Origin of the sequence: Aequorivita todarodis (assembly GCF_028561335.1) — a bacterium.
Taxonomy (GTDB): domain Bacteria; phylum Bacteroidota; class Bacteroidia; order Flavobacteriales; family Flavobacteriaceae; genus Aequorivita; species Aequorivita todarodis.
In genome coordinates this window covers 1-57671 of record NZ_JAQQTG010000006.1, presented here as the reverse complement: position 1 = coordinate 57671, position 57671 = coordinate 1, and the positions used below count along the sequence as shown (strand labels likewise).

Annotated in this window: 55 protein-coding genes, 2 rRNA genes and 1 other RNA gene (1 of these 58 running past the window's edge); 24 read left to right on the top strand and 34 right to left on the bottom strand. The window is 41.4% G+C overall.

Features of this window, described 5'->3' with window-relative positions; translation table 11 throughout:
- The 6 genes from POV26_RS02155 to POV26_RS02130 all read right to left on the bottom strand — a co-directional run.
- Positions 1–415, bottom strand: partial view of a UDP-3-O-(3-hydroxymyristoyl)glucosamine N-acyltransferase gene (locus POV26_RS02155; RefSeq protein ID WP_272854847.1) — the start only. Its footprint begins 524 nt before the window's first position; only the first 415 of its 939 coding nucleotides appear in the window; its start codon is at positions 413–415; its stop codon lies beyond the left edge, outside the window.
- A gap of 95 nt (positions 416–510) precedes the next feature.
- Positions 511–1077, bottom strand: a complete 567-nt coding sequence (gene efp / locus POV26_RS02150) for an elongation factor P (protein ID WP_272854846.1) — start codon at positions 1075–1077, stop codon at positions 511–513.
- Positions 1078–1121: 44 nt separating this feature from the next.
- Positions 1122–1907, bottom strand: coding sequence for an acyl-ACP--UDP-N-acetylglucosamine O-acyltransferase (lpxA, locus tag POV26_RS02145; RefSeq protein WP_272854845.1), 786 nt, complete (start codon positions 1905–1907; stop codon positions 1122–1124).
- 89 nt (positions 1908–1996) lie between these two features.
- The gene (locus POV26_RS02140) at positions 1997–3403 is read right to left on the bottom strand and encodes a bifunctional UDP-3-O-[3-hydroxymyristoyl] N-acetylglucosamine deacetylase/3-hydroxyacyl-ACP dehydratase (RefSeq protein WP_272854844.1); all 1407 of its coding nucleotides are present in this window, start codon (positions 3401–3403) and stop codon (positions 1997–1999) included.
- The gene (lpxD, locus tag POV26_RS02135) at positions 3396–4421 is read right to left on the bottom strand and encodes a UDP-3-O-(3-hydroxymyristoyl)glucosamine N-acyltransferase (protein WP_272854843.1); all 1026 of its coding nucleotides are present in this window, start codon (positions 4419–4421) and stop codon (positions 3396–3398) included. The genes POV26_RS02140 and lpxD overlap by 8 nt, the downstream gene beginning before the upstream one ends.
- Positions 4422–4538: 117 nt before the next feature.
- Entirely contained in the window at positions 4539–5783 is a 1245-nt protein-coding gene (locus tag POV26_RS02130; RefSeq protein ID WP_272854842.1) for an HD domain-containing protein, read from the bottom strand.
- 190 nt (positions 5784–5973) lie between these two features.
- Here POV26_RS02130 and porX point away from each other — a divergent pair, with 190 nt between their 5' ends.
- The 6 genes from porX (at position 5974) to POV26_RS02100 (ending at position 11494) form a co-directional block, all read left to right on the top strand.
- Positions 5974–7524: a T9SS response regulator signal transducer PorX gene (gene porX / locus POV26_RS02125; RefSeq protein ID WP_272854841.1), complete on the top strand. Its 1551-nt coding sequence runs from the start codon at positions 5974–5976 to the stop codon at positions 7522–7524.
- Positions 7525–7609: 85 nt separating this feature from the next.
- Positions 7610–8023 (top strand): tRNA (adenosine(37)-N6)-threonylcarbamoyltransferase complex ATPase subunit type 1 TsaE, encoded by a 414-nt coding sequence (gene tsaE, locus POV26_RS02120; RefSeq protein WP_272854840.1) that lies wholly within the window; start codon positions 7610–7612, stop codon positions 8021–8023.
- Positions 8024–8285: 262 nt separating this feature from the next.
- Positions 8286–8798: a hypothetical protein gene (locus POV26_RS02115; RefSeq protein WP_272854839.1), complete on the top strand. Its 513-nt coding sequence runs from the start codon at positions 8286–8288 to the stop codon at positions 8796–8798.
- Positions 8799–9274: 476 nt separating this feature from the next.
- A complete protein-coding gene (locus tag POV26_RS02110; protein WP_272854838.1) occupies positions 9275–9808 on the top strand; it encodes a hypothetical protein in 534 nt (177 codons plus the stop codon).
- 60 nt (positions 9809–9868) lie between these two features.
- On the top strand, positions 9869–11068 hold the full coding sequence (locus tag POV26_RS02105; protein WP_272854837.1) for an alanine dehydrogenase: 1200 nt from the start codon (positions 9869–9871) through the stop codon (positions 11066–11068).
- A 48-nt stretch (positions 11069–11116) separates the two neighbouring features.
- Entirely contained in the window at positions 11117–11494 is a 378-nt protein-coding gene (locus tag POV26_RS02100; protein WP_272854836.1) for a hypothetical protein, read from the top strand.
- 51 nt (positions 11495–11545) lie between these two features.
- Here POV26_RS02100 and POV26_RS02095 read toward each other — a convergent pair whose 3' ends face one another.
- Positions 11546–12718, bottom strand: coding sequence for a proline dehydrogenase family protein (locus POV26_RS02095; protein ID WP_272854835.1), 1173 nt, complete (start codon positions 12716–12718; stop codon positions 11546–11548).
- A gap of 73 nt (positions 12719–12791) precedes the next feature.
- Between POV26_RS02095 and aroB the strand changes: the two genes are divergently transcribed.
- Both aroB and POV26_RS02085 read left to right on the top strand, forming a co-directional pair.
- A complete protein-coding gene (gene aroB, locus POV26_RS02090; protein WP_272854834.1) occupies positions 12792–13862 on the top strand; it encodes a 3-dehydroquinate synthase in 1071 nt (356 codons plus the stop codon).
- Positions 13863–13939: 77 nt separating this feature from the next.
- Positions 13940–14233: a hypothetical protein gene (locus POV26_RS02085; RefSeq protein WP_272854833.1), complete on the top strand. Its 294-nt coding sequence runs from the start codon at positions 13940–13942 to the stop codon at positions 14231–14233.
- A 63-nt stretch (positions 14234–14296) separates the two neighbouring features.
- Here POV26_RS02085 and POV26_RS02080 read toward each other — a convergent pair whose 3' ends face one another.
- The 5 genes from POV26_RS02080 to POV26_RS02060 form a co-directional block, all read right to left on the bottom strand.
- Positions 14297–14845, bottom strand: coding sequence for a type 1 glutamine amidotransferase domain-containing protein (locus tag POV26_RS02080; protein WP_272854832.1), 549 nt, complete (start codon positions 14843–14845; stop codon positions 14297–14299).
- A 119-nt stretch (positions 14846–14964) separates the two neighbouring features.
- Positions 14965–15912, bottom strand: a complete 948-nt coding sequence (locus tag POV26_RS02075) for a YihY/virulence factor BrkB family protein (protein ID WP_272854831.1) — start codon at positions 15910–15912, stop codon at positions 14965–14967.
- Positions 15912–16427, bottom strand: coding sequence for a DinB family protein (locus POV26_RS02070; RefSeq protein WP_272854830.1), 516 nt, complete (start codon positions 16425–16427; stop codon positions 15912–15914). Before POV26_RS02070 ends, POV26_RS02075 begins: the two co-directional genes overlap by 1 nt.
- 75 nt (positions 16428–16502) lie before the next feature.
- A complete protein-coding gene (locus POV26_RS02065; RefSeq protein WP_272854829.1) occupies positions 16503–16982 on the bottom strand; it encodes an Lrp/AsnC family transcriptional regulator in 480 nt (159 codons plus the stop codon).
- Positions 16983–17038: 56 nt separating this feature from the next.
- Entirely contained in the window at positions 17039–18184 is a 1146-nt protein-coding gene (locus POV26_RS02060; RefSeq protein WP_272854828.1) for a M14 family zinc carboxypeptidase, read from the bottom strand.
- Positions 18185–18476: 292 nt separating this feature from the next.
- On the opposite strand from POV26_RS02060, the gene POV26_RS02055 reads away from it, so the two are divergent.
- Together POV26_RS02055 and POV26_RS02050 are read left to right on the top strand one after the other, a co-directional pair.
- Entirely contained in the window at positions 18477–18884 is a 408-nt protein-coding gene (locus POV26_RS02055; protein ID WP_272854827.1) for a helix-turn-helix domain-containing protein, read from the top strand.
- Between the two features lie 44 nt (positions 18885–18928).
- On the top strand, positions 18929–19303 hold the full coding sequence (locus POV26_RS02050) for a DNA topoisomerase IV (RefSeq protein ID WP_272854826.1): 375 nt from the start codon (positions 18929–18931) through the stop codon (positions 19301–19303).
- Here POV26_RS02050 and mscL read toward each other — a convergent pair.
- From mscL to POV26_RS02015, 7 genes are all read right to left on the bottom strand, one after another.
- Positions 19300–19728 (bottom strand): large-conductance mechanosensitive channel protein MscL, encoded by a 429-nt coding sequence (gene mscL / locus POV26_RS02045; protein ID WP_272854825.1) that lies wholly within the window; start codon positions 19726–19728, stop codon positions 19300–19302. The genes POV26_RS02050 and mscL overlap by 4 nt on opposite strands.
- 74 nt (positions 19729–19802) lie before the next feature.
- On the bottom strand, positions 19803–20498 hold the full coding sequence (gene cmk / locus POV26_RS02040; RefSeq protein ID WP_272854824.1) for a (d)CMP kinase: 696 nt from the start codon (positions 20496–20498) through the stop codon (positions 19803–19805).
- Positions 20498–21517, bottom strand: coding sequence for a type IX secretion system protein PorQ (gene porQ / locus POV26_RS02035; protein WP_272854823.1), 1020 nt, complete (start codon positions 21515–21517; stop codon positions 20498–20500). Before porQ ends, cmk begins: the two co-directional genes overlap by 1 nt.
- A gap of 283 nt (positions 21518–21800) precedes the next feature.
- Complete coding sequence (gene lon, locus POV26_RS02030; protein WP_272854822.1) at positions 21801–24251, bottom strand: endopeptidase La; 2451 nt, start codon at positions 24249–24251, stop codon at positions 21801–21803.
- A 240-nt stretch (positions 24252–24491) separates the two neighbouring features.
- Complete coding sequence (locus POV26_RS02025) at positions 24492–25883, bottom strand: DUF6252 domain-containing protein (protein WP_272854821.1); 1392 nt, start codon at positions 25881–25883, stop codon at positions 24492–24494.
- A 47-nt stretch (positions 25884–25930) separates the two neighbouring features.
- Positions 25931–27250, bottom strand: a complete 1320-nt coding sequence (locus POV26_RS02020; RefSeq protein WP_272854820.1) for an MFS transporter — start codon at positions 27248–27250, stop codon at positions 25931–25933.
- 98 nt (positions 27251–27348) lie between these two features.
- Positions 27349–28170, bottom strand: coding sequence for a M48 family metallopeptidase (locus POV26_RS02015; protein WP_272854819.1), 822 nt, complete (start codon positions 28168–28170; stop codon positions 27349–27351).
- Between the two features lie 221 nt (positions 28171–28391).
- Here POV26_RS02015 and POV26_RS02010 point away from each other — a divergent pair, with 221 nt between their 5' ends.
- From POV26_RS02010 to lpdA, 4 genes are all read left to right on the top strand, one after another.
- Complete coding sequence (locus POV26_RS02010) at positions 28392–28913, top strand: hypothetical protein (protein WP_272854818.1); 522 nt, start codon at positions 28392–28394, stop codon at positions 28911–28913.
- Position 28914: 1 nt separating this feature from the next.
- The gene (gene msrB, locus POV26_RS02005) at positions 28915–29412 is read left to right on the top strand and encodes a peptide-methionine (R)-S-oxide reductase MsrB (protein ID WP_272854817.1); all 498 of its coding nucleotides are present in this window, start codon (positions 28915–28917) and stop codon (positions 29410–29412) included.
- Positions 29396–29800, top strand: coding sequence for a peptide-methionine (R)-S-oxide reductase MsrB (gene msrB / locus POV26_RS02000; protein WP_272854816.1), 405 nt, complete (start codon positions 29396–29398; stop codon positions 29798–29800). Before msrB (POV26_RS02005) ends, msrB (POV26_RS02000) begins: the two co-directional genes overlap by 17 nt.
- A gap of 201 nt (positions 29801–30001) precedes the next feature.
- A complete protein-coding gene (gene lpdA / locus POV26_RS01995) occupies positions 30002–31378 on the top strand; it encodes a dihydrolipoyl dehydrogenase (RefSeq protein ID WP_272854815.1) in 1377 nt (458 codons plus the stop codon).
- Positions 31379–31530: 152 nt separating this feature from the next.
- Here the strand turns inward: lpdA and aroQ are convergent, their stop codons facing one another.
- The 4 genes from aroQ to POV26_RS01975 form a co-directional block, all read right to left on the bottom strand.
- On the bottom strand, positions 31531–31947 hold the full coding sequence (aroQ, locus tag POV26_RS01990) for a type II 3-dehydroquinate dehydratase (RefSeq protein ID WP_272854814.1): 417 nt from the start codon (positions 31945–31947) through the stop codon (positions 31531–31533).
- 71 nt (positions 31948–32018) lie between these two features.
- The gene (locus POV26_RS01985; RefSeq protein ID WP_272854813.1) at positions 32019–32654 is read right to left on the bottom strand and encodes a porin family protein; all 636 of its coding nucleotides are present in this window, start codon (positions 32652–32654) and stop codon (positions 32019–32021) included.
- A 343-nt stretch (positions 32655–32997) separates the two neighbouring features.
- The gene (locus POV26_RS01980; protein WP_272854812.1) at positions 32998–33624 is read right to left on the bottom strand and encodes a porin family protein; all 627 of its coding nucleotides are present in this window, start codon (positions 33622–33624) and stop codon (positions 32998–33000) included.
- A 182-nt stretch (positions 33625–33806) separates the two neighbouring features.
- On the bottom strand, positions 33807–34355 hold the full coding sequence (locus POV26_RS01975; protein WP_272854811.1) for a porin family protein: 549 nt from the start codon (positions 34353–34355) through the stop codon (positions 33807–33809).
- Positions 34356–34466: 111 nt separating this feature from the next.
- Here POV26_RS01975 and xerD point away from each other — a divergent pair, with 111 nt between their 5' ends.
- Complete coding sequence (xerD, locus tag POV26_RS01970; RefSeq protein ID WP_272854810.1) at positions 34467–35369, top strand: site-specific tyrosine recombinase XerD; 903 nt, start codon at positions 34467–34469, stop codon at positions 35367–35369.
- 112 nt (positions 35370–35481) lie between these two features.
- On the opposite strand, the gene rny is transcribed toward xerD, so the two are convergent.
- The 4 genes from rny to POV26_RS01950 all read right to left on the bottom strand — a co-directional run bounded on the left by rny (position 35482) and on the right by POV26_RS01950 (position 37851).
- On the bottom strand, positions 35482–37044 hold the full coding sequence (rny, locus tag POV26_RS01965) for a ribonuclease Y (protein WP_272854809.1): 1563 nt from the start codon (positions 37042–37044) through the stop codon (positions 35482–35484).
- Between the two features lie 55 nt (positions 37045–37099).
- A non-coding RNA gene (gene ssrS, locus POV26_RS01960) (6S RNA) lies at positions 37100–37207 on the bottom strand.
- 52 nt (positions 37208–37259) lie between these two features.
- Positions 37260–37550, bottom strand: coding sequence for a cell division protein ZapA (locus POV26_RS01955; RefSeq protein WP_272854808.1), 291 nt, complete (start codon positions 37548–37550; stop codon positions 37260–37262).
- 10 nt (positions 37551–37560) lie between these two features.
- Entirely contained in the window at positions 37561–37851 is a 291-nt protein-coding gene (locus POV26_RS01950; RefSeq protein ID WP_272854807.1) for a hypothetical protein, read from the bottom strand.
- Between the two features lie 150 nt (positions 37852–38001).
- On the opposite strand from POV26_RS01950, the gene POV26_RS01945 reads away from it, so the two are divergent.
- Both POV26_RS01945 and POV26_RS01940 read left to right on the top strand, forming a co-directional pair.
- A complete protein-coding gene (locus tag POV26_RS01945) occupies positions 38002–39693 on the top strand; it encodes a M23 family metallopeptidase (protein WP_272854806.1) in 1692 nt (563 codons plus the stop codon).
- Positions 39694–39702: 9 nt separating this feature from the next.
- Positions 39703–42162 carry a TonB-dependent receptor gene (locus tag POV26_RS01940; protein WP_272854805.1) on the top strand — a complete coding sequence of 820 codons (2460 nt, stop codon included), beginning with the start codon at positions 39703–39705 and terminating at the stop codon, positions 42160–42162.
- Positions 42163–42289: 127 nt separating this feature from the next.
- Here POV26_RS01940 and POV26_RS01935 read toward each other — a convergent pair whose 3' ends face one another.
- Complete coding sequence (locus POV26_RS01935) at positions 42290–43447, bottom strand: cysteine desulfurase family protein (protein WP_272854804.1); 1158 nt, start codon at positions 43445–43447, stop codon at positions 42290–42292.
- A gap of 275 nt (positions 43448–43722) precedes the next feature.
- On the opposite strand from POV26_RS01935, the gene POV26_RS01930 reads away from it, so the two are divergent.
- Positions 43723–44610 carry a hypothetical protein gene (locus POV26_RS01930; protein WP_272854803.1) on the top strand — a complete coding sequence of 296 codons (888 nt, stop codon included), beginning with the start codon at positions 43723–43725 and terminating at the stop codon, positions 44608–44610.
- A 155-nt stretch (positions 44611–44765) separates the two neighbouring features.
- On the opposite strand, the gene POV26_RS01925 is transcribed toward POV26_RS01930, so the two are convergent.
- Entirely contained in the window at positions 44766–45311 is a 546-nt protein-coding gene (locus tag POV26_RS01925) for a Smr/MutS family protein (protein WP_272854802.1), read from the bottom strand.
- 192 nt (positions 45312–45503) lie between these two features.
- On the opposite strand from POV26_RS01925, the gene POV26_RS01920 reads away from it, so the two are divergent.
- A complete protein-coding gene (locus POV26_RS01920; RefSeq protein ID WP_272854801.1) occupies positions 45504–47429 on the top strand; it encodes a T9SS type A sorting domain-containing protein in 1926 nt (641 codons plus the stop codon).
- Between the two features lie 151 nt (positions 47430–47580).
- Here POV26_RS01920 and rocD read toward each other — a convergent pair whose 3' ends face one another.
- Entirely contained in the window at positions 47581–48825 is a 1245-nt protein-coding gene (gene rocD / locus POV26_RS01915; protein WP_272854800.1) for an ornithine--oxo-acid transaminase, read from the bottom strand.
- Between the two features lie 147 nt (positions 48826–48972).
- Between rocD and rlmD the strand changes: the two genes are divergently transcribed.
- Genes rlmD through POV26_RS01900 form a run of 3 tightly spaced genes read left to right on the top strand, consistent with a single transcriptional unit; the run spans position 48973 to position 51588 of the window.
- Entirely contained in the window at positions 48973–50394 is a 1422-nt protein-coding gene (gene rlmD, locus POV26_RS01910; protein WP_272854799.1) for a 23S rRNA (uracil(1939)-C(5))-methyltransferase RlmD, read from the top strand.
- Entirely contained in the window at positions 50391–50891 is a 501-nt protein-coding gene (locus POV26_RS01905) for a DUF6452 family protein (RefSeq protein ID WP_272854798.1), read from the top strand. The genes rlmD and POV26_RS01905 overlap by 4 nt, the downstream gene beginning before the upstream one ends.
- Positions 50854–51588 (top strand): DUF6048 family protein, encoded by a 735-nt coding sequence (locus POV26_RS01900; RefSeq protein WP_272854797.1) that lies wholly within the window; start codon positions 50854–50856, stop codon positions 51586–51588. Before POV26_RS01905 ends, POV26_RS01900 begins: the two co-directional genes overlap by 38 nt.
- 100 nt (positions 51589–51688) lie before the next feature.
- Here the strand turns inward: POV26_RS01900 and POV26_RS01895 are convergent, their stop codons facing one another.
- Positions 51689–52846, bottom strand: coding sequence for a THUMP domain-containing class I SAM-dependent RNA methyltransferase (locus POV26_RS01895; RefSeq protein WP_272854796.1), 1158 nt, complete (start codon positions 52844–52846; stop codon positions 51689–51691).
- 118 nt (positions 52847–52964) lie between these two features.
- Here POV26_RS01895 and POV26_RS01890 point away from each other — a divergent pair, with 118 nt between their 5' ends.
- Together POV26_RS01890 and POV26_RS01885 are read left to right on the top strand one after the other, a co-directional pair.
- Complete coding sequence (locus tag POV26_RS01890; protein ID WP_272854795.1) at positions 52965–53696, top strand: class I SAM-dependent methyltransferase; 732 nt, start codon at positions 52965–52967, stop codon at positions 53694–53696.
- On the top strand, positions 53696–54364 hold the full coding sequence (locus POV26_RS01885) for a ZIP family metal transporter (RefSeq protein ID WP_272854794.1): 669 nt from the start codon (positions 53696–53698) through the stop codon (positions 54362–54364). Before POV26_RS01890 ends, POV26_RS01885 begins: the two co-directional genes overlap by 1 nt.
- A 25-nt stretch (positions 54365–54389) precedes the next feature.
- On the opposite strand, the gene POV26_RS01880 is transcribed toward POV26_RS01885, so the two are convergent.
- From POV26_RS01880 to POV26_RS01870, 3 genes are all read right to left on the bottom strand, one after another.
- Positions 54390–56819: a helix-turn-helix domain-containing protein gene (locus POV26_RS01880; protein WP_272854793.1), complete on the bottom strand. Its 2430-nt coding sequence runs from the start codon at positions 56817–56819 to the stop codon at positions 54390–54392.
- Between the two features lie 391 nt (positions 56820–57210).
- Positions 57211–57320 (bottom strand): 5S ribosomal RNA (gene rrf, locus POV26_RS01875).
- Positions 57321–57473: 153 nt separating this feature from the next.
- Positions 57474–57671: ribosomal RNA gene (locus tag POV26_RS01870) — 23S ribosomal RNA — on the bottom strand; the annotation flags it as partial.

Below are 57671 nucleotides of genomic sequence, written 5' to 3'. Positions count from 1 at the left end.
TGGCAACGTTGGAATGGATTAGGCAATTGCGCCCGATTTTTACGTTGTTACCAATAAAAACGTTTGGCTGGATTACAGTACCCTCGCCTATTTTGGCGGATTCTGAAATGGCGCTGTTGGAACTTTGAAAAGGTTTAAAATATTGTGTGAGTTTATTGAAATCGCGAAATGGATCTTCGGAAATCAACAAGGCTTTCCCAACGGGGCAATCCACCTTTTTATTGATAAGAATTACCGTTGCCTGCGATTGCAGCGCCTTGTCGTAATATTTCGGATGGTCCACAAAAACAATATCTCCGGGCTGTACCACGTGAATCTCGTTCATCCCAAACACCGGAAAATTGGCTTCCCCCACATAATCGGAACCGATTATGACGGCAATATTTTCAAGGGTTTGGGGAGTTGGGAATTTCACGGTTACTGTTTAGAGTTTGAAGTTAATTGTTTATTGTTTGTGGTTTTTTGGAATTTTGGCCCGATAACTATCGGGATTGGAATTTGGAATTTATGTTATTCCTTCATTCGTTCCTGATATTGGCCTTTTTCGGTGTCTATTCTGATTTTATCACCTTCGTTTATAAAAAGTGGGACGTTGATTTCGGCACCTGTTTCCACAATGGCAGGCTTGGTGGCATTTGTTGCGGTGTTTCCTTTTACGCCCGGTTCGGTGGATGTAACCTCCAAAATTACGTGGGCGGGCATTTCAACCGAAAGTGGGGCCCCATCCTCTGTGTTGATAAGCACCGTAACTATTTCGCCTTCCTTCATCAATTCGGGCGTGTCGAGAATATCTTTCATCAACCGAATTTGCGAGTAATCGTCCGTATTCATAAAATGGTACATATCGCCCTCGTTGTACAAGTATTGAAATTTATGGGTTTCCACGCGCACATCCTCAATTTTATGGCCTGCGGAAAAAGTATTGTCGATAACTTTTCCGGTGGTAACGCTTTTCAATTTTGTACGCACAAAAGCGGGGCCTTTCCCCGGTTTTACGTGAAGGAATTCAATAATTTTATAAATATCGTTATTGTAGCGGATGCAAAGTCCTTTTCTAATATCTGATGATGTTGCCATTGGGAGGGTTTATTGTTTGTTGTTTATTGTTTGTTGTTTGTTGTTTAATTTGAATTAAAATAACCTTTCATAATTCCGCGTTTGGAATTTTTGATGAACTGAAGTATTTCATCCCGTTCGGGAGTGGCCTCCATTTCGGCTTCAATGATTTCTGCTGCTTGAGAGGTATTATAGTTTTTTTGATATAGAATTCGGTAAATGTTTTGAATTTCCGATATTTTCTGGGAATTGAACCCTCTTCGCCTTAAGCCTATAGAGTTAATACCCACATAACTGAGTGGCTCCCGGGCAGCCTTTACGTATGGCGGAACGTCCTTGCGCACGAGCGAGCCCCCGGTTACAAAGGCGTGGTTGCCAATCATACAAAACTGGTGTACGGCGGTCATCCCTGCCAAAACTACGTGGTCGCCAACGGTTACGTGTCCGGCAAGCGTGCTGTTGTTTGAAAAAATACAGTTATCGCCCACAATGCAGTCGTGCGCAATGTGGCAATAGGCCATTATCCAGCAGTTTTTTCCAACTACGGTTTTGCCGCGGTCAATGGTGCCGCGGTTTATGGTAACATATTCACGGATTGTTGTGCCATCGCCTATTTCCACGGTAGTTTCTTCATCTTTAAATTTAAGATCCTGCGGAATCCCCGAAATTACAGCTCCCGGAAAAATGTTGCAATTTTTACCGATGCGTGCTCCTTCCATAATGGTTACATTGCTGCCTATCCAAGTCCCTTCGCCAATCACGACGTTATTATGGATGGTCGTGAAGGGCTCAATCACTACGTTTTTGGCAATTTTTGCGCCCGGATGGACGTATGCAAGTGGTTGATTCATTTCTATTGTTTATTGTTTTTAATAGATGAAATGTGCTCGGGTCATAAATCTATTTTTTTTAATCAGATTTTGGCACGCGCCCGGTTCATTTATAAATTTTTTGTTTTTACCATTTGGGCCATCAGTTCGGCCTCTGTTACCAATTTGCCATTGGCATACGCGTTTCCTTGCATATGTACAATGCCGCGGCGAATGGGAGAGATCAATTCCAATACAAAGATTAGGGTATCCCCGGGATTAACCTGCTGCTTAAACTTCACATTGTTAATCTTCATAAAGAAGGTCAGGTAATTTTCAGGATCCGGAACGGTGCTCAAGGCCAATATGCCGCCCGTTTGCGCCATCGCCTCCACAATCAACACTCCCGGCATAACAGGAGCTCCGGGAAAGTGACCGACGAAAAATGGCTCGTTCATGGTTACGTTTTTAAGACCTACCACACTGGTCTCGGTCATTTCCATAATCTTATCAACCAATAAAAACGGTGGTCTGTGCGGAAGCATTGCCATTATTTGGTTCACGTCCTTTACGGGCGGTTGGTTGATGTCAAATTTCGGAACGCTGTTTCTGGCTTCGAGTCTTATAATTTTTGAAAGTTTTTTCGCGAACTGCGTATTTACGTGATGGCCGGGCTTGTTGGCAATCACTTTTCCGCGAATGCGGGTACCCACCAGGGCCAAATCGCCAATCACATCCAAGAGCTTGTGCCTTGCGGCTTCGTTGGGATAATGAAGGGTAAGGTTGTCCAGAATTCCGTTGGGCTTTACCGAGATGTTATCCTTGCCGAAGGCGGAACGCAGCTTTTCCATTGTACTGGGGGAAAGTGGTTTATCTACATAAACTATTGCATTATTGAGATCGCCTCCTTTAATAAGGCCGTGTTCCAACAGCATTTCAATTTCGTGAAGAAAGCTGAAAGTTCGGGCATTGGCAATTTCATTCTTAAAGTCTGAAATATTATTGAGTGATGCGTTCTGCGTGCCCAAGACTTTTGTGCCGAAATCGACCATAGTAGTCACCTGATATTGGTCAGCGGGCATTACGATTATCTCACTTCCGGTTTCTTCATCCAAGTAAGAAATGACTTCCTTTACCACATATTCTTCCCTTGGGGCGGCCTGCTCCACTACCCCGGCTTTTTCGATTGCTTCCACAAAAAATTTGGAAGATCCGTCCATAATTGGAGGCTCCGAAGCATTGATCTCGATAATACAATTATCTACCTCCAGCCCTACCAAGGCCGCGAGCACGTGTTCCGAAGTTTGCACTTTAACCCCGTTCTTTTCCAGGTTTGTGCCCCGCTGCGTATTCACTACAAAATTGGCATCCGCCTCGATTACGGGTTGCCCTTCCAAATCAATCCGCACGAATTTGTATCCGTGGTTTTCGGGGGCAGGCTTAAAGGTTAGCGTAACTTCTTTGCCTGTATGCAAACCCACTCCGGTAAGGGAAATTTCCTTACCTATGGTGCGCTGTTTTACCACACTTTCACTCATTATCGACTTTTTTTTCAACTATATTGAACCTTTCCATTATTTTGGGCAGGTTTTTAAAATATACATAACTTTTGTTAAAATCTCCATAGCCGAATGCCGGAGAGCCCTGAAGAGTTTCATTGTCCTTCACATTTCTTCCTATACCGCTCTGCGCCTGAATTTTCACGTTATCACCAATTGTGATATGGCCCGCAATACCCACTTGGCCACCGATGATACAGTTTTTTCCTATTTTGGTAGAACCTGCAATACCCGTTTGTGCCGCAATTACCGTGTTTTCGCCAATGGTGACGTTGTGGGCAATCTGAATTTGATTATCGAGTTTTACACCCTTCTTTATCAACGTAGAGCCGAGCGTTGCCCGATCTATTGTGGTGCCGGGGCCTACATCTACATGGTCTTCCAAAATAACATTGCCCGTTTGGGGAACTTTTTTGTATTCGCCTTTTTCGTTCGGGGTAAAGCCGAAACCATCGGCCCCAATAACTACCCCGCTGTTAATCACGCAGGATTCGCCCACTACCGTTTCGGAATAGAGCTTGGCGCCCGTAAAAAGAACAGTGTTATTGCCAACTTTCACATTATCCCCGATATATACGTTGGGATAAATCTTTACATTATCACCAATCTTTACATTTTCTCCTATATAGGAAAAGGCTCCCAGATAAAGATTCTCGCCGTATTTGGCAGTTTCTGAAATATACACCGGACTTTCTATACCGGTCTTGTTCATCTTTACCTGGTTGTAGTATTCCAACAATTGCGAAAAGGCCTTATAGGCATTCTCAACACGGATAAGCGTAGTTGATAAGTCCTGCGAGGCCACAAAATCATCATTGACGATGGTAATTGAAGCCTGGGTAGAATATATGTAATGTGTGTATTTCGGGTTGGCCAGAAAGGTCAAGCTGCCTTTGCTGCCCTCTTCTATTTTTGCGAGTTTTGAAACTTCTATACCTTCATCGCCATCAACGGTTCCGTTAAGAATTCCTGCTATTTGGGCAGCTGTAAATTTCATTGGGCGTAAAGGTTTATTTTGACCGAAGTATCTAAAAGCAACCGCAAAGTAATAAATTTTAAATGAATTGGTTTTCGGTCATTCGTTTTCATTCCTGCAAAAATAGAAAAAAAGGATTTAGCCCCGATGGCTATCCTTATTGTTTTTTGGATAGCACATATAGTATTTCACGACCGATTTTGAGAGTGCCTCCAAATTCAACTGGTCGCTTGCCTTGGCCACGTCTATTATCTTACCGTTTTTCTTCAACAGGTTTATGGTGTCCTTTTCCATGCTGTAGGCTTGGTTTTCGAGCTTGCCGGTAAACACAAAATAGGATGCTTCTTCTTCTGAAATATTATATTTTGCCACAAGCTTGTTTCTTTTCTCCTTTATTTTTTGGGAAGAAAATGGCTGCGATTTCACTTTTACCTTTAATAAATCACGGTTCAGAAGCATTTTTGAAAGATTTTTTAAAACGAAATCGTCGTTGCTTACCCAAGCCTTCATTGCCGAGATAATATCGAAATCGTCCAATTTTGAAAAGGTATCGAGCACCTCTTCCGAAAAATCCTTCAGGTTGATGTTGTTATTCAGAAAGAATTTCAGACTATTGCTGGCCGGAAGCGAAATACCTTGTGCGGAGAGCTGTTTGGCACGTTTCAGCACCCGGACCAGGAGCTGTTCGGCTACAATCCCGGTTTTGTGCAGATAGACCTGCCAATACATCAAACGGCGGGCCACGAGAAAATTTTCAACCGAATAGATCCCCTTCTCCTCTACCACCAATTTATCGTTCTTTACGTGCAGCATGGCTATCAAACGCTGCGCATTTACGGTGCCTTCGGGAACGCCCGTGTAAAAGCTATCGCGTTTTAAATAATCCAGACGGTCCATATCCAATTGGCCCGAAACTAACTGGTGGAGAAATTTTCTGGGGTGCTCGTCCTTGAAAATTTGAATGGCCAGCGTTAATTGCTTGTTAAACTTTCGGTTTAACGCCTCCATAAAAAGCAGGGAAATTTGCTCGTGGCTTATGTTTTCAACAATGCTGTTTTCCATGGCATGCGAAAATGGGCCGTGGCCAATATCGTGCAAAAGAATGGCGATATACAGCGCTTCCTCTTCCTTTTCAGAAATCGCAACCCCTTTTGATTTAAGTACTTGCACGGCCTTTTGCATCAAAAACATGGCGCCGAGCGCGTGATGGAAACGCGTGTGGTGCGCGCCCGGATAAACGATATACGAAAAACCCATTTGGGAGATTCTACGGAGCCTTTGAAAGTATTTGTGCTCCATCAAATTAAAAACCAGCGCGCTCGGCACGGTAATAAAACCATAGATCGGGTCGTTTATAATTTTATGCTTCGGAAGGGTTTTCAAACTTTAACTTTAAATTAATAGCTCCAATGGTTTATTGAAACAATTCAGGACTATTTTTGAGGAAAATTCTTCAAAGCAGCGAGAATTATTCACAAAACAAATTTAATATACTCCTACGCCGGCCCCTTTCGCAATGAAAGAATTGCTACAAAGGGCAAAGGCTTCGGAGCATAAAGACAAATATACATATATGAGCGACATAAAAGTACTTTGGGTAGATGACGAGATAGATTTGCTAAAACCGCACATTCTCTTCCTGGAAAACAAAAACTATAAGGTAACTACCGCACAGAGCGGTACCGACGCCCTGGAAGAAATTAAAAAAGAAACTTTCGACATTATTTTTTTAGACGAAAACATGCCCGGCCTTTCCGGGCTTGAAACGCTTACCGAAATTAAGGAGCAGCAAGCCTCCATTCCGGTAGTGATGATAACCAAAAGCGAGGAAGAATACATTATGGAAGAGGCCATCGGCTCCAAAATTGCCGATTATCTTATAAAACCCGTAAACCCAAACCAGATTCTATTGAGTTTGAAGAAAAATCTGGACCACAGCAGGCTGGTTTCAGAAAAGACCACTTCCAATTACCAACAGGAATTCCGAAAAATCGCGATGGACCTTTCCATGGTGAACAGTTTTGAGGAATGGAAAGACCTCTACCAAAAATTGGTCTATTGGGAATTGGAGCTGGAAGACATTGAAGATTCCGGGATGTTTGAAATTTTGGAATCCCAAAAAACAGAGGCCAATAGCCAGTTCTGCAAGTTTATTGATAAAAATTATCCAAAATGGTTTGAGGATCCGAGTGAGGCGCCAATTATGTCGCATACGCTTTTTAAGGAAAAGATACAGCCGCAATTGCAGCAAGGAACCCCAACGCTTTTGGTGGTTATTGACAATTTGAGGTTTGACCAATGGAAGGCTTTTGAACCCACGGTGGCCAATATCTACAAAAAAACAAGTGAGGAACTTTTCTGCAGCATTCTCCCCACGGCTACGCAGTATGCGCGAAACGCCATTTTTTCAGGCCTCATGCCAAGTGATATGGAAAAATTGCATCCAGACCTTTGGCTGAACGATACCGAGGATGGCGGAAAAAATATGAAGGAAGAAGAGTTTCTGGCCGGACAGCTTAAGCGACTAAAATTGGACTTAAACTGGAGCTATCACAAAATATCTAGTTTGAAACAGGGCAAGAAGCTTGTGGAAAACTTCCGAAGCCATAAAGATGAAGATTTGACGGTGGTGGTCTATAATTTTGTGGATATGCTCTCCCATTCCAAGACTGAAATGGAGGTCATCAAGGAATTGGCATCCACCGATAAATCGTACCGGTCATTAACCCAGAGCTGGTTTAAAAATTCGCCGCTGTTGGAGATAATACAGCAAGCTGCGCGTTTGGGCTTCAAGCTTATAATCACTACAGACCACGGCACCATCAATGTGAAAAATCCCTCAAAAGTAATTGGCGATAAAAACACCAGTCTTAATCTTCGTTACAAAACGGGAAAGAGCTTAACTTATGAAGACAAGGAGGTTTTGGCGGCAAAAGACCCTAAATCCATCTGTTTGCCTACCATCAATATGAGCAGTTCGTTTATTTTTGCCAAGGGAGATTATTTCTTTGCATATCCCAATAACTATAACCATTACGTAAGTTATTACAGAAATACCTACCAACACGGCGGGGTTTCCTTGGAAGAAATGATAATTCCGTTTTCGGTCTTAACGCCCAGATAAAGTTTTAAAATCATATCGGTTTAAGACAATTTTCAATATATGCGGATTTAACTGATATATTTTTTATATTCGTTCCGTTTTTATAATGGAAATCACATACACCCAAAACGAAATTTCCAAAGTTGCTGCACAAATCCTTAAGGCATCAGCATCCAATATATTCCTACTTTATGGTGAAATGGGGGTAGGCAAAACCACACTCATTAAGGAACTTGTAAAACAACTTGGGGTCCTGGAGCTATCGGGCAGTCCTTCCTTTTCGATTGTCAATGAATATGAAGCTACGGATGGGGTTGTATATCACTTTGATTTTTACAGAATTAACGATATTGCCGAAGCTTATGATATAGGCGTGGAAGATTATTTATGCAGTGGCGCCTATATCTTTATAGAATGGCCGGAGAAAGTAAGTGCACTTTTACCCCGGCAGGCCACCAAACTGATCATTAATAGTAACAATAACGGAAGTAGAACCTTAAAAATTTTGCCAATGAACTAAAATTGCAGCGAGACATTTTTATCTATAATTTCTTTTTAATTGTTTGCCCCAAATCGCAAAAATTATTAAGCGGGAATTTTATTCTTAAAAAATCTATAAATATATAGCAAAAATAATTGTTTTATTTTTCTTTTTTCATAGTAGGTTTGAAGTGTTATTAACCTCACAAAAACTTATATTATGAAAACTCTAAAAGTACTTTTTATCGCAGCAATTTTTTCATTGGGAACCTTTGCTTCTTGCACCCCAGAAAGCATCCAGGATGAACAAGCACCCCAACAAATCCACAAAAGCAAAATCATCGTCCCTAGTCACGGGTAGTATTATAGCACTTATTATAGCGGCATCGCCCTATATATTTTATTCTTATGAAAGTTTCCCACAAACCAATACGTGGGAAACTTTTTTGTTTACCTATCATGCCAACTGGTACCAGGAAGTATATGTTTCGGTATGGACCATGATGGGCAAGTTTGTACCGCTATTGTTGCTGGTCATTTGGTTTATTACTTGCAAACACTGGTGGTACCACGTTATATTAATACCCATAGGTATGTTTGCCTTCCAGCTTTTCAACGTTATAAATGACGACGTGGGCTTTGTGGACGAGGTAGAAATCTGGTGGCTTTTCCCCATAATGTTGGTAATTATTCCTCTGGTTTACCTTATTAGGGCCAGGCTTTCGAACAAATTGATGGAAAAGGATTTGAAAAGTTTTGAAGAAGATTTGGGGGTCAAAAAGAACCTGTGGCAACAGATCAAGGATCTTTTTTGATTCGCCTCACTATATTCAATATCAAATTTAATCCGTACCTTAGACCGTTGATTTTTTTTGCGATTTGACCTTTTGCAAATTACAGCGGCTATCAAAAAAAGGCAGTTTATCATAAATTCCTTGTGATGGCATACATAAAGAAAACCTCAAAACTAAACCTATATACGAACAAAAAAACCAGAAGCAAACCAACCAATAAGTGTCATTGAAATAAGAGAATATAATTCCTGATTTATTCGGAGTGTTAAATTTTTAACACCAATTTGGAGATTAGAATGTATTTCAAAGCATTTTATTGCAGAATAACCTGTAAAGATACCATAAACATAATTATTATGTTTAAGTTTTTTGATTGTAAGTTTGACCCATATTAACCTCACAAAAACTTACTATTATGAAAAATCTAAAACTTATTATTGTAGCCGCAATTTTTGCCGCAGGATTATTTGCTTCTTGTACCCCAGAAGGAATCCAGGATGAACAAACCCCACAACAAATCGACGCGAGAACGGTTAAAGTTCCGCCAGCCGGATAAAAAAAGCCTTATACAGGGTGGTATCATCGTCTTCATAATGGCGGTTACCCCTTTTATATATTACTCGTATGAAAGTTTCCCAGACAACACACAAGTTTGGGAAACTTTTCTATTTAAGTTTACGACAAAATTCCCTTCCCTTTATCAATATGCCTGGTTTCTTACAGGCAAGGTAATTCCTGTAATTTTATTGCTTATATGGTTTTTTACTTGCAAGCACTGGTGGCATTGGATCATATTGGTTCCGCTCTCCATGTATGTTTTTCAATTGTTCAATATTCTAAAACAAAATTTTGATGTTGATGAGGTTGAAATAGTTTACGTAATTCCTATAATGATGATCTTGGTCCCCTTTGTCTATTTAATCCGTGCAAAGCTTTTTAGCCAGATGCGGGCAGACGATTTGAAATCATTTGAAGAGGAGCTTCTCCAAAGAAGATCTTTTTGGCAACAAATAAAAGATCTATTTCGGTAATTTTTAACTTGAACAAATATGAAATTTATTCCGTAAATTGATACAATCAAGTTTTGAACTATGCCAAATCCAAAATCACCTTTCACGATTGCACAATTGCTTCCCCAGGAAGAAACCCTTGAAATATCAAAGCAAAGAGGAGAACTGTACATAGGTATTCCAAAAGAAACCTATTTCCAGGAAAAACGAATCTGTCTTACTCCAGATGCTGTTAATGCCGTGGTGAGCAATGGCCACAGGGTTTTGATTGAAAAAGGAGCTGGGAATGAGGCAGGGTTTTCCGACAAAGATTACTCGGAAGCCGGCGCAAAATTAACAGAGGATACCAAAAAAGTATTTGGCTGCCCAATAGTTTTAAAAGTGGAACCACCTACCCTCGAAGAATTAGAACTTATAAAGCCCAAAGCCGTTCTAATTTCTGCATTGCAATTAAAAACCCGACAAAAATCGTACTTCGATGCGCTCTCAAAAAAGAAGATTACCGCCCTTGCTTTTGAATTTATCAAAGACGAGGACCACAGTTATCCCGCCGTTAAAGCTTTAAGCGAAATCGCGGGAACTGCTTCCGTGCTGATTGCGGCAGAGCTAATGGTAAATGCGAAAAAGGGAAATGGACTGCTTTTTGGAAACATAAGCGGCGTCCCTCCTATTGAGGTAGTCGTAATTGGCGCAGGCACCGTAGGCGAGTTTGCAGTCCGGTCTGCGCTTGGCCTTGGTGCCAACGTTAAAGTTTTTGATAGTTCCATTACCAAATTGAGGACAATTCAAACGAATGTGAATCGCATTCTATATACTTCAACGATACAACCAAAAAATTTAATGAAGGCCCTTTTGCGCTGCGATGTTGCCATTGGCGCGGTCCGCGGACAAAATAGAGCCCCGATAATTGTTACTGAGGAAATGGTGCGAAATATGAAAAAAGGCGCCGTAATAATTGATGTTTGCGTAGATATGGGCGGCTGTTTTGAAACTACCGAAATGACCAGCCACGACAACCCAACCTGCATAAAGCACAACGTGATACATTATGGCGTGCCCAATATTCCCGCGCGCTACCCTAAAACCGCTTCTATTTCCATAAGTAACATCTTCACACCCTATATTTTGGAAATTGCCGAAAGCGGAGGATTGGAAAATGCCATCCGTTTTGATAACGGTTTAAAAAATGGGTTGTACTTTTACCGCGGAATTTTGACAAATAAGGCAGTCGCAGATTGGTTTGACATGCCTTACAGCGATCTTAATTTATTGATTTTCTAAATTAAGGCACCTCAATCTCCAAGAATTAATTAATCCTAATCCCAAAAAATGAAGTTAGCATACCGATTGGCCTATTTTTCAGGTGGTTTTATAATTGGAATAGCCCTGCTCTTTTTTATTCTAAGCGGAAAAAAAACATCTTGTGCCTATGGCCTGGACGCAAGGACCCTCAAAAACATCCGATTGAAAGAACGCGCCTTTTCTGAAAAAACGCTGACAGTTCTTCGCGAAAACCAAATGGACACCTCGGCTATTTCAACTTTATTGAAGGACGGCGATGTAGTATTTTCTGAAAGCAATACGCGTCTGGATTCCTGCAAACAGTATGTAATTAAAGGGAAAGTTTCAGAAAAAACCCTAAAAATAAGAATTGAAAACTGCGACAGTTTGGCAACCGTAACAGAGGCCAACCTTATTCAGAAATAATAAAATTATCATTCGGAGTTACATCTTTATATTTTTTAAGCATAAACTTTCTTAAAGCTTTCTTCGCTCCTTTTCCTTTTTCAATAGCGTAAGTTCCCGGCTGGTTTGTCCGGCGACAGAAGTATTTTCCTCAGCACGGCGTATTAAATAAGGCATCACATCTTTCACAGGGCCAAAAGGAATGTATTTCGCAACGTTGTACCCTTCCGCTCCAAGATTGAACGAAATATGATCGCTCATCCCGAAAAGTTGGCCAAACCAAACCCGATCATCACTTTTTGAAATTCCTTTTTCCGTCATCATATCCAATGCCAGATAGGTACTGTATTCGTTATGCGTTCCTACGAACAATTCAATATCATTAAGATTGTCCAAAATATATTTCATTATTTCGTTGAAATTGTCATCGGTGGCCTTTTTGCTCTCGCAGATTGGGGATTTATATCCTTTTTCCACTGCCCGCTCGTTTTCCTTTTCCATATAGGCGCCGCGCACGATTTTAAACCCAAGTTTATATCCCTTCGTTTTGGCCTTTTTGTGCAGTTTTTTTAAATATTCCAACCGGTCCCAACGATAGCACTGCAAAGTATTAAAAACAATAGGACGTTCCGTATTGTACTTTTCCATCATTTTTTCACAAAGCGCGTCGGCAGCGTCCTGCATCCAAGATTCCTCGGCGTCAATAAGCAAACGGATTCCGCAATCGTGGGCTGCTTTTGAAACCCGATCATACCTGCTTTCTATATTTTTCCAATATCCTTTTTCAGTATCGGTCAACGGCTGGTTCTCCGTGATTTTTTGCCAAACTTTAAACCTTCCCAATCCCGTGGGCTTAAAGACCGAAAAGGGCATTGCTTCCATGTTTTTGGAAAGTTCGGTCAGTTCAATTACCTTATCCGTCGTGGCCTCAAATTGTGCATCTTCCTCTTTTCCTTCCACTGAAAAGTCCAATACTGAAGAAACCCCCACATTAAAAAGCTTTTCCACGGTAGGCATACAGTCCCTCTCATTCACGCCGCCACAAAAATGGTCAAAAACCGTTGCGCGTATCAGACCTTCTACCGGGAGGTTTACATTTAATGCGAATTTTGTAACCGCGGAACCAATTCTTACCAAGGGTTCCTTGGAAATCATTTTGAAAAGAAAGTACGCGCGTTCCAGTTCGGAATCACTTTTTAGTTGAAATGCAATTTCAGTATTGTCGAAGAGGGAGTTTGAGGTCATATAAAAAGTAAAATAAAGTGTGCAAATATACTTAGATTTGAACTTTTAAATATATGAGAAATATCAATAAGTTATGGGAAAAGCACTAAATGAAAAAGGTCAGGTCTTTCGCAATGGGACCGCTTGGGAGGTCTTTTCAGATTTACTAATGGAGTCAAAACCTTCCGGAGTATTTGTTATAACCGATGAAAATACCCATAAACACTGCCTGCACTATCTATTGAAACGGATAGATGTTGAAATTGTCCCCGAAATAATTACGATTTTAGAAGGTGAAATCCATAAAAACATAAGCACGAGCTTAAAAGTTTGGGAAGCCCTTTCTGAAAAGGGCGCAGATAGAAATAGCCTAATCATCAACCTTGGCGGCGGCGTGGTTACCGACCTTGGTGGTTTTGTGGCTTCCACTTTTAAACGCGGAATCTCCTTTATAAATATCCCCACTTCCCTACTCGCAATGGTTGACGCCTCCATTGGTGGTAAAAACGGGGTTGATCTGGGGCCTTTAAAAAACCAAATTGGCGTAATCAATCTTCCCGAAATGGTAATTTTAGACACCGAATTTCTAAATACGTTGCCACCGGAGCACATTACGTCCGGCCTTGCCGAAATGTTGAAACACGGCATAATCCACGGCAAGGAATATTGGGAGCGCATAAAAAACATCGATGTTTCCAAGAAACCGGAATTTGAAGCCTTGATTTGGGACTCCATTGAAATCAAAAAAGAAATTGTCGCCAAAGATCCATTGGAAAAGAACCTGCGAAAGACCCTCAATTACGGCCACACGCTCGGGCACGCAATAGAATCCTATTTTCTTGAAGCCCCCGATAAGAAAACCCTGTTGCACGGCGAAGCGGTTGCGGCGGGAATAGTTTTGGCTACCTACATTTCAATGGAAACGTATGGGCTTCCGAACGAATCATTGCTCGATATTTCAAAAACGATGTTCAAGTATTTTCCGAAGCAAACTTTCAGCAAAAGGGATATTGAAGCCATCATAAAACTGCTGGTCTTCGACAAAAAAAACAGAAACGGGCAAGTGCTGTTTGTTCTTTTGGAAGACATCGGCAAGCACAGAACGGACTGCATAGTTAGCAACGATTTGATTTACAGGGCATTTCACTATTATAAAAATTTCTGAAAATTTTCTTCAAAATATTTTTAAGTCATCAATTTTTGAATAGTTTTATAACCACAAACCAAAAGATTAAATATTAAATGAAGCGAGTCATTGTAGATTACCGAAAGTTGACCCCAGAGATACTTTCATTATTGGTTGAAAAATATCCTGACGGGTATGATGACGACCACGTTATCACGTTCAAAAATGCCAAAAATGAAACTGTGGAAGCAGTCGAGGTAAGGACTGACGATACAATATATCTGGTAAAAGTCAGTTCGCGCCTTGAAACAAGCATGGCAAATTTTGACGAAGACGACTACGATGATGCAGATTTCAACGAGCCAATAAGCGAAATTCCGGACAAAAAGAAAATGGATGAAGAGGAATAATCCTCTTCCATAAAAAAAGAGGCGTGATTGCCTCTTTTTTATTTTCAAAACTTTCGCTTGCTATTATGCATGCTGAAGTTCGTGTTTGCCCTCTTTAATTTCCTCGATCAATTTTGAATTGAAAGCAGGCAAATCATTCGGGTTTCTACTGGTTACGAAACCTTCGTCAACAACGACTTCTGCGTCAACCCAGTTTGCTCCAGCGTTGATTAAATCAACTTTAATAGCACTAAATGAAGTCATTTTTCTTCCTTTTACAACATTTGCCGAAATTAGGATCTGTGGTCCATGGCAAATGGCCGCTACGGGTTTCTTTTGTTCGAAGAAATGCTTCACAAACATTAAGGCATGATCGTTTCTTCTCAACTTGTCAGGGTTTATAACACCGCCGGGAAGTACCAATGCGTTATAATCACTGGCAGTAGCATTTTGCAGTGTTTTGTCAACAGTGTATTCGTTGCTCCAATTGCCATCTGCCCAGGCCTTAATTTTTCCTTCCTTTTCGCTTACAATGTCAACAATAAAACCTTCATTTTCCATCGCCTCTTTGGGGGATTTCAATTCAGATTCCTCAAATCCGTCTGTGGCTAAAATTGCGATTCTCTTCTTCATAATCTTTTTCATTTTATCAGTTAAACAATTAATTTCCATGGAAAATAGCATGCGCAGACCGGACTATCAATTTTCCGATATTAATCTTTTACTAATCTTTGTTAAGGAATTATAATGAATCAATTACCCCGTAAGGTTTCGGCTTTTTTTTTATCGGCTTCCACCTTTCGCTTGTATTCGCGCAACTCCTCCATTTCGCGCTCATAGGAAAGTGTCGCATTGCTGGTGGGTTCAATCTTTATGTTTCGATAGATTGCCCAATTGACCGTAAACTCTGCTCCAAAAAATAAAATAAGACAGGTGTAATAGACCCATAAAAGAATAAGCACCAAACTTCCCGCAGCTCCATAGATGGAAGCCGGGTCCGATTTTGCGAAATAAAACCCAATTAAATACTTCCCCACCAAAAAAAGCAAGGAAGTCATAAAAGCGCCTATAAAATTGGTTTTCCATTTTATTTTTACATCGGGAAGCAAGGTGAAGATTGCCGCAAATAGCGAAGTAATTATGATTTGTGAAAAAATAAAATTTAGAATTTCCACGATATGGGCCGAAAGGTCTGTATAGTAGTTGCCTATAACATCACTCAGGGCATTTATGGCCGAAGTTATAACCAAAGATATAAGCAATAACAAACCGATAACCAGCACCATCCCGAAGGAAATAGCCCTTCGCTTTAAAGTGTCCAGGATTGTATTTTTTTTGGCACGAACACTCCAAATATCGTTCAATGCTTTTTGAAGTTGAAAAAAAACACCCGTGGCCCCAAAAATCAATATCCCAATCCCAAAAATAATGAAGAGTACCGAACTTTCCGAAAGTGCTGCATTTATGATCATTGTTTGTATCAAGTCTGCGCTCTGCTTTCCTATCAGGCTACCAATTTCGCTTGTTATTCTGCCTTCCACAGCTTCCCTGCCAAAAAAAATGCCCGCAAAATGGACCGAGATAATCAGTAATGACGGCAGCGAAAAAAGTGCATAATAAGCGATAACGGCACTCTTTGCCCAAGGATCATTTTTATCCCAGCTTAAATATGTTTCTTTTAACAGCTTAAAAACTTTCATTATAGATAACGCTCCCGTAGTATGTTACAATGATGTATTTCGTGGCCACAAATTACAAATCCCGCAGCCCTGACGGACATATCGCTTCCATTGGCCCGGCCCTTCTGCTTCAATTGGCTCTCGTCAAAATTTTTAAACAGATTTAGCGTAGCGTTGCGCACGGCAACATAGTTTTGCAAAAGATCAGCAACTGTTTTGGTGCCTGCAAGGGCATTTTCAGCAAATATATTTTCATCAAATCCTTTGAGTTCGGCATTATTGCTACGGGCAAAATATAAAGCCCTGTAAGCGAAAACCCTTTCGGTATCGGCAATATGCTGCAGTATATCCTTGGGTGTCCATTTGCCGGCCGCATATTGGTGGTTCCATTTATTAGGGGGTATGCCCTCAAAAAATCCGTGGGTAGCGTTCAGCCCCTCTGAAAGGGCATCCATCAAATTGATGTTTTCTACCAACCCTATGTAGTGTCCGTAATACGGATTATATTCTGAAGGAGAAATAGCTGTAGGGAGCATATACTTTTTTTACGAAAGATAAAAAAAACCTTTGCTGTTAGGCAAAGGCTTTAATATAAAATTGGGTAAAAAATATTATATTTCTTTGAAAATAGAATGGAGCAATCTTTTTTTGTCGTTAATGCTCTCCTCCATAGAAATCATGGTTTCCGTACGGCTAACACCCTCAATATCATCTATTTCGTAAATAATATCCTTGGCGTGCGCCGTGTCCCGCGCCCTGATTTTACAGAAAATATTAAATTTTCCCGTAGTTACGTGGGCCACGGTCACAAACGGAATGTGGCTTATTCGCTCCAATACAAACTGTGTTTGCGAAGTTTTAAAAATGAAAACCCCCACATAGGCTATAAAGGAATACCCCAGTTTTTTATAATCAACCTGAAGCGAGGATCCGGTTATAATGCCGGCATCTTCCATCTTTTTTACGCGTACGTGGACAGTTCCCGCAGAAATATCGAGTTTTTTTGCAATATCGGTAAAGGGAATTCGTGTATTATCGATCAATAAACCGAGAATCTTGTGATCTGTATCGTCTAATTTAAATTTTGCCATAACTTTTTTGTTCTTTTCCGCAAAATTAGAAAGTTTTATTATATAAAAGAACTTAATTATTGAAAATAAATTATCGATTTATCGAATTTATCTATTATTTCTGAAATATTAGTCCCAACTGTTAATTTATCTTGCGAATTTGTTAAAATTTCGGCTCCTTTGGCATCCTTCTCCTTATGGCCAAATTTATTTTTCAAATTTCCTATTGCGTCAATTACCGGTGAAAAGATTATCTCATCATTCCTTAAAACTTCTTCATATTGAACCGCAATGGAAACCAACTTTTTTTCATCCGGTAGTTTTACATTTCGAAGGATGAAATCGTTGTAGTTTTTAAGGTTTTCAGGAATGTCAAAATACTGCCCATAGCGTATTGATTGGCTCTTGCCGCCAATAATTTCAAACAGGGAGAGCAAGGAATAGAAAATAAATTCACGTGTTGTTTCACGCTGGTAATCCCGATTGAAATGTCCTGCCTCAAACAAAATGGTAGGCACACCAGCTTTTTGGAAGGTGTCGCCAACACAGGCTTCATTGAAGCTGTCGTCATACCTCCCCACCTGCCCCGGTATGTACTGCTGCAGAAAAGTATTCATTTTAACGATTTGCTGCATCGCTATTTTTCTGGAATCTGTTGTCGTTCGCTTTTCATCGGCGGCGGGAGCTAAAAACGAAACCGTGGCTGGCTTGCCGTCCTTAAAACCATAAATGGAGCGTTGGTCGTGAAGGTTAAGGCACAACGACGGTTTAACGGCATCGAATATTTTACGCAGGCATTGGCTTTCCTTTTGCGATAAACGCTTCGCATCGCGGTTTAAATCGATATTATTCGCGTTTTCCCTGGTGTATAATTTAGCGCCATCGGGGTTTAATATCGGGAAAACGTAAAAAGTATATTTATGTAAAAATTCCTCAATTTCAGTTTGAAAATACTGTTTCTGACTTATGAACTTTAAAAAATCGAAAAGCGCCTTGGTCGTGGTAGATTCATTTCCGTGCATTTGGGACCAGCCCAAAACAATTTCAGAACCTCCCCCAATTTTAATCAACGGAATATCCTGACCCATTTCCGAAAGCCCGGGAACCGAAATTTCATACTTCAATTTATACATATCCAGCAACGGATAAATGTGCCGCATTGCAATATATCTACCGCCTATCCGAAATTCAAAATGATCCCGATACCAACCGTTTATTTCCATACTCAAATTTGAAGTTTACAAAGTTAAACAATGCTTAGTTTACAAGTGTAAACAAGAAAAATGCATCTTCTTGCTTACATCGGTAAACATAACGCGTATGTTTTACACGTGAATTTACAATGTTTGGTATCAAATATATAAAATGATAATTAAATATCTGCTTATTAGTATTTTATAGTACTTTATATAAAGTATAATTATAATTAAAAATGTAATATTTCTATTGTTTTTAGGCAGATGGCTTAAAATAATTTACATTTGTAACCGTTAATTGGGTACAACTAATGTTACAATGATAAACAGCTCGGATTTCGTAAAAAGGCTTGAAAAAATACTGGAATATTACGGTATTACGGCCACCGCATTTGCAGAAAAATTGGATTTTAACCGCTCCACTATTTCACATTTGTTATCAGGAAGAAATAAGCCGAGCTTGGAATTTGTAATGAAGCTACTTCAGCAATTTCCGGAAGTGGAAATGAATTGGCTCCTATTCGGAAAAGGCTCTTTCCCCACGATTCCTGAAAATAGAAATGCCATAGCTGCTCCAAAACAAAAACCAATTGCTGCGGAAGATCTTTTTTCAAATAAAAATAATGTGGAAGCTGATAAAACCGTTCGGAGCAATCAAAATTCAGAAACTATTGAAAGGATTGTCATTTTTTACAGGGATGGCAGCTTTAATGTTTACCAAAACTGAGCTGCTTTCGGTAAAATTTCGGAAATTCGCATAAAAAATTTGAAATGCGTTTTTCTTTCCTTTTAGTTTCCTTACTTTTTTTCGCCAGTTGTTATGAGGGTGAGCGTAATTGCTCCGATTTTAGGACCGGAACGTTCGAGTTTGAGGCCCTTTCCGGTACGGAAGTATTTAAAACAACCATAACCCGCAACGATTCCATTGAAATTGATTTTTTTGATGGCAAAAGCGATACCTCTTCCATTCGCTGGATCAATGACTGTGAATATGTTTTGGAGAAACTCCATCCAAAAAATCAGGCTGAAAAAAAGGCCATACTCATCAAGATTTTGACTACCCATAAGAATACCTATACGTTTGAATTCAGCGAAGTTGGAAAAACAAAGACCAGCAAGGCATCGGCTAGAAAGGTTGGACCTTAGTCTTTCTTGCTTTTCAAAAGTGTATTTTGCTCTTCCATTAACTTTTCAATATTTGAAAGAAGTTGAATGTTTTTGGGCGTTTCAACTGTTTTGTCGTGGGGGTCTTCAGATTTTTTCTTAAACCGGTTGATTATTTTAATTACCAAAAAGATAGTAAACGCAATTATGAAAAAATCGATCAGAACCTCAATTAGCTCTCCATAACCCACGGTTACTTCTTCTGCAGAATCCGTGGCGGCACGGAGCACATATTTTTTGTTCGAAAGGTTTACGCCATCGGTGAGCAAGGAAAGAGGTGGCATCACAATTTTTTTGACGATGGTGCTGATAACGTTGTTGAAAGCGGTACCAATAACAATACCCACCGCCATATCGATCATATTTCCCTTTATGGCAAAATTTTTAAACTCTTGAAAAAAGCCCATTTTTTATGAATTTTTAGGATAGCCCAAGTATAGAAAAGATTTAAGAAAAAAGGAAGTTTGTGAAAGGGAAAATTTTAAACGCGGCCGGCAATTCGGTCTTTTGCCAATTGCAGTACTACGTGGAATTGATCTTCAAGATTCATTTCAGAATTGTCTATTTCAATAGCGTCAGCAGCCTTTCGCAATGGGGAATCTTCCCGGGTGGTGTCAATATGGTCGCGCTCCTTGATATTTTTAAGGATTTCATCAAAGGTAACGACATCTCCCCTTTCCAAAAGTTCTTTATACCTTCTTTGTGCACGCTCGGGCGCAGAGGCATTCATAAAAATTTTCAATTCTGCATTGGGGAAAACTACCGTTCCTATGTCGCGACCGTCCATTACCACTCCCTTCTCCTGCCCCATTTGCTGCTGCTGGGCAACCAATTTTGTCCGCACTTCGGGAACAGTGGCTATAGGGCTCACAAATTCTGAAACTTCAAGATTGCGGATTTCGTTTTCCACATCTGTTCCGTTCAAAAAAATGTGCGCTTTGTTCCAGCCTGCTTCCTTTTTAAATTTTAAATGGATTGAGGAAAGTGATTCTTTTAATTTTTCAGTGTCAAAATGTTTTTTTGAAATAATGCCGTTTTGCATCGCGTAAAGTGTTACGGCGCGGTACATAGCCCCACTATCCACATAGACATAGCCCAAAGAATCGGCAAGTTGTTTTGCAACCGTGCTTTTTCCCGTAGAGGAATATCCGTCAATGGCGATGGTAATTTTATGCATTACTGAAGGTCTATGTTTAGCCCAAAGAAGCTCGATGATGCCGCAGAACTATATTTTGAATAGGAATAGCTCAGCCTGAATTTATTCAATTTAATCGCAAAGCCCGCGCTAAGTCCGGCAAAGGAGCGTTTCTCAATAATACGGAGCTCTTCGCCCCGCCTGAAATTATAACCCAAACGGATATTGAATCCACTTTCGGGAAAAAGTTCAATTCCCGCGATCATATGCCTAAAAGCATTGTCAACAAAAGTAATCTTTTCTTCAGTGGTCTCTCCTTCCAGGTCGGTTTCGGATCGGGCGGGATTTGCAAATGCAATATTCCACTGCTGCATATTTTCCATTGTGAAATGCCAACGAATCGGAATGTTTTCCAAAGTTTGTGAAATTCCTAAAATTATCTCAAACGGCAACGGTTCGTATTCTTCGTGATAAGGTGTAAATTGTGTCCCAATATTTCTGGCAACTCCGGTTATGTGAAGGTCCCAATCTTCATACACGTACATAAGGCCGATATCCAGCGCGCCCCCAAATGAGGAATAATTCTCCAGTTTTGAAGAAATAAGTTTCAGGTTTACCCCAACGTGAAAGTTGGTAAATGCAATGTTTCTGGCATGGCCAAGGGAAAGGGCCACTTCACCCCCGCTGAAACTGCTGGTTGGGTTTCCAGTTTCATCATACCCATCAAATTTTCCGTAATTCACATAGGTTACCCCTGCGTGCAATACTTGCGTCCTTCGGTCCCAAAGATAAGCGTATGCAGCGGTACCGTAGTTTACATCGCCAATGTAGTTTGTGTAGTTAAGCGACAATTGGTTGTCCATCGCCGGGTTGATGCTCGCCGGGTTGAAAAGGCCTTGTGTAGGGTCGTAGTCGTAATTTGTAACCACCTTTCCGCCCAAGGCAGCCATTCTTGGACTGTTCACCAAATTCAGGAATTGATACGTTGCCCTTCCCCCTATCTGCGCTACCAAAAGCTGAGATACAAAAAGCGAAACAACTAAAAAAACCTTTTGGGCCATAGACGCGAGTTACCGTAACTAAAAACTAAACGAATGCAAGTATAATTTATTTTTGCAAAGGAAAGAAACATCCATAACATTTGTTCTTTTTAAAAAAATATAATTGATAGCCCCAATGCGCATTTTTACCTTTCTGAAACAAGAATGAACAAAACCTCCTTTTTTCCCATTCCTAAAAAATGAAATAAAAATTTTGACGACAATCCCTTTAGAATTTGGGACTATCGTCAAAATATTACAAAACGCAACGGTTTTTACAACTGAAATCATTAAGGAAAACTGTTTAAAGTTTTTTGGCGTTTTTTACCTTTTCCTTTGTCAATGCCAGATTCAAGACATCGCTCATATCCTTAACGTAATGGAAAGTCAAGCCTTTTAAATATTCGGGTTTTATTTCTTCTATATCGCGTTTGTTGTCTTCACAAAGAAGAATTTCCTTGATACGGGCGCGTTTTGCGGCAAGTATTTTTTCCTTAATTCCGCCAACGGGCAGCACTTTGCCGCGAAGTGTTATTTCTCCGGTCATCGCAATGGATTTCTTTACTTTCCGCTGTGTAAAAAGTGAAACCAAGGAAGTGAGCATCGTTATTCCAGCACTTGGCCCGTCTTTTGGCGTAGCTCCTTCCGGTACGTGAATATGGACATTATAATTTTCAAAAATATCTGGATTAATGTCTAACTGCTCGGCATTGGATTTTATGTATTCCAAAGCAATGGTGGCAGATTCCTTCATGACTTTTCCAAGGTTTCCGGTCATATTTAAAGTACCTTTTCCTTTGGAAAGCGTAGATTCTATAAAAAGTATGTCGCCACCAACCCTTGTCCACGCAAGGCCCGTAACCACGCCTGCTACATCGTTATTCTCATATTTATCGCGTTCCATCCTGGGGGCGCCCAAAACCTCAACGATAATCTCATTGGTAACTTTCACTTCGTATGCTTCTTCCATCGCAATTTTCATCGCGGCATAACGGACCATTTTGGCGATCTGTTTTTCCAAACCTCGCACGCCACTTTCGCGGGTGTATCCTTCCACGATTTTTTCAAGTTGTGGCTTCGCGATTTTCAGGGCATCGTTCTTCATTCCGTGCTCTTTCAATTGTTTTGGAAGCAAGTGCCTTTTTGCAATTTCCACCTTTTCCTCTATGGTATAACCTGTAACGTCTATAATCTCCATCCTGTCTCGCAATGCGGGCTGAATGGTGCTCAAACTATTTGAGGTAGCAATAAACATCACTTTGGAAAGATCATAGCCAAGCTCCAAAAAGTTATCGTAAAACGAATTGTTTTGCTCTGGGTCCAGCACTTCAAGCATCGCTGAGGACGGGTCTCCCTGGTTGCTTGCTGAAATTTTATCAATTTCATCCAAAACGAAAACGGGATTGCTGGTCCCTGCCTTTTTGATACTTTGAACAATCCGTCCGGGCATGGCACCTATATAGGTTTTTCGGTGCCCGCGGATTTCAGCTTCATCGCGAAGGCCGCCCAAGCTCATCCGTACGTATTTTCTGCCCAAGGCTTCTGCGATTGATTTTCCCAAAGAAGTCTTACCAACTCCCGGAGGGCCGTAAAGGCAAAGGATTGGCGATTTCATATCGTTTCGCAATTTCAAAACCGCCAAGTATTCGATGATCCGCTTTTTAACGTCATCAAGTCCGTAATGGTCGCGATCCAAAACTTTTCTGGCGCGTTTTAAATCGAACTTGTCCTTGCTGTATTTGTTCCAAGGCAATTCCAAAAGCAGCTCCAAATAGTTGCGCTGAATGCTGTATTCTGCCACTTGCGGGTTCATGCGTTGCATTTTGGAAAGCTCTTTCTGAAAATGTTTTTCAACCTCTTTGCTCCATTTTTTGGTTTTGGAACGTACGCTCATCTCCTCTATCTCTTCTTCCATTGTTGAACCGCCCAATTCCTCTTGAATGGTTTTCATCTGTTGTTGAAGAAAATACTCGCGCTGTTGTTGGTTGATGTCGCTCTGGACTTTGCTTTGTATATCGTTGCGGAGCGAAAGCTTCTGGATTTCCATATTCATATACCGAAGCGTTTCCAGTGCGCGATCCTTCAGGTTGTTTATTTCCAAAAGCGCTTGTTTTTCCTCAACTTCAATATTTAAGTTTGAAGAAACAAAATTGATAAGGAAACTGGAGCTTTCAATATTTTTTATGGCAAAGGCCGCTTCCGAGGGAATATTCGGGCTTTGCTTGATTATTTGCAGCGCCATTTCCTTTATGGAATCGATGATTGCCCTAAACTCTTCGCTTTCCTTTTCAGGACGAGCTTCGGCTACCTCTCTAATGGTCGCGGTCATGTATGGAGTGGTGGTTATCACCTCTGTAACCTCAAAGCGCTTTTTTCCTTGAATGATTACCGTAGTATTGCCGTCGGGCATTTTCAGGACCCTCAGAATTTGGGCCACGGTACCAATGGTATTGATGTCCCCAATATCTGGTTCCTCTTCATTTTCATCCTTTTGTGAAACTACGCCTATAACCTTATTCCCCTTGTTTGTTTCGTTTATAAGTTTAATTGACTTATCGCGTCCCGCAGTAATCGGGATTACAACGCCGGGGAACAACACGGTGTTTCTAAGGGGTAAAATGGGAAGTATTTCAGGAAGCTCTTCTTTGTGCATTGCATCTTCGTCTTCGGAAGACATGAGCGGGATAAATTCTGCATCTTCATTTAAATCCTGAAATGACAACTTGTCTAATGATGTAAGTTTTGAATTTGCCATATATTGTTTTAGGACATTGTGTCACAAATGAATTGCGCACAGTGTCTAATTAGTATAAAGTTTCTATTTATTTTATGAAAGAACGCTGAATATCAAACGTTTTACAGCCTCTTTTCTTCTATAATTCAAGAGTTGTGCCAGTTATGCTCTTGCTTTTATTCTGAAAATCGCAAAGCGAGAATTGAAAAAGCCGTCTTAGGATATCCCAAAGACGGCTTTTGCGGCAGGCTGTATTTTTTCTTACGGAAGTACCACTAAAAATTCCCCTCCCGTAATTTGATAAATCGTCGGATCTTGTCCGGAAGCATCCCTTCCCGTAAAGTTGAAGATTCCCTCAATGATTCCGTTGGCAAGGTCGTAATTGGTAATCACCAAACTTCCGGGAATTGAAACGTAGGTAATTGACGTTCCGACTACTGGCGTGTAGGTTGCTACAATTTCATCACCATCAATAACTTCGGTTCCCATTTCAAAAGTACCTTCGGTAACTGTCAATGGGAACGTAAGCACCATCCTTTTGTCGTCTTTGGTCGTTGTTATTGAAACTCTTGGATACTGGTTAACAACAGATGTTTCAACAATTAGCTCATCTGGAGCATACGCTGCTCCGTCAATATTTGCAGAGAAGGTATTGTTTGCCCCGGGAACCCCTTCAAAATATGCGGTAAAACTGCCTTCCGTTACTTCAACTATATCCGGCAATTGGTTTAGCGGATCTGTTCCCGTAAAGTTGAAAGTAGCTTTCAGCACTCCCGCTTCAAGGTCAAATTCAGAAATTGTTATCGTTCCGGGATCGGAAGTAAGGTTTTCCGCGCCATCGCCGGCATTGTACAGGGCTATCAATTTTGTTCCATCTGAAATTCGGACCATATTGAAGGTACCCACACCCAATGAACGCGGAATATCAATACGCATGAGCTGTCTTTCGGCATTCCTTGCCTCAATCTTGATCATATGTACATCGCCGACTAAGGGTTCTGTAACCGAAATAGTATCGGGTACAAAATCAACGCCGTCCACTTTTGCGAAAAATTCGTTTTCGGGAGTGTTTCCGCCACCGCCTCCGGTATCGTCAAGGATATATGATATTGCATTAAATGCGCCTCTTGAAATTTCGATGCTTTCCATAACGGGATTGCCATTTCCGTCAAGGACCGGGTCGCCATTTCCGTCAACCTTTACACGGAACCCTACAAAACTGAAGGTTCCCGAAACCGTTTTTGCGTCGGTATTCAATTCGGTAATCTTCAATTGTCCCGAACCTCCCAAGGCTTGGGCAGAAATATAAGGAAGCAGGTTTACCGAACCGTCAAAATAAGCTCCGGCATTTTCATTGGTACCTCCTGTGGTTAAGCTAAATGTTCCAACCGCAGCATTGGCAATGCCCAAAACAATATCTTCTCCACCGGGTTTTGAACCTGTAATAACCAATTCATTTTCAGAAGTCATTGTTGCACTGGTTGAGGCTGCAATAAATTCCTGTCCGGCAATTTGGGCTTTAAACTGTCCTTCATCGGCATCGTTTTGCTCCTCTTGGACAAATTCACCTGTGAGGGGCTCGTTTTCACAGGAAAAAAATTGAAAGACTATAAATGCAAGAAGCATTCCTTTCAAAAGATACATTTTCTTCATAAATAAGTAGTTTGTAGGTAATAAACGCAAACTTAAACAAAAATTGTTTAATTGGTTTTATTTCTTGGTACTCTTAATAGTAAAAATACGCCCGTCATAAAAAACAAAACGAGAAATAATATGGAGTTGCGCATACTCCCGGTTATTTGATCGATAAATCCATAAATCAGCATTCCTATTACAATCCCAATCTTTTCGGCAACATCATAAAAGCTGAAATAGGAGGTAGTGTCTTTCGTGTCGGGCAAAAATTTTGAATAGGTGGATCGTGAAAGCGATTGTATTCCGCCCATAACCAAGCCCACCACTCCCGCAGTGGCATAGAATTGAAGGGGCAGTTCTATAAAAAATGCGACCACACAAATGCCTACCCAAATTATGTTTATTACGATCAGAACGGGAATATTTCCAAATTTTCCCGAGGCACGCGATGTTAAAATAGCACCTCCCACCGCAACAAGCTGGATGATAAGAATACTTACAATCAACCCCATTGTTTTTGCGTCGTCGCTCCCCCAGGCAATTTCCTGTTCCCCAAAATAGGTGGCTACCAGCATCACGGTCTGTACGGCCATGCTGTAAACAAAGAATGCCGCCAGATATCTTTTAAGCTGAATATTTTCTGAAAGCGAATTATAGACACTTTTCAATTCCCGGAAACCGTTCAAAAGTATTTTGGTGCTTACTTTTTTTCCACTTTTGTTTCCTTTCGGAAGAAAATAAAAAGAATACTGGCTAAAGAGAATCCACCAAGCACCTACGCTAACAAAAGACCAGCGCATGGCCTCCATACTTGCCTCGCCCCCTTCCCCAAACCCGAAGGTTTCAGGGTTCATGACCATTCCCAAATTGAAAAGCAACAAAACAACACTTCCTATATATCCATAGGAATAGCCGCGGGCGCTCACCCTGTCCTGCTGCTCGGGAAAAGCAACATCGGGCAAATAGGAGTTATAGAAAACCAGACTGCCCCAAAAGCCGATCAATCCAAAAAAATAAAAAAGAAGGCTGATGTGAATATTCTCAATACTGAAAAAATAAAGCCCCATACACGATAGCGCCCCCAGATAACAGAAAAACTGCATAAAATTCTTCTTATTGCCCACATAATCGGCAATCCCCGAAAGCAATGGCGAAATAAAAGCGACCAACAAAAATGCTGCGGCCGTGGTATAACTAATTAAAGGCGTGCTGCGAATATTTCCACCCAAAATAGAAACCGTTGTAACATCAGCTGTTTTAAAAAGTGCCTGATAATAAATAGGAAAAATAGCCGAAGCGATTACGAGGCTGTAAACTGAATTTGCCCAATCGTAAAAAGCCCAGGCATTTAGCAGTTTTTTACTTCCTTTAGGTAAGTTGGGCATGTTGGCTTTCCATTTTTTGAGGTTACTAAACTAATAAAAAATCCCGCTTCTTGCGGGATTTTGAAAATAATCGATTAAAAATTTAGGTGACCCCTATGCTATCTTTTGAAATTGGTAACCCCAAATTTTCTGGCTTCGGCCCTTGCCTCGGGAGCCCAAGCCTGAATGTTTTGGATTCTCGTACTACTGGAAGGGTGAGTGCTTAAAAATTCTGGTGGTGTATTTCCGTTTTCCTGGGCTTGCATGCGTTGCCAAAGTTCTGCGGCAACCGCAGGCTCATAACCAGCAATGGCCATTAAAATAAGCCCAATATGGTCTGCCTCGGTTTCGTGGCTTCTGCTAAAAGGAAGCATTACCCCCACGTTAGTTCCCAAGCCATAGGCCGTATTGAAAATCTGCTGGTTCTCCGGGTTGTTTGCCAAGGCTATATTTCCCGCCACAGCGCCCACTTGTTGCAATTGGGCAGCACTCATTCGCTGTTGCCCATGGTTGGCAAGGGCGTGCGCAACCTCGTGGCCCATAACTGCCGCCAATCCTGCTTCGTCCTTAGTTATTGGCAAAATACCCGTATAAACCACTATTTTTCCCCCGGGCATACACCACGCGTTTACCTCTTTACTATCCACAAGATTGTATTCCCATCTGTAATCGGCCAAATACCCTGCATAGCCGTTTGCGGTCAAGTACCTTTCTGCAGCAGCGGCAATTTTTTGCCCTACACTTTTAACCATCCGTGCATCTGCCGTATTGTTTACAACCTTATGCTCAGATAAAAACTCTTGGTATTGCTGAAAAGCCATCGGCAGGATCTGCGAATTTGGGACCAGAGCCAAGGTTTGTTTTCCCGTGAAGGGATTTGTACTACAGGCCACTGCGAGCGCTCCCAATAGTAAAATGGAAAGTGATTTTGAAAATTTCATAATGATGGTTTTGTTTAAATGTTAAAATTAGAAATATAAAACGTAGCAGACTATTAAAATTATTCTAAAATTGGATTTTTCAATAATTGTTCCAAAAACTACAAACTTTAGTGTTTCTTTAATAGTGAAGTGTTGCGGAAGCCTTTAAATTTATTCACTCTTAAAAGTTGGAACGACTTTTGAACATTCAGAAACCATAGAAATTTTAAAAAACCTATATTATGAAAAACATACTTCTTTTTTTAGCCCTTTCAACAACAGTTTTATTTACTTCCTGCGAAGGCGATCCAGGGCCTCCGGGACCTCCGGGATTGGACGGTGGATTGGTTTATGCACAGGTTTTTGAAACAACCGTTAATTTCAATAGCGGTAATAATTTCGAAAACTTAATTGCCTACCCTTCAAATGTGGAAGTATATGAAAGTGACGCTATTTTGGTTTACCGTTTGGTTGAAGTGATTCCCGGAAATGGTGGCCCTATCGATGTTTGGGAACAACTGCCACAAACATACTTTCTAAACCAAGGGACATTATTATATAGTTTCGACCATACATTTTTGGATGTGAAAATATTTTTAGACGGAAATTTTGATCTAAATACTTTAGGAACAGATTTCACAAACAATCAAACATTCCGTATAGCTGTTGTTCCCGCAGAATTTGCCCGAACAAACCCTTCAATGAAGGAATTGCTGCAAATGATGCAAATGGACGATTCGCAAATTGAAAAAATAGAACTTTAAAATGAAGTTTTTAAGCACCTTATTTGTTTTTAGCTTTTTGCTCTTCAGTTGTAATGCTCCCGCCCAAAAAAGCAAGGCAGCAAAACAGGAAACCTTTAAGGTGACCAAAACCGATGCCGAATGGAAAGCACAACTGTCTCCCGAAGCCTACAATGTGCTGCGCCACGAAGGAACCGAGCGCGCCTTCACCAGTGAGTTGAACGACAATCACCGAGTTGGCACCTACGTATGCGCAGGTTGCGGAACCCCCGTTTTTGAAAGTAAACATAAGTTCGATAGCGGCACGGGCTGGCCAAGTTTTGATAGGGAAATTAAAGGCAATGTCGTCTTTTCAACAGACAATAAACTTGGTTACACAAGAACGGAGGAGCATTGCGCTACCTGCGGCGGGCATTTGGGACACATGTTTAACGACGGTCCAAAGGAAACCACAGGAAAAAGACACTGTATTAACGGCGTGGCCTTAAAATTTATACCAGACAATGGAGAATCCAAATAAATATCCCATTACAAAATCGGAAGCCGAATGGCGCGAGGAACTGGGCGAAAAACGCTACCACATCCTCCGCGAGAAAGGAACGGAGTTTCCACGAACCGGGGAATACAATCTTACTTTTGAAAACGGCACCTACCTTTGCGGTGCGTGCCACACCCCGCTTTTCAAAAGCGACAACAAGTTTGAAAGTAATTGCGGATGGCCATCCTTTGACGATTCCATTGAAGGTGCCGTGGAATACATAAAGGATACCACCCACGGAATGATGCGAACGGAAATTCTATGCTCCAACTGTGGAAGCCATTTGGGGCATGTTTTTGAGGATGGACCCACCGAAACGGGACAACGGTATTGTGTGAATTCGCTTTCACTTAATTTTCAAAAGAAATAAATTCGAAAACCAAAAAATAAAATTCCAAAGGGGCAATCTTTTGGAATTTTTTGTTTTTTGAATTTTCACTATTGGAATTTATTTGGGTTTTGGCCCCGATAGCTATCTGGATTGTTATTTGGAATTTATTTGGAATTTGGTGCTTGTTACTTGGAATTTTGTAATTTCGTACCTTCAAATATTCTGACTTAAACACAAAAAATGAGCAAATACGACGTAATAGTTTTAGGAAGCGGTCCGGGCGGCTATGTTACCGCCATAAGGGCTTCACAATTAGGTTTAAAGACCGCCATCATTGAAAAGGAAAGCCTTGGGGGCGTTTGTCTGAACTGGGGATGTATCCCTACCAAAGCGCTTTTAAAGAGCGCCCAGGTTTTTGATTACCTAAAACATGCAGACAGTTACGGGCTAACCGTAAAGGAATTTGATAAGGACTTCGGAAAAGTAATTGAACGGAGCCGCGGTGTGGCCGATGGCATGAGCAAAGGCGTGCAGTTTTTGATGAAGAAGAACAAAATTGACGTTATCAACGGCTTCGGAAAAATCAAACCCGGAAAGAAAGTAGATGTTGACGGAAAGGAATATTCCGCAGACCATATAATCATTGCAACCGGTGCGCGTTCCCGCGAATTGCCAAACCTAAAACAGGACGGCAAAAAAGTGATTGGCTACCGCGAGGCGATGACACTAAAAAAACAGCCAAAAAGTATGATAGTTGTGGGCAGTGGCGCCATAGGCGTTGAGTTTGCACATTTCTACAACTCCATGGGCACCGAGGTAACTATCGTTGAATTTTTGCCAAACCTTGTGCCGCTGGAAGATGAGGACGTTTCAAAACAATTTGAGCGCTCCTTCAAAAAAGCGGGTATTAAAGTGATGACCAATTCTTCCGTAGAAAAATTGGATACCTCTGGAAAACTGGTAAAAGCCACCGTGAAGACTTCCAAAGGCGAAGAAACGCTGGAAGCAGAAATCGTGCTATCCGCTGTGGGAATTGCCTCAAACATTGAAAATATTGGACTGGAGGAAGTTGGCATCGTTACCGATAAAGGAAAGATTATGGTGAATGATTGGTACCAAACCAACATTCCGGGCTACTACGCCATTGGCGATGTGGTGCCCGGCCCTGCCCTCGCCCACGTTGCCTCTGCCGAAGGAATAACCTGTGTTGAAAAAATTGCCGGTTTAAACGTAGAACCGATTGATTACGGAAACGTTCCGGGCTGTACGTATGCTTCGCCAGAAATTGCAAGTGTGGGGATGACCGAAAAGCAAGCCAAGGAAGCTGGATATGAACTGAAAGTTGGAAAATTCCCCTTCAGTGCGAGCGGAAAGGCAAGTGCTTCGGGTGAAAAGGACGGTTTTGTAAAAGTGATTTTTGATGCCAAATACGGCGAATGGCTGGGTTGCCATATGATTGGTGCTGGCGTAACCGATATGATTGCCGAAGCTGTTTTGGGAAGAAAACTGGAAACCACTGGCCACGAAGTGTTAAAAGCAATCCACCCGCACCCAACGATGAGCGAGGCCGTAATGGAAGCGGTCGCCGATGCTTATGGGGAAGTGATTCACTTATAGACGTAAGACCGCTTCGCTTTAAGACGGAAGACATAAGACTGAAAAAGCTCCAACTCGGAGCTTTTTTTTTATTTATCAAAAATGCCTTCTCCCTCTTTTTCAGGGGAAGGTGGATTTCAAATCGCTTTTCGCGACTTGAAAGACGGAAGGGGTCATTTCAAAAAACTCTGCAAAGCCAACTCATAGCCGCGCAACCCAAAACCTACGATCACCCCTTTTGCATTTGGCGAAATGTAGCTTTTGTGTCTAAAATCCTCTCTTGAAAAGGTGTTGGAGATATGCACTTCCACAACAGGCGTAGATATTGCCTTTACGGCATCTGCGATACCTACGGAAGTATGGGTGTAGGCCGCAGCGTTTAAAATGATACCGTCATAGTTGTAACCGACTTCCTGAAGTTTATCGATCAGTTCCCCTTCTATATTCGACTGAAAATAGGAAATCTCTTGGTTTGCATACTTTTTTCGTAAGCTTTCAAAAAAATCGTTGAAGCTTACATCCCCATAGATATCGTTTTCACGTTTGCCGAGCAGGTTCAGGTTTGGACCGTTGATGATGATTATTTTCATATCGTAAATATATCAAATAAAAAAAAGCAGGAACCTGGCTCCTGCTTTTATAAAATAATTTTCAAGTAGTTTTAGAAGGAATATCCCGCTGAAACCTGGAAAACGTTGTTTTGGTTTTTATAGGAATATCTGTAATAGTTTCCTTCCTCAAAATATTCGTCATCATCGTCAGAAATATCCATTAATCCCTTGTTAAATCTTAAACTAAAGAATACGCCGTTATTCAAACGATAACTAGCGCCAATACCTATTGCAATATCTAAAGAATTATAATCTTCTTTTGCATCAACATCAAAAGAACCATCTTCATCTTCACCTTTGTACTTCGCATTAACAAGAATTCCAACTTGCGGTCCAAGCTCAACACTCAAGCCTTCTATTATATAATATTTTCCCATAATCGGAACATTTATATAATCTAGAAGAATCTTTTCTTCATAATCTCCTAAATCAACTCCTAGATAACTACCGTATTTGGCGCCTTGGGAAGAATATAAAAGCTCAGGTTGAAGGGCGAATTTTCCTGCCAATGGTATTTCTACCAATCCACCTAAGTGAAAACTTACGCGGGGATCTAAACCACCAACGTAATCACCGCCGATGGAAGCAACGTTTAAACCCGCTTTAGCCCCTATGCGGAATTCTTGGGATTGCGCAGTAGTAAATGCAAATAATGCAACTGCAGTAAGAAGTAAAAGTTTTTTCATAATAATTAAAATTTAAGGTTGTTGACAATAGCGTCAGTTCAAATATATAAATAATGGTACTATCAAGAATAAGTATATGTTACAAAACCTATAACATATGTAACATGGATATTTACAGATAGCTAAATACTAAAATAAAAATAATTTTCTAATATTCGAATCGATTTTGAAAATCGATAGGTTTTCAAAAAAGGCGTTTTATTACTAACCGTAACAAATGAACGATAAATTCATATTTCTTTAAATGATTAAAATCATATTTTTCTAAAATTTTTAACAAAAAAAGCCGCCCCTCTCAGGACGGCTTTAAAACTCAATAACTTATCACAAAGAAGTTGTTTCCTTAAAATGAATAACCTACCGAAAGCTGCAATACATTGTTATGTATTTTATAATCATCCTTATCGGCAGCGTCGTTTACGTTGCTTAACCCAAAGTTATATCGGGCTCCCAAAAACAAACCCATGGGCAGTCTATAGGAAGCACCTGCGCCTAAGGATACATCTATGGTTGAAAGATCATTTTCATCTAAATCACCTTCGCCACTACCTTCAAACGGACCTAAATCTCCGTCATATTCATATTTGTCATTGACTAAAAATGCCACCTGTGGGCCGGCTTCCAGTGCAAGGCCTTCCACTAAATATACCTTGGCCATCACGGGTACTTGAATATAATCTAATTTGGTAGTGACCGTATAGTTATACGGCACGCCTCCAAAGGAACCCGCGTCGTCGTATTTAGCTCCCTGGGCCGAATATAAAATCTCTGGCTGGATGGAAAATCTTTCGCTGAATGGAATCTCTACCAATCCCCCAAGATGGAAGGCTGTTCTATTGTCTGCATTTTCAACATCACCGCTAAAAGTTGCCAGGTTTAAACCACCTTTGGCGCCAATCCTAACTTCTTGGGCCTTCATTGCAGTTATTGACATAATTGTAATTGCTGTAATAAAACATAACTTTTTCATATCATCTGATTTTTTTCGTTAATAGCCCAAAGAACCAAAATATTAAATATCCCATTCCCGTCTTTTGTTATATTTTAACGAAAAAACAACCAATTTTTAAGCCTTTTCGCGGCCTTTTCTTAATTATTTTATAAAAAAAACCGCCCAAATCAGGCGGCTTTACTATTTTAAATTTTAGGTTTTTATAGGAACGAATACCCCAAGGCTACCGAAAACACATTGTTTTTGCTCTTAGTGTCTTTTACGACATCCGTAAAACCAAAGTTATAACGGGCGTCCACTCTAATCCCGAACGGAAAATCGTAACCTGCGCCCACGATTCCCGACACATCACTTTTTTCTGTATTGGCATCAATTGAATTGGTTCCAAAGCGATCATCATAAATATCATCATCCAAAATAAACCCAAATTGCGGTCCTGCTTGAACATTTAATCCTTGCACTAAATAGTATTTCAAAACAATTGGGATGTTTACATAATTCAGGTCAAACTTTCCGTAATCAAACTCAGCGCCCTGCTGGGAATACAGCACATCCGCCTGAATACCTACCTTGTCGGTAAACTTAATTCCGGCGAAAACACCCGCCTGAAAACCCGTTTTATTGGAAAGATTATCTATGTCTGAAATTTTTGAAAAGTTAACCCCAGCTTTTACCCCAAGATCAAGTTCCTGCGAAAAAGCGGTGGTGCCAATAAATAATGTAAGTACTGCTACAATCAATTTTTTCATAATAATTTTTTTTTTGAGGTTTCAATTAAAACGCAAAGATACCCTTAATGTTATGCCTTAAAATACATTTAGTTTTTTGTTAACTATTGTTTTTAATAGTAATATAGCGGTATGAAGTGGAACGAAACTTTGAAGGATTATCAAAACTACCTCCGTTTGGAGCGTGGGCTTTCCGAAAATTCCATCATCAACTATTCATTGGACGTAAAAAAACTGATGCGCTGGCTGGAAACCAATGAAATGGACATTTCCCCCGTTTCCATTTCGGAAGAAACGCTGCAACAATTCATTTATGAAATTGCCAAAAAAGTAAATCCCCGTTCCCAAAGCCGATTGATTTCGGGTTTGAAAGGGTTTTTCAATTACCTAATTTTTGAGGATTACCGAAAAACCAACCCATTAGAGCTTATTGAAGCCCCAAAACTGGGAAGAAAATTGCCAGATACTTTGGCTGTTGAAGAAATTGATGCGCTTATAAACGCAATAGATCTGAGCTCAAAACAAGGCGAGCGCAACCGTGCAATCCTCGAAACGCTATATGGCTGCGGCCTGCGGGTTTCAGAACTTACAAGCCTTAAAATCTCCGACCTTTTTTTTGAGGAAGGTTTTATAAAAGTTACGGGCAAGGGCGATAAGCAACGCTTGGTGCCCATTGGGCCAATTACCGAAAAATACATTACTATTTACAGGAAGGAGATTCGCGTGCACCAAGAAATTGACCCCAAGGCAAAGGATACCGTTTTCCTAAACCAGCACGGAAGGCCGTTAACGCGCGCAATGATATTTACCATCGTGAAACGTTTGGCCGAAAAAGCAGGCATTCGGAAAAGCATCAGTCCCCATACCTTTCGTCATTCTTTTGCAACCCATCTTTTGGAAAATGGAGCAGATCTTCGCGCCATTCAGCAAATGCTCGGTCACGAAAGCATTACCACTACCGAGATTTATACACATATTGACAGGAAGCATTTAACGGAGGTCATTAATCGGTACCACCCAAGAAAGGAAGCCTAGCCCCCTCCGCCCCCAAAGGGGGAATTCCACTGTTGTGAAAAACAAAAAAACTCCTTTCGGAGCTTTTTATTGGGTTTCAGTAAGAGTTCCCCCTTGGGGGGTTAGGGGGCTATTATTTTGCAATATTAACCGCTCTCGTTTCACGAATAACGGTGACCTTCACTTGTCCCGGATAGGTCATATCGGTTTGTATCTTTTGTGAAATTTCAAAGGACAGTTGGGCGGCCTTTTCATCGCTTACCTTATCGCTTTCCACCATTACACGAAGCTCGCGGCCCGCTTGTATGGCGTACGCTTTATTAACACCGCCGAAACCAAAAGCGATGTCCTCTAAATCCTTCAAACGCTGAATATAAGAGTCCAACACTTGACGTCTTGCTCCAGGTCTGGCGCCGCTAATAGCATCGCAAACCTGAACAATTGGAGACAATAATCCCGTCATTTCAATCTCATCGTGGTGGGCGCCGATGGCGTTGCAGACCTCTGGTTTTTCGCCGTACTTTTCTGCCCACTGCATTCCCAAAAGTGCGTGGGGCATTTCAGTCTCGGTTTCGGGTACTTTTCCTATATCGTGGAGCAATCCAGCTCGTTTTGCCAGTTTGGCATTTAAACCGAGTTCCGCCGCCATTACGCCACAAAGTCGTGCAACTTCGCGGGAGTGATGCAAAAGGTTTTGACCGTAAGAGGAACGGTATTTCATACGCCCCACTGCTTTTATAAGTTCTGGATGCAGCCCGTGGATTCCTAAATCGATAACGGTTCTTTTGCCGACTTCAATAATTTCTTCCTCTATTTGCTTGGTGGTTTTTTGGACCACTTCTTCAATACGCGCGGGATGGATACGGCCATCGGTCACCAATTTATGCAGCGACAAACGGGCAATTTCCCTTCTTACGGAATCAAAACAGGAAAGGATAATGGCTTCCGGGGTATCGTCAACAATTATCTCGACCCCTGTTGCGGCCTCAATAGCGCGGATATTTCGCCCTTCGCGGCCAATAATCCTACCTTTAACGTCATCACTTTCAAGGTTAAAAACCGAAACACAGTTTTCAACAGCTTCTTCGGTCCCGATACGTTGAATGGTATTGACGATTATTTTTTTGGCTTCCTGCTGGGCGGTCATTTTTGCCTCTTCCATGGACGTTTGGACATAGGCCATTGCCTGTGTTTTGGCTTCGTCCTTAAGGCTTTCCATTAGCTGTGCCTTCGCGTCTTCCGCGGAAAGGCTGCTGATTACTTCCAGTTGTTCCACTTGGCTGCGGTGCAGTTTCTCTACCTCGCTTTGTTTTTTTTCAAGTATCGAGATCCTTTCGTTGTAATCGGTTTGTTTTTCTTCTAATTCAGCATTTAGCTTTTTTGATTTTGCGAGCTCGCTGGAAACCTGTGATTCCTTATCGCGAATTCTTTTTTCTGCTTCCGAAATCTTTTTGTCGCGGTTGAGGATTACCTTTTCGTGTTCAGACTTCAATTCCAAAAACTTTTCCTTGGCCTGAAGTATCTTGTCTTTTTTTATCGTCTCTGCTTCGGCTTTCGCTTCTTTCAGTATTGATACTGCGCTTTTTTTTGCTCTGGCTATAAGCTGGGAAGCGTTGTTTCGCTCCAGTATTTTTGCAATAAAAAACCCAATCACAATACCAACGACAGCAATGATTATTGTAGTTATGATGTCCATTTTTCGTTGATTTATGTATATAAAAAAAGCCTACATCAATATTATTATTTTGAATAAACTCCTTAAAAACAAGTTTAGGGTTAACAAGCTGGTCAAGTATCCGCTCAAAGACGGCTCGCTTTTACAACTTCAACTCACCCTTTTTAAAGAATTCCTGTTGAGTTTACCAAAAATTAGTATTAATGTAGGCAGTACCTTATTTAATTTAAAGAACGTTATGATAGCTGCTCCTGCAGCAAACGGTCCAAAGCCTGGAGCTTTGCTTCCGTTTCCTGTGTGTCGCTAGATTTATCAATTTGTTTTTGCTCTACCTGGGCGGCAAACTGGAGGGCACACATGGCCAATACATCCTGTTTGTCGCGGACGGCATAACTTTGCTCGAACTTCTTGATCATTTCTTCTATCTTCTTGCTCGCCAACCGCAATCCCTCTTCCTGCGAGGGGTTGATGGTCAGGGGATACACCCTGTCTGCAATTGATAGTTTTATTTTTAATGGTTCGGCCATCGTTATAATTTTATTCGGAAAGCTGGCTTATGCAATGGTCAATTTCCCGAACTAGAGCGTTTATCTTGAGTTTAGTTTCTCGTTTATGTTGGTCGCTGCCAAGCATTGAATTTGCCAGTTTTAATGAGTTACATTTTTCGGCCCAAGCTTCAATTTCAGTTTCAAATTGTTGCTGTTTCGATTTTAAAACGGTGAGTTCTTCTTCCAATTCCGCATTGGCTTTTTTTAATTTTTCATGCCTGCTAAGCAGTTTGCCAATCCTATGTTCAAGAGAATCAACTATTTCAGAAAGATTACTCATTAAAATCTGCGTTCAATACTTCTTTCACAAAGTTAGCATACCATCCCTAATAAGCAAGAAGTTTTCCATAATTTTTTGTAATATTGAAAAATAGTACAATAAATCAGCCCCTCTCCCCTTTTAGTTATAGCGTATTCTTATTTTTACACGATGAAGAAATTTTTATCCATGCTCCTGCTTTTTGGCGGGTTTGCATACAGCCAAAATGGTATTCCCACAGACTATTTTTCCAACCCACTAAATATCAATATGGTCCTTGCGGGCAATTTTGGCGAAATGCGCGCCAACCATTTTCACAGCGGTTTGGACATTAAAACGGAACAGCGGGAAGGGCTTCCGGTTTATGCCCCGGCAAATGGATACGTAAGCCGAATAAACGTTCAGCATTATGGTTACGGAAAAGCACTCTATATTCTTCATCCCAACGGCTACACTACTGTTTACGGCCATTTGCGGAGCTTTGCCGGCGATATTGAAAAATATGCAAAGGACACCCAATACGCAAAAGAGACTTTTGAAATTGAGCTTTTTCCGGAGAAAACACTTCTGCCCGTTAAAAAAGGAGACCTCATTGCATACACCGGAAACACAGGCGGCAGCGGCGGGCCGCATTTGCATTTCGAAATCCGGGATTCTTCCCAAAGACCTATGAACCCGCTTCTGTTTGGAATTGAGATACCCGATTCAAAAAAACCCATTGTGAGTGCCGTTTTCGCATATCCCACGGGCGAGGATGCGCACGTAAACCAAAGCCAGAACCGAACAAAACTAAGGCTGATAAAACAAAAGGACGGTACCTATAAAACCGAAAGCCTGACCGCTTATGGTAAAATTGGCTTCGGAATAACCACCTTTGACCAGCAGGATGGAGCTTCAAATAAAAATGGTTCCTATAAAATAAATACCCAGTTCAACGGCACTGAAAAGTTTGAAGTGCTCTTCAACAAATTTGCTTTTTCCGAAACGCGCTATTTGAATCGTTATACGGATTACAATTACTATGAAACCAATAAAAGTATGGTCCAAAAGCTTTTTAGGGAGCCCAACAATCCTTTGAGCATAATTACAAAAGAAGACGATAATGGCTATATCACCGTTAATGACAGCCTATCTTCAATTTACACAATAGACGTTTCCGACTTCAAAGGAAACACCATGCAGGTTTCAATTCCTATTGAAGGCAAGAAAATGGAGATATTGGATCCCAAAAAGGTGGAAAAGACAGCGGATTATATTTATGCAGACCACGCCACCTCAATAACCAAGGGCAAATTCAGTATTTATATTCCTGCCAATAGCTTATATGAAGACACTTACTTGGATATAAAAGACGAAGGCGATATATTGAAATTTCACGAAGATGTTATACCTATCCATAGCAATATTTCAATCACGGCCGATATTTCAAACTATCACGAATCAGACAAGGACAAACTTTATATTGGAAGGCTTAATTATAAAGGATTGCCCCTATACACTTCCACAACCCGCAACGGCGACAAATTAACAGCGAAAATTAGGACTTTTGGTAGCTACACTGTTGCCATTGACACAACGCCGCCTACTGTAAAACCCGTAAACTTTGCCGAAGGAAAATGGATAAGCCACCAAAATTTTCTTAAAGTGAAAATAACTGACGATCTGAGCGGCATCAGTTCGTACAGGGGAACCATCAACGGAAAATTCATTTTGATGGAATATGATTACAAAAAAGACGTTCTAACTTATAATTTCAATGATAATATAAATTTGGAAACCGAGAACAATTTCAAACTTATAGTAATAGATAATGTTGGAAATAGTGCTACATTTGAAGCAAAATTTTTCAGAAAACATCCCTAACCTTAGCTTTTGAAAACAATAAAACTACCGCTCACCCTCCTTTTATTTTGCTTCGCAACCGTTGTGTTTGCTCAGAAAGCCGTTATTAAAGGAATCATTCTTGACGAAAACAACATTCCGGTTTCCGGTGCCAACGTAACTTATAAAGACTCTGGGACCATCACAGATTTTAACGGGTTTTATTTGCTGGAAATTCCTTCAAATGAAGATGTAACCATAACGTTTTCACACGTTAGCCATAAAAAAGTTCAGGTTACCGTAAACCTCTCGCCCAACGAAGATTATGAGCTGAATCCGGTGATGAACACCAGTATCGAGCAAATTAGCGAGGTGGTTATTTCGGGTCGTGAAAACAAACGTGTGGAAGGCGTAACGACCATTTCACCCGAAGTGATCCGCAAAATGGTGGGCGCCAATGCCGGTGTTGAGAACCTCTTAAAATCACTTCCCGGGGTAAATGGCAATGATGAATTGAGCACACAATATGCGGTTCGCGGCGGAAACTATGATGAAAACTTGGTTTATGTAAACGAAATTGAAGTGTATCGGCCATTCCTAATCAGAAGTGGGCAGCAGGAAGGTTTAAGTTTTGTGAACAGTGATCTTACCAGCAATGTTGATTTTTCCGCTGGAGGTTTTCAGGCGAAATACGGCGACAAACTTTCCTCGGTCTTGGACATTACCTACCGCAGACCCGTTGATTTTGGCGCAACGATAGACGCAAGCCTTTTGGGGGCCAGCGGTTCCGTGGAAGGAATTTCCAAAAACGGACGCCTTTCCGGGATTTTGGGAATCCGGTATCGCGACAACAGTCTTTTGGTAAAGGCCAAAGAGACCGAAACCAACTACCGTCCAAAATTTGCCGATGCACAAACGTATTTAACCTATAAGTTGACCAATAGCTTTGAGCTTAGCTTTTTGGGGAATGTTTCCATAAACGAATACAATTACAGACCGCTAACCAGACAAACAAATTTTGGGACCATTACAGACCCCATCGCCCTTCTTGTGTTTTATGAAGGCCGTGAAGAAGACCGTTACAATACCTATTTTGGCGCCTTGAAATCTACTTGGGTGGTTTCAGAAAATTATACGGCAAAATTTATAGCCTCCCTTTACCAAACCACAGAGCAGGAATATTATGATATTCTTGCAGAGTACCGCTTGGGCGAAGTGAACACCGAAATAGGCAGCGAGGAATTGGGCACGGTTGAATTTACCCGTGGCATAGGTGGCCAGCTTACCCATGCCAGAAATGATTTGGACGCTTTAATTCTAAACATAGAACACAAGGGTAATCTCTCCATTGAAGAAAACAATATAGAATACGGTATAAAATATACCCGCGAGGACATCCGTGACCGTGTGCAGGAATATGAAATAATAGACTCGGCCGGGTTTTCTATCCGCCCACCCATATTCCCGCCCAACAACCAACCCTACGAGCCGGATACTTCTCCTATTGTACCCTATACAAACGTTCGCGCACTCAACGACACACAAATTGACCGAATTTCCGGTTATGCACAATGGAGCCGCAAAACCAGCTTAGGAAATAGCGATCTTTGGTTGAACGCTGGCGTTCGCGCACATAATTGGACGGTGAGCGGAAAAAACATAAGCAGCACTTCGCAGACCGTTTTCAGCCCAAGGGCTCAGGTTGCATTAAAACCCGACTGGGAAATGGATATGCTTTTCCGTCTTTCGGGCGGTGTATATCAGCAGCCTCCTTTTTATAGGGAATTGCGCGATTCCTCTGGAACGGTTCGCCCCGGCGTGAAAGCCCAAAAATCCATTCACATTGTCTTTGGAAACGATTATAGTTTCAAAATGTGGGATAGGGCCTTTAGATTGAACTCTGAATTGTATTACAAACATCTAACCGACGTAAACCCATATACCCTGGAAAACGTCCGCATCCGCTACCGTGCTACCAACAATGCGGTTGCATACGCCTACGGGCTCGATTTGCGATTGGCGGGAGAGTTTGTTCCCGGCACGGAGAGCTGGTTGAGCTTTGGGTATATGAAGACCGAGGAAAACATTGATGATCGCGGCTATATCTTCCGGCCAACGGACCAACGTTTGAAGTTTGGAATGTTGTTTCAGGATTACGTAAAGGTAATTCCTTCACTTAAAATGTATTTAAACCTAACGTACAATACCGGTCTTCCCGGCGGATCGCCCAGTTATGCAGATCCTTACAAGTATCAAACCCGTTTGCCCGATTACAAACGCGCCGATCTTGGCGTGAGCTACGTGCTTGTGGATGACACGAAATTAAGGGATAGCGGCTGGCTGAAACCTTTTAAGGAACTTTCTATTGGCGCGGAAATATTCAACATTTTTGATGTGCAGAACTCTATCACCAATACTTTTGTGAGAGATGTTTACACCAAAGTTCAGTATGCAATCCCGAACTACTTGACCCCACGTGTTTTCAACGTTCGGCTTACTGCGAAGTTTTAAGTGATTCAAGATTTAAAATTCAAGATTCAAGATTGTGTAGGTTGTCATTATTTAATGACTTCCCTATGCCTTGTGAATTAGCGAATTTTCATTGCCTCTTGTTCAGACTCATCAACTGGCAGAATAACTAACCAATCCCGTTATCAATAAACTCCTTCAAAACATCCACCACATAATCCACTTCTTCCTTTTTATTGAAACTGGAAAAGGAAAAACGAATGGAGGGTTTGCTTAAATCCTCATCGGAAAGAATTTCGTTCAAAACGTGCGAGCCCCCTTCACTCCCACTCTGGCAGGCGCTTCCTTTGGAACAGGCTATTCCTTTTAAATCCAACTGAAACAAAAGCAGCATCGCTTTTTCTTCGGAAATGGGCAAACAGACGTTCAATAGCGTATAGGTGCTGTTTTCATTATCGTCGCAACCTCCGTTAAACTTTACGTTTGGAATGTTTTCTGAAAGCTGTTCTTTAAAATAATCCTTGAGCTCGGTAATGTATTTTCGTTCCTTTTCAAGGTTTTGATACGAAATCTTCAGCGCTTCCGCCATTCCCGCTATTGCATAGACCGCTTCAGTTCCAGCGCGCATGCCTCGCTCCTGCTCGCCACCGTGTATCAAGGCCCGTATCCCTGAATTTTTCCGAATAAAAGCAAAACCAGCGCCTTTGGGCCCGTGAAACTTATGTGCTGCGGCAGCTGCAAAATCGATGGGTATTTCTTTAAAATCAAGTTCAAAATGCCCAACGGATTGTACGGTATCACTATGGAAAAGCGCTTTATGTTCTTTACAGAGAAGCGCTACCCGCCCCAAATCCAGAAGGTTTCCCACTTCATTGTTAACATGCATCAAGCTTACCAACGTTTTTTCCGAAGTATTTTCCAAAAGGGTTTCTAAATGCCCGTAGTCTATATATCCGCATTCCTTTAAATTCACAAAATCTACTTGAACATTATATTCCTTTTGAAGCCATTCCAACGTGTGCAATACCGCATGATGCTCAATACGGCTGGAGATAACCCGCTTAACGCCAAGATCGCGCACAGCACTGTTAAGTATTAAATTATCTGCCTCCGTTCCGCCGGAAGTGAATATTATTTCACTTGCAGATACATTCAACAATTTTGCTATTTCCTTTCGCGCGTTTTCGAGTAACGATTTTGATGACCTACCGTAAGAATGTGTAGATGAAGGGTTTCCGTATTCTGTTTTTAAAACTTCAGTAATGCAATTAATCACTTCGTCTCTTGGCTTGGTGGTAGCTGCACTATCAAAATATACTTTTTTCATTCAATAAATATTTTTGTAAAATCGGGCTGTGGCCGAATTCAATTTTCATGTAAATTCCGCTCAATAATTTCGGTTCGCAAAAATACATATTAAAACAGTTTTGCTGACGTTTCAGTTAAAAAGAAATGCGTTACTTTGTAGCTGTTGGTAATTTTTACATAGATGAAATACCCATTCGCGGGTTATACAAAGCAAAGATGAATGGTTTAGGGATTTCGGACCCGTGCTGCTTAGCGCGGTCAAAGCGTTCCTCTTTATCAAAATATTTAATACGAATGAAAAAAATTCTTTTCCTTTTTTTGGCTACAATCCTTCTACAAAGCTGCGATGACGGCGATATTATTATAACCACCTTCAATTTTGATGATGCCGAACTGCAAAGCTGTGGCGATTTGGGCAATTTCGTTTTTTTCAAGGTCAACCCCGAAGCGCTGGAAAGCCTTTCGCTAAAACTGGGCGTAACGGACAGTCTCTATAAAACCGAAGGCCTTAAGCCATATATTCTTAACGGTACCACAAATTTTGTGAACTACCGCACCTATGACGGGGTGTTGGGCAACGGCTACTTTTGCAGCAGCATTCCGCCCACTTCACCAAGGGTTACCGTAGATTATTTTGCTGCCTCGGGCACTGCCGAATTCACAACTACTTTTGGATACGATGATAATGACGGCGTTCCAGCAGATAAAGAATTTGACGGTGATACTGACGGTGATGGCCTCCCGGATTTATACGATGTGGACGACGATGGCGACAACGTGCCCACGGCGCTTGAACTGGATATTGAAAATGCCGATGGCGACAACGACCCCTTCACAAATCCGTTGGACACCGATGGTGATGGAACACCCGATTATCTAGATCCCGATGATGACGGCGACGGCGTGCTAACGCGGGACGAAGACAAGGACGGAAATTTGGACCCAAGAAACGACGTTACGGATTCCAGCGTGGGCGCGGATTACCTAAACCCTGCCGTAGCCGTTGATTATGACATTAACCAATATCGCCAGCACACTTATAAAATCATTAAAAGCGTAAAAATTGTTTTGAAGAATTTGGTTTTAGTAAACGGTGAAGAAGAAATTACGCAGGAAACGCTGAATATGGGGACCCTAAATAATGTGGAAACCATCCCTAAAACAACCACCCCGGAATTTTGAACTCGTTAAATGGTTAATTCGGGCTTTGTTGATTTTTTTTGATTCGAGATTGAATTAATTCCCGCTGTTAAAGCCGTTCACAATGGCCGAAAATGTTGGATTCGCCGCCAGTTGATCCCAAAGCATCCCAATTCTGCAACCTGTTTTTCTAATCCCTACTTCACATTCTGATAAATATAAACCTCGGTAGCCCCACGTCCGTATTTTTGATAATCGGCATCGTAGAATTTCAGGTTATCATACCGGTTAAAAAGATACTCCAGCTCTGTGCGAAGAACGCCTTCGCCCACGCCGTGAATAAAAACCACTTTTTGGATTCGTTTGGAAATAGCAAAATCCAACTGCCTTTTTGCCGTATCCAGCTGGATGGTCAGCATTTCATAATTGTCCATTCCGCGGGTTTTTGGCACCAATTGGTTGATGTGCAGATCAACCTCCATCGGGGGCAAATTGCGTTCCTTCGGCTTTATTCGTTTGGTCTTTCCAGGCTTTTTGTGCTGTTTTTCTGAAATAATGGAAGAAACGTCCATCTGGGCCAGCTCTCTTTTTGATAGCGAACCGTCCATAACAATCAGTTCGTTTTTAAAAAAGTCCAGTTCAAAACCATCATTCGTTATAATGGTCACCTCATTGCCCTTCAAGGCAGTAACCACGCCTGAAATGGCATCATCCAATACCGAAACCTTATCGCCGATCTCCATAGAAAACTTACTTTATGTATTAATTCCCTAATAGTTGCCGCACCTACCATTTAACGCTGTTAATCGCCTAATAACGAAATTTTTATGTATTTTGCAGCAAACTATACAATATATTGAATTTTATTTTTAAATTTAAACCGTCAAAAAAGGCTTTGTTGCCCCAACATCAATGCTTTTAAAAACCGTAAAAATATGAAAAACCTACTACTCTTTTCAACTTTACTTTTAACAACTGCCGGTGCGTTCGCGCAGCTAAGCGTCAAGCCGAACGGTACTACTGATTCCTATGTGTATGTAAAGGATCAGGTTCTATACGTTGCAAATGAAATAAATTTGACCAGAAACACCAATGGCCCGAGTACTACCGAAGCAAGTATTTATTTGCGAGAGAACGGTCAGTTGATACAGGGAGGAACCACATCTAACAATAGTGGAAATGGCCAGCTTTCCGTGCAACAAAACACCCCGGAAACTAATAATTGGGCATATTACTATTGGTGCTCACCAGTCGGCTACCCGGGCACTTTAGCCACTCCACAACCAGCTGGCAATCCATGGGCTGGTATTGTAAATGTATATGAACCCTTGCCGTTAACAAGTGTAACTGCAGCCCGTTTAGCTGCTATTACTCCATATAAAGATGGATCACCAACCCCCATGACAATTTCCACCCGTTGGCTTTACACTCATAAGTTTCCCGGAACCGAAGCCGAAGCCGACTATCAACGAATAAACGCTAACACTGCTGTACCTCCAGGATATGGTTTTACCATGAAAGGTGTAGGTTGGGCAGTTCCAGGTATCAACGTAACTTATGACTTTAGAGGAAGACCAAACAGTGGCACCTTTACTATTCCGGTAGATACAGGTTTAATGACCCTTGCCGGAAACCCCTATCCATCTGCTTTAGACTTAAATAAACTTTTTTATGATTTGCCAGACAATGCTGCCTTGGGTACATTTAGGTATTATGATGAAGATAGAACTGTAGCTTCTCATTATTACTCCCAAAAACCTTATGGCTATGGCGTTTATACTGTGGGGACAGAAGATACAGATAACATTCCTAATAATATTCCTCCGGGGACTTTAGGAGTTTATGCCGAAGCTCCTTTTTATTACTATAACTCTGGTGGAGGAAATGGCACGCAAGTAGGAACTGGTGGTACCGATCAAAACAAACGCTTCGCACCTATTGGCCAAGGCATTATGTTTGTAGGGGATGCCAACGGTCCTGTTAAAATAAAAAACTCATACAGAGTGTTTTTCAAAGAAGATACCGCTGGTTCCGTTTTCCAAAGACCGGACGGTAATACTACCCCAGACGAAGGCAACAATGCTGGAGGACCAACCTTATCCACTTCCGCAGAAACCACAACGAATGTAGATAACCGTACACCACAAACACGTATTTGGGCAATTTTTGATGAAGCGGTAACCAGAGATATGGTAATTGCTTTTTACGATCAAGCTACCGATGGTTACGACCGTGGTTTGGATGGATTGAGCGCCCAAGACCTGAAGACGGATGCTTACTTTCCTATTGGCAATGACAATGACCGCAAACCTTATGTAATCAACGGCACAAATTACAGCTTGGACAAGCAAATACCAATAGCCTTTAAAGTAAAAAACAACGCACAAATACGTTTGGTTGTAGTTGAGGAAGTTAAAAAACCATACCAACACGCCTATCTTTTCGACAGCCAAGAAAACACCTATAAAGAATTGAACAACGCAACTGCTTCTGGCGTTATCCTAACATTACCGGCAGGCACCTATGACAACAGATTTTTTATCGTTTTCCGCAACCCGAACATAAAACGCGATACGCCGCAAACTGAGCTTGAAGCCAAGGATGCTGTTTTGGCAAATGTGAATGTATTCCAAAACAACCCAGTACAGCAAATGGAAGTTAGCAACCCAGAAGGATATACCATCAATTCTGCAATGGTTTATGATATGAACGGCAAATTGGTGATCCAAGAGAAAAACTTGGGCTCCAAAAATAAATATAGCTTTTATACCGGTAACTTAAGTGATGGTGTTTATTTGGTAAAACTTACCACTTCAGAAGATTTTATTTTAGACTATAAAGTTATAGTCCACAATAAATAAGAGAAAATCCCTCTCCAAGAAGGATTTATTTTTCCCATACTACAAAAAAAACGGCCTCGATATTCTCGGGGCCGTTTTGATTTTAGAATTAATGCGAGGCACGATGCAATCCCACATTGTTTAATGCGTCGAACTGAGCGCAGTCGAAGTTTTATTTTTCAAAGCCCTTCAACGTTTCAATAATTATTGAAACACAATCCATCAGTTGTTTCTCGTTCATTACCAGTGGCGGCGCAAACCGGATGATGTTTCCGTGTGTGGGTTTGGCCAGCAGCCCGTTGTCCCGCAGTTTTAAACAGATGTTCCAAGCGGTATCGCTATCTTCCGAATCGTTGATCACAATTGCGTTTAAAAGACCCTTGCCGCGAACCAGCTTACAAATGTTGCTGTTTTCAATATACTTGTTCAGTTCGCTCCTAAAAATTTTGCCAAGTCTTTCGGCGTTTTCCGCGAGCTTTTCATCTTTAACCACACTCAACGCCGCAATGGCAACCGCGGCGGCCACAGGGTTTCCACCAAAAGTAGAGCCATGATTGCCCGGTTGGATAACTTCCATAATATGATTATTCGCCAAAACCGCAGAAACCGGATAGGCACCGCCACTCATTGCCTTGCCAAGTATAAGAATATCGGGCTTTACATTTTCATGGTCGCAGGCCAAAAGCTTTCCGGTACGGGCGATTCCCGTTTGTACTTCGTCCGCAATAAAAAGTACGTTGTGTTTTTCACATAAAGCCTTCGCTTTGCGCAAATAGCCTTCCGAAGGCACATATACGCCCGCTTCGCCTTGAATAGGCTCCACCAAGAAACCCGCAATGTTCTTATTGCTTGCCAGATGTTTTTCCAATTGCTCCAGATTGTCGTATTCAATTTTTATAAACCCTTTGGTATAGGGGCCAAAATGCTTTCGCGCCACGGGATCGTTGCTAAAGGAAATAATAGTAGTGGTCCTTCCGTGGAAATTGTTCTCACAAACGACTATTTCGGCTTCATTTTCATCGATGCCCTTCTTTTCATACGCCCATTTTCTACAAATTTTTAAAGCGGTTTCCACAGCTTCGGCACCCGTATTCATGGGCAGCAATTTGTCGAAATTGAAGAACTCGCAGGCAAATTTTTCATATTTCCCAAGCATATCGTTATAAAACGCCCGCGAAGTAAGGGTCAATGTTTTTGCCTGTTCGGTCATTGCCCCAACTATTTTCGGGTGGCAATGACCCTGGTTTACCGCGGAATAGGCCGAAAGAAAGTCGTAATATTTCTTGCCTTCCACATCCCAAACATACACGCCCTCTCCCCTGTTCAAAACCACGGGAAGCGGATGATAATTGTGGGCTCCATACTTGTTTTCTAAATCGATAGCTTTTTGGGAAGCTGTGTGCTCTAAAACTGACATAAGATTGTAATAATTTTGAAGTAAAAAAGTTTCGATTCCTGCTTTTCGGAGCGGAATCCTCCGTGGGCTGCAAATTACTAAATATATCCCACATTTTTTGAAGGCTTAACAGGATTTAAACCTAACAATTGTGCTATTTTTGCGCCTATGGCGAGAAAAAATAAGCGAATAGTACTAGAAGACCTTGAAGTGATTGACGCGGGCGCAAAGGGCAAAGCCGTTGCCAAAGCCCCGGACGGAAGGGTAGTTTTTATAGATAATGCCGTGCCCGGCGATGTGGTTACCGTACAAACCTTTAAAAAGAAAAAGGCTTTTTACGAAGGTTCTGCCATTTCGTTTTCAAAATATTCCGAGAAAAGGGTCGAGCCCGTTTGTCCGCATTTTGGGACTTGTGGCGGCTGCAAGTGGCAGGACATGGGCTACGAGCATCAACTCTTCTTTAAACAAAAGGAAATCGAACAAAACCTAAAACGCATAGGCAAGGTTGAATTACCCGAAATTCAGCCTATTTTGGGTTCCGAAAAACAATACTTTTATCGCAATAAGATGGAATTTTCCTTCAGCGATAACAAATGGCTAACGATGGAGCAGATAAAGAGCGACAAAATAATAGAAAATCGGAATGCCCTTGGGTTCCACATTCCCGGTATGTGGGACAAGATTTTAGATCTTGAAATTTGTTACCTGCAAGCCGACCCGAGCAATGCCATTCGTGATTTTGTAAAAGCGAAAGCGGAGGAATTGAATTTAACTTTTTTCAACACGAGAAATCAGGAAGGTTTTTTAAGGACCTTGATGATCCGCACTTCTTCCACCGGGGAAATTATGGTATTGCTTCAGTTTTTTCACGAAGACGAAGAAAATAGAGATTTGCTGTTAAATGCCATTGCCGAGGCATTTCCGCAGATTACTTCGCTTTTATACGTAATCAATTCCAAAGGAAACGATACGCTCTACGATCAGGAAATTGAACTTTTCCACGGAAGGGACCATATTTTTGAGGAAATGGAAGGTTTGAAATTTAAGATAAACGCCAAATCCTTTTACCAAACCAACAGCGAACAGGCCTACGAACTTTACAAAATAACCCGTGATTTTGCGGGACTTACCGGTAATGAATTGGTTTATGATCTTTACACGGGAACGGGAACCATTGCACAATTTGTAGCTAAAAAGGCGAAAAAGGTAATTGGCGTTGAAGCCGTGCCGGACGCTATTTCCGCAGCAAAGGAAAACGCGAAATTGAACAATATTGAAAACGTGGAATTTTACGTTGGCGATATGAAAAAGGTTTTTAATGAAGAATTTATAACGGCACACGGCAATCCAGACATTGTTATCACAGATCCTCCGCGGGACGGCATGCACGGAGATGTTGTGGCCCAACTTTTGAATCTTGGTGCTGATAAAATTGTGTACGTAAGTTGCAATAGCGCAACCCAAGCCCGCGATTTGGCCCTTTTGGATGCGAAATATAAAGTTACCAAGGTGCAGCCCGTAGATATGTTTCCACAGACGCACCACGTGGAAAATGTTGTACTTTTGGAAAAACGATATTCAAAAATATGATTAAACGAATTATTTTACCAATCCTAATAGTTTTTACCTTTAAAGGCTGCACAAAGGACGATATTTGTCCACCCGATACCGCAACTACGGCAAAAGTAGTCATTGCCTTTAATGATTTTGCAAACCCAGCCAATACGAAAAATGTAAATGTGTTGAGTGTCCAAACAGACTATGAAAACCCTGTGGAAGTAATTTCCTTTGAAAACACAAAAGAAATCGCCATACCTCTTAGCACGACTTCAGATACCACAAAATATAAATTCATAAGAACAACTTTTAGAACCAATGACACGTTGACCAATATAGATAAGGTGATGTTCGTTTACCGAAGACAAAATGACTACGTGAACCGTGCTTGTGGTTTTAAAACCGAATTCCACAATCTGGATGCAGATTTGGAACAAGAAGGAGGAACTGGAAATTGGATAAAACAAGTTACTGTAATACGAGAAACTGTAAATGATGAAAATAGCGCCCACATTACTATGCTGCATTAGTCTTTTTTGCGGCACGCAAGCAATGGTGGCGCAAAAGAAAAGTGAAACAGCCAACGATACAATTCCAAAAATTGAGAAATTTGGATTGCGGGTTGGTGTTGATTTGGCCAAGCCTTTACGAACGTTGATTGAAGACGGCTATTCCGGATTTGAGGTGATGGGCGATTTCCGGGTTGCCAAAAAGTTTTACGCCGCCGTGGAACTGGGCAATGAAAAAAAGGACTGGAATGAGCCTTATATTTCCGCAAAGACCAGCGGCAGCTATGCCAAAATAGGTTTTGATTACAACGCCTATGAAAACTGGCTGGGGATGGAAAACGCCATTACACTTGGGCTGCGGTATGGTTTTTCAACCTTTAAGCAGGAACTTACAAGTTATAGAATTTATACAGATAACCCCGCTTTTCCCACGCAAACAATTTACGATTCACAGGAATATACAGGTTTAACAGCCCACTGGGCCGAATTGATCGTTGGCGTAAAAACCGAAATACTCAATAATCTGTATCTCTCCATAAACGTTCAGTTAAAAAGAAAAATCGCCGAGGACGAACCCGAGAACTTCGCAAACCTTTACATTCCCGGTTTCAACAGAACGTATGATTATAGTGAGTTTGGCGTTGGGTACGGGTATTCAATTTCTTATTTGATTCCTATTTTTAAGAAAACGGCCCCCCAGCCCTCAAAGGTGGAATAATTTCTTCCAACTGAAAACCGCAACTGAAAACTGTAACTGAAAACTGCAACTGAAAACTGCGACTGAAAACCGCGACTGAAAACCGCGACTGAATACTGTGTTACTGTTTACTGGCTTTCCTGCTGCCCTCATATATTTCGTACCGCACCAGTTTAGACTCCAGCTTTCCGTTGAAGAGTTTTATCTTTTTTGAAGGACGAAGACCCACAAATTTCAAGGCTTCCATATTTGAAGTAATCATCCACGTCTGCGTTCCCGGATAACCGCGCTTCAAGGTATTACCGATGGCGCTGTAAAATTCTTCCACATCGTTCACCGAGATTCGCTCGTCATACGGCGGATTGAAAACGATATACAAGGGTTTGTCATTTTGCTTTTCACTCTCGAAGAAATCCTGTTGCTTCACTTCAATAAAATCCTGCAAATTGGCGCTTTTGATATTTTCCTTAGCCTTATGTATTGCAATGGGATCGGTATCAAAACCATAGATTTTATGCGGAAAATCGCGAACCTTTTTTAGGGCCGCCTCTTCAATCTTTTCATAAAGGTCAACATCAAAGTCAGGCCAGGTTTCAAAACCGAATTCCTCACGGTTCAGGTTCGGCGGAATATTGCAGGCTATCATTGCTGCTTCCGTGAGCAGGGTTCCTCCGCCGCACATCGGGTCCAGAAAATCACATTGCCCCTGCCAGCCCGCGAGCATTAGCATTCCTGCCGCAAGCACTTCATTTATGGGGGCAAGGGTGCTTTCCACCTTATAACCCCGTTTGTGCAACGATTCCCCAGAACTATCCAAGGAAACTGTACAAATGTTTCTGTCAATATGGATATTTATCCGAAGTGTGGGATGGTCCAAATCTACATCCGGCCGCTCGCCTTCCCTATCGCGAAACCTGTCCACAATTGCATCTTTCGTTTTAAGAGCAATGTACTGGGAATGCGTGAACACATCAGAAAAAACGGTAGCATTAACGGCCAGCGTACCTTTTACGTCCATATAATTTTCCCAGGGCATTTCATAAATTTTCTTATAAAGATCTTCTTCAGTAAAAATATTGAAAGCGGTAATGGGCTTAAGTATTTTGATGGCCGTCCGGCAGCAGAGATTGGCCTTGTACATAAATCCCGTATCCCCTTCAAAGGAAACATTTCGGGTACCTATTTCAATAGCCGAGGCACCCAATTGGCGAAGCTCCTGCGCCAGCAGTTCCTCCATCCCAAAAAGGGTTTTCGCCACCATTTTAAAATTCTTTGTCATAAGTGAGGCCCGCAAAGGCAGGTAATTTTTGATTAATTGTCTATTTTGATGAAATTAAAAAACTTCAGTTTAATAAGGCCACAAAAATACAGTATTTTAGCAGGGCGAAACGAGAACTATGCAAAAAGAAAAAGACAATTGGTACGCTTCGTGGTTCAACACCCCTTATTACCACATTCTTTACAAGGACCGAAACCACCGGGAAGCGGCACTTTTTATGAACCAGCTTACCGCGTTTTTAAACCTGAAACCGAAGGATTCCATCTTAGATTTGGCCTGTGGCCGCGGGCGCCACTCCAAATATCTTTACAAACAGGGCTTTGACGTTACCGGCGTAGATCTTTCCGAGGAAAGTATTCAATATGCCAAACAATACGAAAAGCCCGGGCTTCATTTTGAGGTCCACGATATGTGTTTGCCCTATCCAAAACAGTTTGACGCAGTATTCAACCTTTTTACCAGTTTTGGATATTTCGAAAATGAAGAAGACAACCTGCGAACCATAAAGGCAATCAAAGCTGAATTAAAACCCGAGGGCCACGGCGTGATAGATTTTCTAAATGTTGAGCTCGCAATCAAAAACATGATTCCCTCAGAAAGGAAAAAGATTGGCAATATCGTTTTTCACCTTGAAAAATATGTTGAAGATGGCTACATCATCAAAAACATCCGTTTTAAGGAGGAAGGTGAGGACTACTTTTTCACGGAACGCGTAAAAGCCCTTACTTTGGAAGATTTCAACATATATTTTGAAGCAGCAGAAGTTGAACTAAAACATACGTTCGGCGATTATCATTTAAACAAATTTGATAAAAATAGTTCCGAACGCCTTATATTAATTTTCAATTGATGAATTATTTATTGCTTTTTTTGGCCGTGGCAATAGGCTATTTCGTGGCGTTGTTCTTAAAGAAAAAAGAATTGCGCAATATGGAAGTCTTTTTGGCATTCAGCGGCGCTTTCCTGCTCTCCATTACCGTTTTTGAACTACTTCCCCACGTTTTTGAAACCCCTTCAAAAAGTATTGGCGTTTATATAATGTTGGGTATTTTGCTTCAAATTTTCTTGGAATTCTTTTCAAAGGGAGCAGAACACGGGCACGTACATTTGCATGCCGAGCACAAACATTTTCCGTGGATTCTCTTTTTAAGTTTGGGTATTCATGCGTTTTTGGAAGGTTTTCCCATTTCGGAAGATAACAATCTGTTGTTGGCCATTATCATCCATAAAATACCCGTGGCCATTATTCTCTCTTTCTTTTTTATAACGGCAGGTTATAAGAGGACTACTACCCTGCTCTTTCTGTTTTTCTTTGCGCTACTAACGCCTTTGGGAAGTTATCTCGCCTCCAATTATGAAGGAATCCACAAATACGAAACCCAACTCACCGCAGTGGTAATCGGAATTTTTCTGCACGTTTCCACGACCATTCTTTTTGAAAGTTCCAAAAATCATAAGTTTAATCTTTCAAAAATGACGGCGGTTATATTGGCAGTGATATTAGCTTATTTTATTTAAAATCGCCGGAGAGAAGCAATTTGTATTATTTGTTATTGGAAAATTGAATGGCATTGGAAACCATTCTTAAGTCATTATAGGTAAACTTCTCGTCAATTTTGCTCTTTAAATCCCCGAAACCTTCATAAGGCACGGTTTCCATAATTTTTTTAAGTTCAAGGAATTTTTCCTCTGGCATTAAGTCGGTTATTTTAATTTCGCCCGTTGCTAAATATGCACTGAGATGGCCTTCGATAGTGCGCGTGGTAAAATTCCGTTCTTTCGCAATTTCAGGAATACTCATTCCACTTTTAAATAATTCATACGAAATTTGTTGGGTGCTGCTTTTCTTCGGAATTGTAGCAGCCTCAGTTTTTGGCGCTATATCGTTCTCTTCGCAATAATCCGTAATAAGTTCGAGAATTGCGGAACCATAATTTTCGAGCCTTACCTTCCCGATGTCGGTTATAGCTCGTAATTGTTTGGAATTTCTCGGCAAAACCTGACACATTTCATAGAGAGCTTTTTGGGTGAAAACCTGATAAGGAGCAATCCCTTCTTCTTCTGAAAATTTAGTGCGAAGTTCCCGCAGCCTTTCAAACAAAACAGGATGCTCGGTTGAAGCGATGAACTCCTTTTTCTGCCGTTTCGGTTTTTCTTCCTTTTGAAGCACTGCCTTTGCACGTAACGATAAATATTCCGAAGTATTGAACCCCTTTTTTAAACCTGCAAAACAGAAGGATTTGATGGCCAACAAATTTTCCAAGGTTTCCAAATGGTTTTCAATTTCTTGCCGTATCGCCTTGTTGTCCGTGCTATAATTGAGTTCGTTCAAAGGTATTTTGATATAATCCTCGATGTGTTTTTCAAAATAAGCGACCGCCTTTTTGAAGCGTTCCTGCAGAGCAGTATTGTTTTCCGGGGCAACGGTTTCACTTAACCTTACAAGTTCAGATTTAAAAGTGGCTTTGATTTTTAAAAGTTTTGTTACGCCATTTTCTTTCAGAATAGTCAATTGTTCCAGTAAATTTCCTTGGATACTGGTTTTGTTTTTATAATAAATGTCAATAATCCTTCCCACGGGATGCAAAAAGGAATAAAAGTCGAAAATTTCATCAATCAGGTTTAGTTGATAGGTTTTTTGCGAAGCCTCCAAAACCGAGGTATCGGGCTGGTTCTCCTCCGCATTTTTGCTGAACGATGCAACCTCGTGATTATTGATAATGCTTTTTTGACCCAATGGCCCGGTCAGAACAATGCCTTCCAAGGTTTTGCAGCGGCTCAAAGCTACGTAGGTTTGGCCGTGGGCAAAGGCCTCGCCCGCATCGATGATTACTTTTTCAAAAGTAAGTCCTTGACTTTTGTGGATGGTAATGGCCCAAGCCAACCGCAGGGGAATCTGGGTAAAGGAACCCATTTCGTCCTCAACAATTTCCTTTGTTTCCTTTTGGATGGAATAATTGATGTTTTTCCAGACTTCGGCCGTGGTTACAATGGGGAAATCGTCCTCCGGGCATTTTATTACTACTTCATCTTCGTCCAAACTGAGAACGGTTCCAATCTTTCCGTTGAAATAGCGCTTTTCCGGAGAACTGTCGTTTTTAATGAACATAACCTGTGCGCCCACTTTCAGTTCCAGTTCTGGGTGCGTTGGGTAGGTATATTCTGGAAATTTGCCTTCTATTTCCGCCTCGTAAACAAAAGTTTTCCCCTTCAGTTTTTTCAATTCAGCGGAATTAATCCTGTCAGCCCGGTTGTTGTGGGTGGTAAGCGTTATATATCCATCTGCGGTATTTGCTGAAAAGTGTGGCAGATAACGCTTGTTCAATACTTCCGAGGATTCGGCACTTAGCCTATCATTTCTTATTTCGTTCAAAATTTTTATGAACTCCGCACTTTCCTGCCTGTAAATGTGTTTTAACTCTATTGAAAGTGAATTGGAAGCCTGAAATGCTTTGCTTCCGAAGAAAAATCCCGTACTGTAATGTTGTTTTAGAAGTTGCCATTCCTCCTCCTTTATTACGGGCGAAAGTTGCTGCAGATCGCCGATCATCAAAAGTTGGATGCCTCCAAAGGGTTTATTCCTATCGCGAAACCGCCGTAAAACCTGATCTATGCCGTCCAATAAGTCGGCCCGCACCATACTTATCTCGTCAATGATCAGCAAATCCAAGGATTTTATGATGTTGATTTTATTTCTGCTAAATTTTTTTGAAAATGAATTATTCTGAAGCTTTTCCGTTTCGGGCAATATCGGCCCAAAAGGAAGTTGAAAAAAGGAATGGATGGTTACGCCACCCGCATTGATAGCCGCAACTCCTGTAGGCGCAACCACCACCAGTCTTTTAAGGGACTCGTTTTTTAATTTATGGAGAAATGTAGTCTTGCCCGTTCCTGCCTTTCCGGTCAAGAAAATAGTTCTGTCGGTATTGTTGACGAAATCCCAGGCGAGGTCTATTTCCGGATTTTTCAGCATTTGTGGAAAGCTACTTTATTTTCTGAATAAATATAATGAAAAATGAAGTAGCAGTAAAGCCTAAAACAGTTGAAGAAATCCCTATTATCTTATTGAAAAAGATGGAAGGTTTTATTGAACGCTCGGGTCTTTGACGCTATCTTTTGTGTCACCTTTCGATGTGTACCCAACTGGTTTTTGACGCCAATTTGTTCAAAAAAAAAACCTCCATCAAGTAAATGATGACGGTTTTAAAGGAAGGCGTCTTTAGAGGTAAAAACGGCAGGGGCGGCATTCAGATGCCCCCACTATTGAAAAATTTCGGGCCCGCCGCCCCTGCCACCCACGGCAGTGGGAGAGAATTCAATCTATCCCAAAAAAAAAGACCCAATCGTAAGATCGGGTCTTTAAAGGAAGGCGGCGACCTACTCTCCCACTGGATAGCAGTACCATCGGCGCAAACGGGCTTAACTTCTCTGTTCGGAATGGTAAGAGGTGAGCCCCGTCGCTATAGCCACCTTAGATCTGCCCCCTAGCCCCCGAAGGGGGAACCACTTNACATATCGGAAAACAAACAATAGAAGAAAAGCGAACTTTACTTAAAAAAAGAGTTCGCCGCCCCCGGTAGCAAGTCTGAGTTGCTCCCCCTCCTTGGGAGGGGGCCGGGGGGAGGCCGTACATAAGCTTACGGGCTATTAGTACCGCTCGGCTACGGACATTGCTGCCCCTGCACCTGCGGCCTATCGACGTGGTAGTCTCCCACGGCCCTTTAAAGAAATCTCATCTTGTGGTGGGTTTCGCGCTTATATGCTTTCAGCGCTTATCCCTTCCCGACGTAGCTACCCAGCGGTGCCCCTGGCGGGACAACTGGTG

Coding starts and splice junctions, on each gene's coding strand:
- efp (WP_272854846.1), bottom strand. CDS start 1,077: ATGGCAACATCATCAGATATTAGAAAAGGACTTTGCATCCGCTACAAT.
- lpxA (WP_272854845.1), bottom strand. CDS start 1,907: ATGAATCAACCACTTGCATACGTCCATCCGGGCGCAAAAATTGCCAAA.
- POV26_RS02140 (WP_272854844.1), bottom strand. CDS start 3,403: ATGAGTGAAAGTGTGGTAAAACAGCGCACCATAGGTAAGGAAATTTCC.
- lpxD (WP_272854843.1), bottom strand. CDS start 4,421: ATGAAATTTACAGCTGCCCAAATAGCAGGAATTCTTAACGGAACCGTT.
- porX (WP_272854841.1), top strand. CDS start 5,974: ATGAGCGACATAAAAGTACTTTGGGTAGATGACGAGATAGATTTGCTA.
- tsaE (WP_272854840.1), top strand. CDS start 7,610: ATGGAAATCACATACACCCAAAACGAAATTTCCAAAGTTGCTGCACAA.
- POV26_RS02115 (WP_272854839.1), top strand. CDS start 8,286: ATGAACAAGCACCCCAACAAATCCACAAAAGCAAAATCATCGTCCCTA.
- POV26_RS02110 (WP_272854838.1), top strand. CDS start 9,275: ATGAACAAACCCCACAACAAATCGACGCGAGAACGGTTAAAGTTCCGC.
- POV26_RS02105 (WP_272854837.1), top strand. CDS start 9,869: ATGCCAAATCCAAAATCACCTTTCACGATTGCACAATTGCTTCCCCAG.
- POV26_RS02100 (WP_272854836.1), top strand. CDS start 11,117: ATGAAGTTAGCATACCGATTGGCCTATTTTTCAGGTGGTTTTATAATT.
- POV26_RS02095 (WP_272854835.1), bottom strand. CDS start 12,718: ATGACCTCAAACTCCCTCTTCGACAATACTGAAATTGCATTTCAACTA.
- aroB (WP_272854834.1), top strand. CDS start 12,792: ATGGGAAAAGCACTAAATGAAAAAGGTCAGGTCTTTCGCAATGGGACC.
- POV26_RS02085 (WP_272854833.1), top strand. CDS start 13,940: ATGAAGCGAGTCATTGTAGATTACCGAAAGTTGACCCCAGAGATACTT.
- POV26_RS02080 (WP_272854832.1), bottom strand. CDS start 14,845: ATGAAGAAGAGAATCGCAATTTTAGCCACAGACGGATTTGAGGAATCT.
- POV26_RS02075 (WP_272854831.1), bottom strand. CDS start 15,912: ATGAAAGTTTTTAAGCTGTTAAAAGAAACATATTTAAGCTGGGATAAA.
- POV26_RS02070 (WP_272854830.1), bottom strand. CDS start 16,427: ATGCTCCCTACAGCTATTTCTCCTTCAGAATATAATCCGTATTACGGA.
- POV26_RS02065 (WP_272854829.1), bottom strand. CDS start 16,982: ATGGCAAAATTTAAATTAGACGATACAGATCACAAGATTCTCGGTTTA.
- POV26_RS02060 (WP_272854828.1), bottom strand. CDS start 18,184: ATGGAAATAAACGGTTGGTATCGGGATCATTTTGAATTTCGGATAGGC.
- POV26_RS02055 (WP_272854827.1), top strand. CDS start 18,477: ATGATAAACAGCTCGGATTTCGTAAAAAGGCTTGAAAAAATACTGGAA.
- POV26_RS02050 (WP_272854826.1), top strand. CDS start 18,929: ATGCGTTTTTCTTTCCTTTTAGTTTCCTTACTTTTTTTCGCCAGTTGT.
- mscL (WP_272854825.1), bottom strand. CDS start 19,728: ATGGGCTTTTTTCAAGAGTTTAAAAATTTTGCCATAAAGGGAAATATG.
- cmk (WP_272854824.1), bottom strand. CDS start 20,498: ATGCATAAAATTACCATCGCCATTGACGGATATTCCTCTACGGGAAAA.
- porQ (WP_272854823.1), bottom strand. CDS start 21,517: ATGGCCCAAAAGGTTTTTTTAGTTGTTTCGCTTTTTGTATCTCAGCTT.
- lon (WP_272854822.1), bottom strand. CDS start 24,251: ATGGCAAATTCAAAACTTACATCATTAGACAAGTTGTCATTTCAGGAT.
- POV26_RS02025 (WP_272854821.1), bottom strand. CDS start 25,883: ATGAAGAAAATGTATCTTTTGAAAGGAATGCTTCTTGCATTTATAGTC.
- POV26_RS02020 (WP_272854820.1), bottom strand. CDS start 27,250: ATGCCCAACTTACCTAAAGGAAGTAAAAAACTGCTAAATGCCTGGGCT.
- POV26_RS02015 (WP_272854819.1), bottom strand. CDS start 28,170: ATGAAATTTTCAAAATCACTTTCCATTTTACTATTGGGAGCGCTCGCA.
- POV26_RS02010 (WP_272854818.1), top strand. CDS start 28,392: ATGAAAAACATACTTCTTTTTTTAGCCCTTTCAACAACAGTTTTATTT.
- msrB (WP_272854817.1), top strand. CDS start 28,915: ATGAAGTTTTTAAGCACCTTATTTGTTTTTAGCTTTTTGCTCTTCAGT.
- msrB (WP_272854816.1), top strand. CDS start 29,396: ATGGAGAATCCAAATAAATATCCCATTACAAAATCGGAAGCCGAATGG.
- lpdA (WP_272854815.1), top strand. CDS start 30,002: ATGAGCAAATACGACGTAATAGTTTTAGGAAGCGGTCCGGGCGGCTAT.
- aroQ (WP_272854814.1), bottom strand. CDS start 31,947: ATGAAAATAATCATCATCAACGGTCCAAACCTGAACCTGCTCGGCAAA.
- POV26_RS01985 (WP_272854813.1), bottom strand. CDS start 32,654: ATGAAAAAACTTTTACTTCTTACTGCAGTTGCATTATTTGCATTTACT.
- POV26_RS01980 (WP_272854812.1), bottom strand. CDS start 33,624: ATGAAAAAGTTATGTTTTATTACAGCAATTACAATTATGTCAATAACT.
- POV26_RS01975 (WP_272854811.1), bottom strand. CDS start 34,355: ATGAAAAAATTGATTGTAGCAGTACTTACATTATTTATTGGCACCACC.
- xerD (WP_272854810.1), top strand. CDS start 34,467: ATGAAGTGGAACGAAACTTTGAAGGATTATCAAAACTACCTCCGTTTG.
- rny (WP_272854809.1), bottom strand. CDS start 37,044: ATGGACATCATAACTACAATAATCATTGCTGTCGTTGGTATTGTGATT.
- POV26_RS01955 (WP_272854808.1), bottom strand. CDS start 37,550: ATGGCCGAACCATTAAAAATAAAACTATCAATTGCAGACAGGGTGTAT.
- POV26_RS01950 (WP_272854807.1), bottom strand. CDS start 37,851: ATGAGTAATCTTTCTGAAATAGTTGATTCTCTTGAACATAGGATTGGC.
- POV26_RS01945 (WP_272854806.1), top strand. CDS start 38,002: ATGAAGAAATTTTTATCCATGCTCCTGCTTTTTGGCGGGTTTGCATAC.
- POV26_RS01935 (WP_272854804.1), bottom strand. CDS start 43,447: ATGAAAAAAGTATATTTTGATAGTGCAGCTACCACCAAGCCAAGAGAC.
- POV26_RS01930 (WP_272854803.1), top strand. CDS start 43,723: ATGAAAAAAATTCTTTTCCTTTTTTTGGCTACAATCCTTCTACAAAGC.
- POV26_RS01925 (WP_272854802.1), bottom strand. CDS start 45,311: ATGGAGATCGGCGATAAGGTTTCGGTATTGGATGATGCCATTTCAGGC.
- POV26_RS01920 (WP_272854801.1), top strand. CDS start 45,504: ATGAAAAACCTACTACTCTTTTCAACTTTACTTTTAACAACTGCCGGT.
- rocD (WP_272854800.1), bottom strand. CDS start 48,825: ATGTCAGTTTTAGAGCACACAGCTTCCCAAAAAGCTATCGATTTAGAA.
- rlmD (WP_272854799.1), top strand. CDS start 48,973: ATGGCGAGAAAAAATAAGCGAATAGTACTAGAAGACCTTGAAGTGATT.
- POV26_RS01905 (WP_272854798.1), top strand. CDS start 50,391: ATGATTAAACGAATTATTTTACCAATCCTAATAGTTTTTACCTTTAAA.
- POV26_RS01900 (WP_272854797.1), top strand. CDS start 50,854: ATGATGAAAATAGCGCCCACATTACTATGCTGCATTAGTCTTTTTTGC.
- POV26_RS01895 (WP_272854796.1), bottom strand. CDS start 52,846: ATGACAAAGAATTTTAAAATGGTGGCGAAAACCCTTTTTGGGATGGAG.
- POV26_RS01890 (WP_272854795.1), top strand. CDS start 52,965: ATGCAAAAAGAAAAAGACAATTGGTACGCTTCGTGGTTCAACACCCCT.
- POV26_RS01885 (WP_272854794.1), top strand. CDS start 53,696: ATGAATTATTTATTGCTTTTTTTGGCCGTGGCAATAGGCTATTTCGTG.
- POV26_RS01880 (WP_272854793.1), bottom strand. CDS start 56,819: ATGCTGAAAAATCCGGAAATAGACCTCGCCTGGGATTTCGTCAACAAT.